This window comes from Psychrobacter sp. NPDC078929 (assembly GCF_050267985.1).
In the GTDB taxonomy this organism is placed as follows: domain Bacteria; phylum Pseudomonadota; class Gammaproteobacteria; order Pseudomonadales; family Moraxellaceae; genus Psychrobacter.
The window spans coordinates 1-57,671 of the sequence record NZ_JBNNFX010000021.1 but is presented as its reverse complement, the minus strand read 5'-3'; the positions used below and the strand labels follow the sequence as shown (position 1 = coordinate 57,671).

The 57,671-nt window shown below is 43.6% G+C and carries 41 protein-coding genes (1 of these 41 running past the window's edge); 22 read left to right on the top strand and 19 right to left on the bottom strand.

The genetic code is table 11. From position 1 onward, the window contains the following. The 4 genes from rarD to ACQKCG_RS11430 all read left to right on the top strand — a co-directional run. A protein-coding gene (rarD, locus tag ACQKCG_RS11445; RefSeq protein ID WP_427585404.1) for an EamA family transporter RarD crosses the window boundary here: on the top strand, nt 1–716 show its 3' portion. Its footprint begins 247 nt before the window's first position; only the last 716 of its 963 coding nucleotides appear in the window; its start codon lies beyond the left edge, outside the window; the stop codon is at nt 714–716. 41 nt (nt 717–757) lie between these two features. Beyond that, complete coding sequence (gene folB, locus ACQKCG_RS11440) at nt 758–1,195, top strand: dihydroneopterin aldolase (RefSeq protein WP_404692266.1); 438 nt, start codon at nt 758–760, stop codon at nt 1,193–1,195. Next, the gene (locus ACQKCG_RS11435) at nt 1,170–1,718 is read left to right on the top strand and encodes a 2-amino-4-hydroxy-6-hydroxymethyldihydropteridine diphosphokinase (protein ID WP_404692265.1); all 549 of its coding nucleotides are present in this window, start codon (nt 1,170–1,172) and stop codon (nt 1,716–1,718) included. The genes folB and ACQKCG_RS11435 overlap by 26 nt, the downstream gene beginning before the upstream one ends. A gap of 408 nt (nt 1,719–2,126) precedes the next feature. Further along, nucleotides 2,127–2,570 (top strand): hypothetical protein, encoded by a 444-nt coding sequence (locus ACQKCG_RS11430; protein ID WP_101211930.1) that lies wholly within the window; start codon nt 2,127–2,129, stop codon nt 2,568–2,570. 506 nt (nt 2,571–3,076) lie between these two features. On the opposite strand, the gene cysE is transcribed toward ACQKCG_RS11430, so the two are convergent. The 5 genes from cysE to ggt form a co-directional block, all read right to left on the bottom strand. Continuing rightward, nucleotides 3,077–3,988 carry a serine O-acetyltransferase gene (gene cysE / locus ACQKCG_RS11425; protein ID WP_404692264.1) on the bottom strand — a complete coding sequence of 304 codons (912 nt, stop codon included), beginning with the start codon at nt 3,986–3,988 and terminating at the stop codon, nt 3,077–3,079. 189 nt (nt 3,989–4,177) lie between these two features. Beyond that, on the bottom strand, nt 4,178–5,059 hold the full coding sequence (locus tag ACQKCG_RS11420; RefSeq protein WP_404692263.1) for an RNA methyltransferase: 882 nt from the start codon (nt 5,057–5,059) through the stop codon (nt 4,178–4,180). Beyond that, complete coding sequence (locus ACQKCG_RS11415; RefSeq protein ID WP_057759831.1) at nt 5,059–5,439, bottom strand: Hpt domain-containing protein; 381 nt, start codon at nt 5,437–5,439, stop codon at nt 5,059–5,061. The genes ACQKCG_RS11420 and ACQKCG_RS11415 overlap by 1 nt, the downstream gene beginning before the upstream one ends. A gap of 72 nt (nt 5,440–5,511) precedes the next feature. Then, entirely contained in the window at nt 5,512–9,231 is a 3,720-nt protein-coding gene (gene dnaE / locus ACQKCG_RS11410; protein ID WP_404692262.1) for a DNA polymerase III subunit alpha, read from the bottom strand. 294 nt (nt 9,232–9,525) lie between these two features. Further along, complete coding sequence (ggt, locus tag ACQKCG_RS11405) at nt 9,526–11,484, bottom strand: gamma-glutamyltransferase (protein WP_404692261.1); 1,959 nt, start codon at nt 11,482–11,484, stop codon at nt 9,526–9,528. A gap of 339 nt (nt 11,485–11,823) precedes the next feature. On the opposite strand from ggt, the gene ACQKCG_RS11400 reads away from it, so the two are divergent. The 3 genes from ACQKCG_RS11400 to ACQKCG_RS11390 are packed head-to-tail and all read left to right on the top strand — an operon-like array spanning nt 11,824 to nt 15,949. After that, on the top strand, nt 11,824–13,899 hold the full coding sequence (locus ACQKCG_RS11400) for a hypothetical protein (protein ID WP_404692260.1): 2,076 nt from the start codon (nt 11,824–11,826) through the stop codon (nt 13,897–13,899). Nucleotides 13,900–13,954: 55 nt separating this feature from the next. Beyond that, nucleotides 13,955–15,547 carry a hypothetical protein gene (locus ACQKCG_RS11395; RefSeq protein ID WP_404692259.1) on the top strand — a complete coding sequence of 531 codons (1,593 nt, stop codon included), beginning with the start codon at nt 13,955–13,957 and terminating at the stop codon, nt 15,545–15,547. Between the two features lie 48 nt (nt 15,548–15,595). After that, nucleotides 15,596–15,949, top strand: a complete 354-nt coding sequence (locus ACQKCG_RS11390) for a hypothetical protein (RefSeq protein ID WP_404692258.1) — start codon at nt 15,596–15,598, stop codon at nt 15,947–15,949. 109 nt (nt 15,950–16,058) lie between these two features. On the opposite strand, the gene ACQKCG_RS11385 is transcribed toward ACQKCG_RS11390, so the two are convergent. Further along, nucleotides 16,059–16,586, bottom strand: coding sequence for a Spy/CpxP family protein refolding chaperone (locus tag ACQKCG_RS11385; protein WP_227676836.1), 528 nt, complete (start codon nt 16,584–16,586; stop codon nt 16,059–16,061). A 374-nt stretch (nt 16,587–16,960) separates the two neighbouring features. Between ACQKCG_RS11385 and ACQKCG_RS11380 the strand changes: the two genes are divergently transcribed. The 3 genes from ACQKCG_RS11380 to ACQKCG_RS11370 all read left to right on the top strand — a co-directional run bounded on the left by ACQKCG_RS11380 (nt 16,961) and on the right by ACQKCG_RS11370 (nt 25,671). After that, nucleotides 16,961–17,647, top strand: a complete 687-nt coding sequence (locus ACQKCG_RS11380; RefSeq protein WP_057759848.1) for a response regulator transcription factor — start codon at nt 16,961–16,963, stop codon at nt 17,645–17,647. A 14-nt stretch (nt 17,648–17,661) separates the two neighbouring features. Further along, nucleotides 17,662–19,290 carry a sensor histidine kinase gene (locus ACQKCG_RS11375; protein WP_371547342.1) on the top strand — a complete coding sequence of 543 codons (1,629 nt, stop codon included), beginning with the start codon at nt 17,662–17,664 and terminating at the stop codon, nt 19,288–19,290. Between the two features lie 429 nt (nt 19,291–19,719). Further along, nucleotides 19,720–25,671, top strand: a complete 5,952-nt coding sequence (locus tag ACQKCG_RS11370) for a YadA-like family protein (protein WP_371547339.1) — start codon at nt 19,720–19,722, stop codon at nt 25,669–25,671. A 171-nt stretch (nt 25,672–25,842) separates the two neighbouring features. On the opposite strand, the gene ACQKCG_RS11365 is transcribed toward ACQKCG_RS11370, so the two are convergent. Further along, nucleotides 25,843–27,021, bottom strand: coding sequence for a hypothetical protein (locus ACQKCG_RS11365; RefSeq protein ID WP_371547338.1), 1,179 nt, complete (start codon nt 27,019–27,021; stop codon nt 25,843–25,845). Nucleotides 27,022–27,360: 339 nt separating this feature from the next. Further along, nucleotides 27,361–28,011: a maleylacetoacetate isomerase gene (gene maiA / locus ACQKCG_RS11360; RefSeq protein WP_371547385.1), complete on the bottom strand. Its 651-nt coding sequence runs from the start codon at nt 28,009–28,011 to the stop codon at nt 27,361–27,363. 157 nt (nt 28,012–28,168) lie between these two features. Here maiA and ACQKCG_RS11355 point away from each other — a divergent pair, with 157 nt between their 5' ends. After that, nucleotides 28,169–29,026 carry an IclR family transcriptional regulator gene (locus ACQKCG_RS11355; protein ID WP_371547336.1) on the top strand — a complete coding sequence of 286 codons (858 nt, stop codon included), beginning with the start codon at nt 28,169–28,171 and terminating at the stop codon, nt 29,024–29,026. Nucleotides 29,027–29,071: 45 nt separating this feature from the next. On the opposite strand, the gene ACQKCG_RS11350 is transcribed toward ACQKCG_RS11355, so the two are convergent. The 5 genes from ACQKCG_RS11350 to ACQKCG_RS11330 all read right to left on the bottom strand — a co-directional run bounded on the left by ACQKCG_RS11350 (nt 29,072) and on the right by ACQKCG_RS11330 (nt 34,895). Further along, nucleotides 29,072–30,124 (bottom strand): TRAP transporter substrate-binding protein, encoded by a 1,053-nt coding sequence (locus tag ACQKCG_RS11350; RefSeq protein WP_371547333.1) that lies wholly within the window; start codon nt 30,122–30,124, stop codon nt 29,072–29,074. Nucleotides 30,125–30,261: 137 nt separating this feature from the next. After that, nucleotides 30,262–30,837 (bottom strand): VOC family protein, encoded by a 576-nt coding sequence (locus tag ACQKCG_RS11345; protein WP_179797180.1) that lies wholly within the window; start codon nt 30,835–30,837, stop codon nt 30,262–30,264. Between the two features lie 146 nt (nt 30,838–30,983). Beyond that, nucleotides 30,984–32,285 carry a fumarylacetoacetase gene (gene fahA / locus ACQKCG_RS11340; RefSeq protein ID WP_427585403.1) on the bottom strand — a complete coding sequence of 434 codons (1,302 nt, stop codon included), beginning with the start codon at nt 32,283–32,285 and terminating at the stop codon, nt 30,984–30,986. 308 nt (nt 32,286–32,593) lie between these two features. Then, complete coding sequence (locus ACQKCG_RS11335) at nt 32,594–33,790, bottom strand: aromatic amino acid transaminase (protein WP_427585402.1); 1,197 nt, start codon at nt 33,788–33,790, stop codon at nt 32,594–32,596. A 157-nt stretch (nt 33,791–33,947) separates the two neighbouring features. Continuing rightward, nucleotides 33,948–34,895 (bottom strand): LysR family transcriptional regulator, encoded by a 948-nt coding sequence (locus ACQKCG_RS11330; RefSeq protein WP_201571665.1) that lies wholly within the window; start codon nt 34,893–34,895, stop codon nt 33,948–33,950. Between the two features lie 178 nt (nt 34,896–35,073). Between ACQKCG_RS11330 and hppD the strand changes: the two genes are divergently transcribed. From hppD to ACQKCG_RS11310, 4 genes are all read left to right on the top strand, one after another. Next, nucleotides 35,074–36,174 (top strand): 4-hydroxyphenylpyruvate dioxygenase, encoded by a 1,101-nt coding sequence (gene hppD, locus ACQKCG_RS11325; RefSeq protein WP_179797175.1) that lies wholly within the window; start codon nt 35,074–35,076, stop codon nt 36,172–36,174. Nucleotides 36,175–36,306: 132 nt separating this feature from the next. Beyond that, complete coding sequence (phhA, locus tag ACQKCG_RS11320) at nt 36,307–37,254, top strand: phenylalanine 4-monooxygenase (protein WP_427585401.1); 948 nt, start codon at nt 36,307–36,309, stop codon at nt 37,252–37,254. A 162-nt stretch (nt 37,255–37,416) separates the two neighbouring features. Beyond that, entirely contained in the window at nt 37,417–37,758 is a 342-nt protein-coding gene (locus tag ACQKCG_RS11315) for a 4a-hydroxytetrahydrobiopterin dehydratase (protein WP_371547322.1), read from the top strand. A gap of 116 nt (nt 37,759–37,874) precedes the next feature. Beyond that, nucleotides 37,875–39,278, top strand: a complete 1,404-nt coding sequence (locus tag ACQKCG_RS11310) for a Na+/H+ antiporter NhaC family protein (protein ID WP_371547319.1) — start codon at nt 37,875–37,877, stop codon at nt 39,276–39,278. A gap of 67 nt (nt 39,279–39,345) precedes the next feature. On the opposite strand, the gene ACQKCG_RS11305 is transcribed toward ACQKCG_RS11310, so the two are convergent. Beyond that, a complete protein-coding gene (locus ACQKCG_RS11305; protein WP_427585400.1) occupies nt 39,346–40,092 on the bottom strand; it encodes a siderophore-interacting protein in 747 nt (248 codons plus the stop codon). Nucleotides 40,093–40,158: 66 nt separating this feature from the next. Then, entirely contained in the window at nt 40,159–42,339 is a 2,181-nt protein-coding gene (locus ACQKCG_RS11300) for a TonB-dependent siderophore receptor (protein ID WP_371547313.1), read from the bottom strand. 435 nt (nt 42,340–42,774) lie between these two features. On the opposite strand from ACQKCG_RS11300, the gene ACQKCG_RS11295 reads away from it, so the two are divergent. Further along, nucleotides 42,775–44,280, top strand: coding sequence for a PepSY-associated TM helix domain-containing protein (locus ACQKCG_RS11295; protein WP_404692253.1), 1,506 nt, complete (start codon nt 42,775–42,777; stop codon nt 44,278–44,280). Between the two features lie 169 nt (nt 44,281–44,449). Here ACQKCG_RS11295 and ACQKCG_RS11290 read toward each other — a convergent pair whose 3' ends face one another. Together ACQKCG_RS11290 and ACQKCG_RS11285 are read right to left on the bottom strand one after the other, a co-directional pair. Continuing rightward, the gene (locus tag ACQKCG_RS11290) at nt 44,450–46,177 is read right to left on the bottom strand and encodes a multidrug ABC transporter permease/ATP-binding protein (RefSeq protein ID WP_404692588.1); all 1,728 of its coding nucleotides are present in this window, start codon (nt 46,175–46,177) and stop codon (nt 44,450–44,452) included. Between the two features lie 164 nt (nt 46,178–46,341). Then, nucleotides 46,342–48,651: a TonB-dependent receptor gene (locus tag ACQKCG_RS11285; protein WP_404692252.1), complete on the bottom strand. Its 2,310-nt coding sequence runs from the start codon at nt 48,649–48,651 to the stop codon at nt 46,342–46,344. A 396-nt stretch (nt 48,652–49,047) separates the two neighbouring features. Between ACQKCG_RS11285 and ACQKCG_RS11280 the strand changes: the two genes are divergently transcribed. From ACQKCG_RS11280 to ACQKCG_RS11265, 4 genes are read left to right on the top strand one after another with little or no spacing between them, the layout of a single operon-like run. Beyond that, on the top strand, nt 49,048–50,364 hold the full coding sequence (locus ACQKCG_RS11280) for a flavin-containing monooxygenase (protein ID WP_404692251.1): 1,317 nt from the start codon (nt 49,048–49,050) through the stop codon (nt 50,362–50,364). Further along, the gene (locus ACQKCG_RS11275) at nt 50,361–51,248 is read left to right on the top strand and encodes a bile acid:sodium symporter family protein (protein ID WP_379544243.1); all 888 of its coding nucleotides are present in this window, start codon (nt 50,361–50,363) and stop codon (nt 51,246–51,248) included. Before ACQKCG_RS11280 ends, ACQKCG_RS11275 begins: the two co-directional genes overlap by 4 nt. After that, a complete protein-coding gene (locus ACQKCG_RS11270; protein ID WP_427585399.1) occupies nt 51,241–52,203 on the top strand; it encodes an SDR family oxidoreductase in 963 nt (320 codons plus the stop codon). The genes ACQKCG_RS11275 and ACQKCG_RS11270 overlap by 8 nt, the downstream gene beginning before the upstream one ends. Nucleotides 52,204–52,229: 26 nt before the next feature. Continuing rightward, the gene (locus ACQKCG_RS11265) at nt 52,230–53,024 is read left to right on the top strand and encodes an SDR family oxidoreductase (protein ID WP_404692249.1); all 795 of its coding nucleotides are present in this window, start codon (nt 52,230–52,232) and stop codon (nt 53,022–53,024) included. A gap of 279 nt (nt 53,025–53,303) precedes the next feature. Here ACQKCG_RS11265 and ACQKCG_RS11260 read toward each other — a convergent pair whose 3' ends face one another. Next, nucleotides 53,304–54,320, bottom strand: coding sequence for a bile acid:sodium symporter family protein (locus ACQKCG_RS11260; protein WP_404692248.1), 1,017 nt, complete (start codon nt 54,318–54,320; stop codon nt 53,304–53,306). A 321-nt stretch (nt 54,321–54,641) separates the two neighbouring features. Here ACQKCG_RS11260 and ACQKCG_RS11255 point away from each other — a divergent pair, with 321 nt between their 5' ends. After that, nucleotides 54,642–56,111, top strand: a complete 1,470-nt coding sequence (locus ACQKCG_RS11255) for a phosphatase PAP2 family protein (RefSeq protein WP_427550778.1) — start codon at nt 54,642–54,644, stop codon at nt 56,109–56,111. 92 nt (nt 56,112–56,203) lie between these two features. Next, on the top strand, nt 56,204–56,851 hold the full coding sequence (locus tag ACQKCG_RS11250; protein WP_404693824.1) for a glutathione S-transferase: 648 nt from the start codon (nt 56,204–56,206) through the stop codon (nt 56,849–56,851). 47 nt (nt 56,852–56,898) lie between these two features. Here the strand turns inward: ACQKCG_RS11250 and ACQKCG_RS11245 are convergent, their stop codons facing one another. Beyond that, nucleotides 56,899–57,162 (bottom strand): hypothetical protein, encoded by a 264-nt coding sequence (locus tag ACQKCG_RS11245; protein ID WP_404693823.1) that lies wholly within the window; start codon nt 57,160–57,162, stop codon nt 56,899–56,901. Nucleotides 57,163–57,671: the final 509 nt, after the last annotated feature.

Here is a 57,671-nt window from a genome sequence, read left to right as displayed (position 1 = left end):
GGATTGTATTCACCTTTTTGTCTGGTTTAATTATTGCGACCAACTGGCTGACCTATGTATGGGCGGTCAATCAAGACCGTATTCTTGAGGCCAGTTTGGGTTACTTTATCGGGCCATTGGTCGGCGTTGCGCTATCCATGATCTTGTTCAAAGAGCGTTTGCGCACGCTACAATGGGTAGCCATTGGCTTTGCATTATTGTCTGTGGTCATTCAAGTGGTGATGATTGGCAGTCTGCCGTGGATATCGTTGATTTTGGCATTTAGTTTCAGTACTTACGGGACGATTCAACGACAAACGCCATTGACTGCTGTTGATGCCATGTTTGTCGAGACCGCAATGTTGGTACCTTTATGTCTTTGGTGGTTTTGGCAGTCTGATGTGGCAAGTCATCAACTGAGCTTTTGGTTTAGCTCAAACATTTGGCTGCTTATGATCGCAGGTCCGATTACGCTAATACCGCTTTTATTATTCAATAAATCTACCAAGCTCGTGGCATACAGTATTCTGAGCTTTATGAATTATCTGACGCCGACCTTCATTTTCTTTTTGGCAGTGTTCTATTATAAAGAACCATTCGATTTACATCGTTTAGCAGTATTTGGTCTGATTTGGTTAGGTCTGCTATTATTCAGCATTGACCTGTGGCGCCATCGTCCAAGTAAAGTGTTAAAAGCGGCGCGCCTACGTGAAGAAGCGCTAAAAACAGTTAAGTAAACACTAAAAACACGAAAAAATTAGCAAACAAGGATGAAAGCATGTTTCATACTCAGTCTGATGTAGTATTTATAAAAGGTCTAAAAATTGAGGCAGTCATCGGTGTTTATGATTGGGAGCGAGCCATTACTCAGCCATTACTCATTGATATTGCGCTTGAAACGGACATTAGCCGTGCTGCTGTGTCAGATGATGTCAGCGATGCTCTGAGCTATAAAGAAGTCTGCGATGATGTGAGTGTGTGGTGCAAAGAGATTCAAGCAAAGCTACTTGAGCATTTGGCTGGTCAGATCTCTGATAAGATATTTGCAAAATATGGTTGTCAAAAAATAACGTTGAGCATTGCTAAGCCTACCGCTATTGCTCAAGCTGATGCGGTCGGGGTGCAAATAACGCGCTATGCGCCAGCATCAACCAACGAGCTAACTACTAAAGAAGCTGCCAAAGAAGTTAATGACAGCCAAGTCGATGATGCATAAAACGTCAGTGGATTTGAATTTGGCAATGTTCACACAATGCGCACCTGAAACTGTGCAAGCGCATCCCGTGGTAGAGGTAGTGTTAGCACTGGGTAGTAATTACCAAGCTGACAAGTATCTACCGCTTGTTCGAGAGAGCTTAGCAGCGCTAGGTGAGATAAGTTTATCTACGGCTTTTCAAAATCCTGACTTTACCGCGACTATCCAATTACCAAAGCCTGACTATACCAATCAATGTGTCCATCTAACATTGACCACACCGATAAGCCTGCAGCAACTACAGCAAACCTTCAAAACTCTTGAAGGCGATTGTCATAGATGTCGACAGACTAAGCCAAATCAAGTACGGCGAGTGACAATGGATATTGATATTTTGATGATTAAATTGGCTGATAAAGAAAATAGCCTAAGCAAAAAATCGACATCTAAACTTACGCCTAATTGGATAGTAATGGCAGATCGTTATCCATTTAAAGCTCATGAGGAAGCAGGGGTTGAAGAATTGATTTTAATCAAGCTCTAATTTTTCTAATGAGTAGCCATATCTTAACTGCTATTATATCTTTTCACCTAAAACTATCGCTATTCAGCATTCACTCTGCCTCAGCGCATCAGTTTCCTAGACAAAAATCTAATAAAAACTATGCGATTATATAGGCAATTGTTAGTATAAGTGACGATGTAATCTTCAAGACACTACTACCTATGCAAAAACCAATGAACTTTTCGAAGAAAAAGATAGTCACGAGTTTATTAGTAATAATAATCTCTACTTTATCTGCCTGCGATAACACGCCTTCCGAGCACCTTAAAAACCTTACCGAAGACAAATACCCTGTGGTAAAGAACGTTGGTCTATTACATTTAAATATAGCTAGTTTTAAACTAACCCCAGTTATTGATGAAACCTAAAAATTATAAGAAGAGAAGGATGAAAAGTTATAGTAAAAAAATCCGCGGTATCTATCTCGGACATCAAAAACTTATCATCATAACTTTATTATGCGGATACTTTATTTTTGAGGTCTGGGGTGTGCGCTATATCGCTGAAAGAAAAGCAGAAAAACCAAATAATATAAAGGAAGGGTGTTTGTATCTACGAAGTAGTTATACCGACACAAGTAAAATGAAGATATTAAGATTGACCATAGATGGTCATAAAGTTGAGAGTCATAGAACGTTTTCAGGAAATATGCCTTATGGATATAAGTGGAATGGTCAACAGAGGGACGAGTTTTATCAATATCTTGAATACAATAAAGAGAAGTGCCACCCCATTCAGTATGTCGATATCAATTTATTAATTACTAGAAAGATTTTTATTTACGATTACTTGGGCGATTTCAAACCTACTACTAATACTAAAAAGTACTAAATACATGTCGCAGACGGTTAAAAATGAAATAATTGATAGCTTTAGTGAAGTAAACAGTGCGGAAAGGCTGCTAAATAATTTTTTCTAATTTTAACAATATGATAAATCAAAGCTCACAAGAAGCGGTGAGGTCAGGATATATTTATTTAGTAAAAACTATTAAATATCTGGTATAGCGCAGGCACAGAGATATAGCACAATCTAATTTTGATTATATCGTTGTTGTATACATTGAGTAATATTGGATATACAGGACGAACAAAGGTCTTCTAAGTTATCAACTCATCAGAGAACTTCTTAGCTTGTGCAGCTTACTCTGAGATGAAAGTCAGCGATTCGAAAGATTGGAATTTGCTAGGAAGTCAAGCAAGTCAATCTACCATGTATACGGATATGGTAGATTTTATCTAAGACTGCCTTGAATTTATTGTGTCTTTTCTACAATTCGTATAAGCATTTGTTATCAGTTTATACGGTAACAGTACTGCCTACTTCTAACGATTGTCTTAGCGATTTTTTTCATCATTGATATCTTCTACATCAGCACGACCAATCACATCTAAATCCTCTAGACACAGTTTGTCATACTCTTTTTTGCAAAAATTGGGATCAATATCACACATCGCTGACTGCAGTTGATCGAGGCGATTTTCTGATTGTTGAATGTGCTCGAGCATTTTAGCAAAAGCTTCTGCGACAGGGTCTTGTGAATAAGGGTCGATACCATAAGCACGGAAGGTATTGGTACGTTTGGCAGTAGGGGCAGTATCTTTAGTTTGATCGTTGCTCTCACCAGCCTGCGCCACTTTTTCTTGTTGCTTAGCGTCTTGTACTTTTGTCGCGATTGGGTTGCCTTTTTCATCGTGATGATCTGAGATCATACGCGCGGCACTGCCGACCATCGTAGCACCTGCTGGTACTGGTTTGACTACCACTGCATTTGAGCCGATTTTAGCGTTTTTACCGACAGTAAACGGCCCCAAAACTTTTGCACCAGCACCGACCGTTACACCGTCTTCTAACGTTGGGTGACGCTTGCCATTATTCCAAGACACACCGCCCAAAGTAACACCATGGTATAGCGTCACATCGTTACCAATCTCAGCCGTCTCACCGATGACGACGCCGACACCATGATCGATAAAAAAGCGTCTACCAATCTTGGCAGCAGGGTGAATCTCGATACCTGTCATGATGCGCGAGCCGTAAGAGATCACGCGAGCGGCTAGTTTCTGTTCATTGTTCCAAAGACAGTGTGCACCGCGATGCAAAACAAGGGCATGTATGCCCGGATAAGTTAGGATCACTTCCAGACTATTACGCGCCGCAGGATCTCGGGTGAATACTGCATCAATATCTTCTTTCAAATCATTCTTGATAGTAACAAGTGATTTGAATAATTTGGATGGCAATGACATAAAGCGTCCTATCTATTCGTCGGTAGAGTGTCGTCGCGAAAACAGCGATGTCTCTAATCTATGGTCATAAAGTTCGGATAATCAGGAATATATATTTTCGCTAAGCTTCTGCAAGTTATAACAGCTTTATACGGCAAAATATAGTAAAAAGCTGTCAAACAAAGGCAAGCTCATAAACTACGGCTTGTTTTAGTCTTTCGATAGTTTGGCAATCAAAGCGCTTAATAGCTGATATTCTTTTTGATCAAGCTGTAGGCGTGACCCAAGTCTAGACAAGCGCGATGGCAATGACTTTAGATGTTCGTTATTGGCTAGGCCACGCTGTACCATAAGGTCAGTGGTGCGCTGAGTAAGCTGTTGCAGCTGCTGCTGATTAATAGCAGGCTCATCCCATTGCTGACGCAAATTCACATTGATTGTCGATTGGGCGTCTGTGCTTGTATCCGAATCTAAACTATCAGCTGTCTGAATGTGCGTTTGAGCATACGCAAAAATAAAGCTGGCGATGACTTGCACGGCTGATGCGACATTTAGCACAGGGTAAGCAGGATTGGCATCGATTTGAATATGATAATCGGCATAAGCCAATTCTTCATTGGTCAATCCACGGTCTTCACGTCCAAATAGAATAGCAATATTTGGTTTGCTAGAAGTCGCGGTAGATGAGTTATCAACATTACTATCGTCTGCACTTAAAGCTGCCTGTGCATCGATAAAGTCAAACATAATCTTAGCGGCTTGCGTAGGTGTCACGACAGGGCGCGGCATATGACGGCTACGACTGCTAGCAGCAAATACCAATTGACAGCCAGAGATAGCAGATTCTAAAGTAGGTGCAATTAAAGCTGACGATAATAACTCACTGCCACCCGCTGCATGAGATACACTGGTTTCGTCAATCGGTAATTTGGGATCGACCACCGTTAAACGAGACAAGCCCATGGTATGCATCGCACGGGCAGCCGAACCAATATTGGCAGGCAAAGTTGTATTAACCATGACCACTTGTAGGCAAGCAAGGTAGTCGTTCACTGAATGCGATGATACGGCTAATGAAGCGTCGTTACTCATTATTGTCCCAGTCTCTGATTGATTTCTTGTTCAGCACGGTGTAATGCAATGGCAATCTCTTCGATAAGGACGGCTTGCTCATTGATACGGCGTTCACGGCAGTATTCTTGTAACTGGCTGCTCAGACGGACTAATTGAGTTGTACCTAAGTTGGCGCTGGCGCCTTTTAGAGCATGAGCAGTTTCGAAGCCATTGGCGTTATCGTCTTTTTGATGAGCAATTCGCAGCGCTGCAACTCTTTGCTTACTATCAGCAAAATATACTTGTATCAAATCAACAAAGTCTTCTTCAAGCAAGTCACGCATGTCCTCGAACTGTTCATGATTGATAATTTCTTCATCAGTTTGTCCGAGCATATTATTATTTGTAGTGTCATCCATGGTGGTTGTCCAATTTATAAAAGTTAAAGCAATAAGATTACTATAATGAATTTTTAAAACGTAATGTACGTCTTAGCTGTAATGGAAATGTAAGTTCTCTTCACTGACCAAAGTCTTCAATGTCTGCAGATTGTCGTCATTTGGGTAAACGCGCCAGTGTTCAGACAGTCCAACATTTGCGATGCCATAGACTTCATAAATGCTTAGTCCAAGTGGCAGACAATTATCATTGATAGAAGCGTCAGTATTACTCAGGGCGTTATTGGCATAACTGGCTGGCATACCGTTTTGATTGGCCGCGTCATGGTTCATTTCGTTTTCTAATGCCAATAAATCATTGCCATTCTCATCATACAAGCTGCCACCCATTGCAGTGTCGTAGACGTTACTACCGCTGCTACCTTGTTCGTCTTGCTCTTGGTTATAAGCCAGACGCGGCTCGGGAATAATGTCAGCTTGGGCTGATTTAAGTAGTGGTTGTAGACGTGTGAGCAGATTAATATCACTACCGTGAACTTTGATACTGATTTTTTTGAGCCAACGTAGTCTGGCATCTACCATGCTCATGGCACTATCGAGACGTGCAAACAAACGTCCATCACGCTCACGGATACTGCCTTTGATGATGACGACCTCATCGATTTTCAACTGTTCTTTGACACGATTAAAACGCTCAGCGTAGCAGCTGACCTCGAGTCTCGATGTACCATCATCTAAAGTAATCACATTGCGATTACCAAAGTTAGCAATATCTATAATAAGCCCCGAGAAATAGCAGCTGCCGTTATAGCCAGTATCGGTTAACTTATCGAGACGCGCACCAGAGGTATAGCGTTTCAACTCATCCAAATACTCATTGATTGGATGTCCCGTTAAATACAGTCCCAAGGTGTTTTTTTCGGCTTTTAGACGGTGTTTGTCACCCCAAATGAGTTCTGGCGTCATGACTAATGGCGGCGCTGCAACCACACCATCCATTTCACCAAACAAATCCATCATACCGATTTCACGGTTTTGACGGTCTTGCTCAGCGGCTTGTACGGCGCTTGGCAATTGACTCATCAAGGCACCGCGAATCTCGTAAGCTTCATCGGTTGGCAAGTCAGGTCGTAGCGTGGCGGCAAAGTCATCAAAACAGCCAGCACTGACCAACGCTTCAAGCGTGCGCTTATTGACTTTTTTGATGTCGACACGGCGGCAGAAGTCATATAAGTCTTTAAAAGGACCATCCGTGCGACGTGCATCTACGATAGACTCTACCGCGCCTTCACCCACGCCTTTAATTGCGCCAAGACCATAGATGATATTGGTCGGAGTATCGGCAACGAAATGCCACTCACTACGATTGACCGAAGGATTGACTACGGTCAACCCAAAGTTTTCACGGCAGTCATTGATAAAGAACACGACGTTGTCGGTGTTGTTCATATCTGAAGTTAAGACCGCTGCCATAAATTCAGCAGGGTAGTATTGCTTTAAGTAGGCCGTTTGATAAGCCAATACGCCATAAGCCGCAGAATGCGAGCGGTTAAAACCGTAACCTGCGAACTTTTCCATCAAGTCAAATACGCCACCTGACGTGACTTCATCAATGCCTTGTGAGGTGGCACCCGTGACAAAAATATCGCGCTGCTTTGCCATCTCTTCAGGTTTCTTTTTACCCATCGCACGGCGTAGCATGTCAGCACCGCCCAAACTATAGCCTGCCATCACCTGCGAGATTTGCATCACCTGTTCTTGATAGACAATAACGCCATTGGTGTTTTCTAAAATCGGCTCAAGATTGGGATGGTCATAAATGACTTCTTCGCGACCATGCTTACGGTCGATATACATCTCTACCATGCCTGCATCGAGTGGGCCGGGACGATACAGCGCACACATAGCGATGACATCCTCGATATTGGTTGGTTGTAGTTTGGCAAGATATTTTTTCATGCCCATACTTTCTAGCTGAAAGACCGCCGTGGTTTTAGCGTCTTGCAGCAGCTTATAGGCTTTGCTGTCATCTAACGGCAAATCTTCTAAAACTAAGGCAGGTACGTTTTCTTTTGCACGGCGCAAATTAATATTTTCAACCGCTGCGTTGATGACGGTTAAGTTGCGTAGACCCAAAAAGTCAAACTTCACCAAACCGACAGCTTCTACATCGTCTTTATCAAACTGGCTGACGCGGTGACCTTCGTCATCACAGTAAATGGCACTAAAGTCAGTGATCTTGTGCGGAGCAATCAATACGCCACCAGCATGTTTACCGACATTTCGGCAGACGCCTTCAAGCTTAATCGCCATCTCCCAAATCTCAATGGCATCTTCATAATCCATATTATCAGGATTAGAGATCAAGTCTTTGAGCTGTGGTTCTTGCTCAAGCGCTTGGCTCAGTGTGATGCCAGGCGTTTTTGGAATCAGCTTGGATATTTTATTGGCCAAGAAGTACGATTTGCTTTGTACGCGTGCCACATCACGCACAACTGCTTTTGCGGCCATAGTACCAAAGGTAATAATCTGCGATACGGCATCACGACCATAGGTTTGCGCGACATAATCAATGACGCGGTCACGACCTTCAATACAAAAGTCGATATCGAAATCGGGCATCGATACACGCTCAGGGTTCAAGAAGCGCTCGAATAGTAGATCGTAATGAATCGGGTCAAGGTCGGTAATGTTTAGTGCATAGGCGACCAATGAACCTGCACCAGAACCACGTCCAGGGCCTACTGGTACACCATTGGCTTTTGCCCAACGGATAAAGTCCATGACGATTAGGAAGTAACCAGGGAAGCCCATGGATAGAATAATATCTAACTCATATGCTAGGCGTTCATCATATCTCTGACGGAAATCGTTCCAATTGTCCGTACGTGCTTCGACAGGAAACAGCTTGTCTAAGCGCTGCTCAAGACCGCGTTGTGACTCGGCACGGAAAAACGATTCAATCGTCTCGCCTTCAGGCACAGGAAAATCAGGTAGGACATTAATACCAAGTGTTAAGGTGACATTGCAGCGAGTGGCTAAGCGCAAGGTATTATCAATGACCTGCGGAATATCAGCGAATAATTGCTCCATCTGAGCTTGTGTTTTTAGGTACTGCTCATCTGAGTAAGTCTGCGGACGGTTTGGGTCAGCAAGGACATAAGAGCCTGCAATACAGACGCGGGCTTCATGAGCATCAAAATCATCTTGCTCTAAGAAACGCACGTCATTGTGCGCAATGATAGGGATGTTGTGTTTGGTACCTGAATGGATAGCTGCTCTAATAAAAGCATCTTCGCCTGAACGATTGGTACGCTTGATCGCAAAGTACAAACGATCATCAAATTTTGACTGCCATTCAGTAAGTAGTTCATCGGCCTTTTCTGGCATCGAGCCGACCAATGCTTGACCCACGTCTGACTTTTCGGTGAGCAGTACAATCACACCTGCTGCATGCTCTAAGATATGACTGCGCTTAATAACCGGCGTACCATGATTAATAGGATCAGCACGACCTTCGGTAAACCCAAGCGATACGATACGGGTAATGTTCTGATACCCTTCGTTATTCATCGCAAGTAGGGTGAGGCGTGTGTCTTCATTATCCATGATGACTTCACTGCCAATGATAGGCTTGATACCCGCACCTAAGCAGGCACGATAAAACTTCACCGTGGCATATAAATTGGACAAATCGGTCAATGCCAACGCGCGCTGATTGTCAGCCGCAGCAGCTTTTACCAGCGGTTTAATACGCACAATAGAATCGGTGATGGAATATTCGCTGTGAATGCCAAGATGTACAAATGCCATAGAAGACTCTTACTGGTACGATCAAAGAAATAAGCTAGCGATAAAATAATTGATTACTATCAATCAATTATACTGATATCTAGAGGCCGATAAGACCTCGATAGCCATATTGATACGTTTTAAATGGGGTCGTCAATAATAGCATTGTTTGCCGCAGACAGCCACAGGTTCAAAGGGTTTAATCTGCGTAAGTTAAGTCATTAAGGTATAAAAACTCGGTTATAGACCACAGAAAAAAGCCCTCAATACAACGAGGTATAGAGGGCTATGTGATTGATAATTAAAGTCAGTTTTTTAGTAACCAACCACTGCTGCATCGACAATACGTGGGTCAGACGATCCGTAAACACCGTTTGGTGTGAGCATGATCGATTGTGTAGATCCCATCGCGGATTTTGGACTGACGGTATGACCCATTGACTCGAGCTTTTTCACTGTGTCGATATTCAGTGCTTTTTCGACTCGAATCTCATCAGGTAGCCATTGATCGTGGATACGCGGCGCATGTGTTGCCTCAGCGATATTCATATCATGGTCGATGACGTTGGAGATAATCTGAGTGACAGTCGTGATGATACGGCTACCACCTGGGCTACCAGTAACGATGTAAGGTTTGCTGTCTTTGAATACGAGCGTTGGACTCATAGAAGACAGTGGACGCTTATTGGCTTCCACCGCATTGGCATCGCCACCAAGTAAGCCGTAGCCATTTGGTACGCCTGGTTTGGCAGAGAAATCATCCATTTCATTATTGAGCAGAATACCTGTACCGTCCGCAACGAGACCAGTACCATAAGAGAAGTTCAACGTATAAGTATTGGCTATCGCATTGCCATCTTTATCAACGATAGAGAAGTGTGTGGTTTGATCGCTTTCATAAGGTAGCGGGTTGTTGGCTTTGATGGTAGATGCTGGCGTGGCTTTATTGGGATCAATCAACGTACGCAGTTTATCTGCGTAGGCTTGTGAGGTTAAGCCGCTGGCAGGTACATCGATAAAGTCGGCATCTCCCAGATACTCAGCTCGATCTGCATACGCTAACTGCATCGCTTCCGCCATTAAGTGAATAGTCTGTGCGCTGTTTTGTCCGTAGTCTTTGAGCGGATAGCCTTCTAAGATATTCAAAATCTGGACGATGTGAATACCACCAGAGGAGGGCGGCGGCATAGAGACAATCTCATAGCCACGATAGTCGCCTTTGACAGGTTCGCGAGCGATGGCTTGATAATTGGCCAAATCCTCCAGGCTCATGCTGCCGCCTGCTTCATTGACTGCTTTGACCAGTCTTTGAGCGGTTTCGCCCTTATAAAATCCATCTGCGCCCTGTATCGCAATCCGCTTTAGTGAACGCGCAAGCTCAGGCTGTTTTAGACGTTCACCCGGCTGATAAGCGCTGCCGTCAGGCTTAAAAAACACTTTTTTGGTACTTGGCCATTTTTGCAGGCGATCGCTCAGCGCCGTGAGTGACTCGGACAAGCCAGCAGTGACTTCTATGCCGTCTTCAGCCAGTGCTATCGCTGGTGCCATAACTTGCTCGCGGCTCATCGTACCATGCTCTTCTAATGCTTTTAGTAGTCCTGCTACTGTTCCTGGCACGCCCACTGCCAAGCCATGATAACGAGATAAGTCGCTGACAGCATTGCCTGCTTTATCGAGGTACATATCGCGTGAGGCGCTACTCGGTGCTTTTTCACGGTAATCAAGCGCCACCGTTTTGCCTTGTTTGGCATCATAAATCATCATAAAACCGCCACCACCGATATTACCCGCACGCGGCAAGGTTACTGCTAGGGCAAAACCCACTGCAACCCCAGCATCTACTGCATTACCGCCGTCCTTTAAAATCTGTAAACCGATGTCAGAGGCAAGCGCTTCTTGGGTAGCGACCATGCCGTTCTTTGCCCAAACTGGATGATGAATGGCGTCTTCAGAGTAAATAGCTTGGTCATTGTTAGCATTGTTAGCATTGTTCGATGTGGTGCTAAGGGTATTGGTTTTCGCTCGCGTGATGCGCTGGGTTTCAGATAATACCGTTGGACTATCAGCCATAATAGCCAAGTTTATGGCACTGGTATTGATTGATGTATTGTTGACCGTCGCATTACTTACTGAGGTCGTTGGCTCTACGGCCTGTGCGGATATAGATAGTAGTAGCGTACTGGTAATGAGCACGACGCTAGATTTGAGTAAGGTATTAATTTTTGGTTTACGCTGCTGAGCGGTTCGATGGTGGCGAGATAATAACTGTGACATCGCAAAGTCCCTTTTACGCGAGTGGAAAAAATAGAGCTAGGAAATAGATAAGCCTAAATAGTAACGAAAATATGAAATAGTAGAAAGTTGTTTATTATCTTTTGTGGTGTGCGTTTTTATAGCGTTTAGCTGTATCAGCTCTATTTCAAATAAACGGGGCTAATTTTCAAGTAAATGAATCTAATGATAAGAAAGCTGTTATACAGAGAAAATTATTTATGAATGAAGAAATTCTTTAAAAATATTCGCTAATATTACTAAATTGTAACGTCTTGTGATATAAATAACGGTACCACTGTACACTCATTATCGACTGTCTATTCATACAAAGAGATTACTATGTCATCACATCATACTAATAACCGCAATCGACAGCGCTACTCTGAGACTGCGCCTGCTTATTTATCTAACACTGATCATAAAAACTATAATAGTAAAAATAACAGTCATTTATATCTAACCAGTAAATTGACTTCTATCGCATTGCTAGTTGGTAGTGCTTCAATTGTACTCGCAGGTTGCCAATCAACTCCAGCTAGCTCATCTTCCAATCTGTCGTCGAATAGTAGCGCCTCTAGTACCATGATGGACTTTAGTGTCGCAAACGCCGCGCAGAGCCAACGTCAGGGTCAAGCCTTTACTGCCAGTCAAAATGCTCAGGCCGCGCGTTATGAGCAGCTGTTTGATCAAGAGAGGTATCCAAATACCGAAAACCAAGCTAAATCACACTTGCTTGCAGCCATTCGTCAACACTTGGCGACCGAGCATGTCGCAGTCGCCACAGCCAACTATCGCTCAGCACCATTCATTGACCCAGATAGTATCGACGCAGGATCTAGTAGCTTGCTTAGAACGATTATAGAAACCTATGTGTATCAGCCTGAAGGTGCATATAGCGAAAGTGATGATGAGCCATATAATGATGACTATAACAATTATGATGACGCAAAAGATTCGATAGAGTCCTACTATCCTAGTGATTATGATCAATCTAGAGCAGACGCTGAAGCAGAAAGAAGAGCCATTGCAGCTATATTGGCTGAAGCGGGGGAGAATGAGCCTACAAGCAGTGATACCAACAGCGATAACGAGTATGCCTACGATACAGCAGATGACTATAGTAGCGATGATTACAGTAGTGACGACTATGATAATTATAATGAATACAGTAGCGGTGCTGAAGGTATGCTCTCAGGGATGTCAGGGTTAAGTCCCAAATCAATGGCTGCAAAGTATGAAGCCATGCAAATGGCAAAACAGCAAGCTAAGACAGAGACGGTAAATCGTGGCAGCCTACCAATGTCATCTACAGGCATGATTGGCAATATACTTGACATGTTCCACCGTACTCCTGAGCAAATAGCTGCATCCAATGCCTATCAGTATGAGCATCTAACATTCAATAGTGTCAGTCAATATCGTCCCAAGCAGCGCCAACTACAAAGCGTCTATAGTTACGACTACGCCACACCAACGATTAGCTCATCGATACAGATACCGTTAGCATTTGATTTTAATAATAGCAGTGTCGTAGTAGATCCATCAGCCATCATGCCGATCGTTGCACTTGTCAACCCTGAGAATACGCCACTACCATCACAGATGACCTCGCATACGGTACGCTTTGGTTTGCCTGAAAGCATCACGGCACAGTTGCCACCAGCGGTGCTCTACGATGCGGTGCTCAATGCGATACAGAGCAGCATGGCTGAGCTCGCGCCTGAGCATTTTAGCGCAGTAGATATCAGTGGTGATGCGTTTGCCAAAGAAGTCGGTGCGACTCGCGCCGTAAAAGTCTATTTCGGTAGCCAACAAAGCGGTGAAATAATTGGCAAGACGCTCAAATATTTGACTAAATCACTGCAAGAATACGTAGATGCCAATCCAGATAAATATCCTGATGGTGCCGCACTAAAGACAGCACTTGCTAAAGTGCAGTTATACAATAAAGGCTATCAAAGCGCGGATGTCGGTTCGCTATTGCAGCTTATCGAAGCTATCGGTCCTATCTCGTTTAATCAAATCAACTACTATTACTTAGACAGCTCAGATCGACTGCTGGCTAAGCAGCAACGTGTCAATATCGGTGGTGATTTGATGGGGTCGACCACAACCATGCTAAACCAAGTACGTTACGATAAAGCCAGCTTCAACCGTAATGCCTTGACACCACTGCTTGCTGAGTCTTTTGGTCCAGACGCTATGCCTCCTATAGATGGCAATGCATGGATAGCTACGCAGCGCGAGAAAAAAGACAGATTACAAACGGCCCGCTATGCACGCTACGACTATCAAGATAGCGGCAACGAGGGTGCTTATAGCAGCGATGAGTACGGTAACGATAATGACAATGGCACAGACACTGTCGATGAGAGCCGAGTTGACGATGCTCAAGATGATATGAATGAAAAATAGAAGTCAAATGACATCATCGCATTGCATTTACGCTCATATCTATTAAGGATAAAAAATGAAAACAGTACATCACACCATTGCACAACGTCTGCCATTTAAGACTAAAAATAATCTGTTAATCACCAGCGCATTTTTGACAGGGGCACTGTTGTTAACAGGTTGCCAGTCTACCAGTTTGAGCCAGTCCAGCACGGCGGCTGTAAAACAAACGCCTAGCGTTGCCAAAAATACATTAGAAACAGCACTACAAAAACAGCGTCGTCAGTCATTTAGCTACCATAGCAATCTTGAAATTGACAATAACCAACAATTTATAGATGCTGATACTAATACTGGTACGGAGAAAATGGCGGCATCAGACTATGTAGATGAACATTGCGAAGAGGCACATGACCAAGCGTACGCGGCTCTAATCCTGCAAGCAGAACAGCAAAACAAAGATGTCTTAGCGGTGGATTACGTTACTAAGCGTGACAGCATAAGGCAGTCGTATTTTGAGTGCGTAGCTGCCTATCATGCATGGGATGACCATCAATACGATAGCGATGTAAAAGTAGCACCAGATTATCAAGCGCTATTTGATAATTATGAGGATAAACAAAGACCGTTAGATAGGAAGAAAGCACAGTTATTAGATGAGTACCTACTAAAGCCGCTTTCTATCGATTCTCAAGGGATCTATCAACCGATGGCAGGCAAGGCTACGATGCTCGCCAGCGCGCAATATCAAGCACGTAATCATCACAGCAGCATCAACCAGCCTATTTATATGGATTTTAAAAACGGTGATATTTACCTATGGGCAGATAATTTTGCGATTTTAAACTCAGAATTGTTGGACGATAAACTTGGTACAAAATGGCAAAACAAGTGGTTAAAAATAGCCATTGATGATGGTACATTGCCTAAAGGGTTTGGTAGTGAAGTAATCAAAAGCCACTTTGCAGCGTTAGATGCGACTTATGACGCGGCGCCTGTCAGCCAGTTTAATTATGTTGCCCCTAACTCACTTGCTTCCCTGTCTCCAAAGCTGCCCGCGCACCAGTTATCGGCTATGCTACCAAGCGATCAAATCATTCGCCGAGTACAAAGCTTTGAGGATTATCAAGCGTCGCAACAGAAATATATGCAGATTTTCTATGATCGAATCAGTGAAAAATACCCAGAGCTGGTACAAGAACCCGAATCGATGACAGAGTTTGAGTCGATTCAAAATCCAAAGGCATTCACCAGTAAGTCTGTTGTGCAAAAAATACTGGCTATGATAAAAGATCAAATGAATGAGGAAGCAACGACGGGTGAGACCGTTGCCAATACAGAAGTACAGGAACTATACGGGTTTGATAAACGTGGTCAACTCAAATGGGAGCACTTACGCCGTCAGTTAGATAACACTAGCGAAGCGAATAACAACAAAGGCATGAGGATAGATGTGTTGCAGCAGTATTCCGCTGTTAGCACTAAGGACTTGGCGTTCCCTAACCTACCAAGTAATGTGCAGTCGCCGAACGCTAGCAATAGCATTGATTTACGAAAGTATGCTCCAGAGCTGCTGCAATATTACCAAGATGGTAATGGCACGGCAGTAGGTAAAATGGTCTTTAACATGTTGCCGATGGTCAGAGAGCGTTTTGGTTCGGTTGAGTAAATAGCGAGTTTCGTAAAAATGATTTTTCTACATTCGAATAGGATAGGTATGAAACAATATTTAGTAGGTATATTTTTTGCTGTCATCACTTTTAGCTCTGCTCAAGCGGGATGTATTGGCAACTCATCGTTCTCCACATGTTCTGATGCTAGTGGAAATACATACACAAATAATAGAATAGGGAATACTACATATACCTCTGGCTATAATAGTAGTACAGGAAGTAGTTGGAGCCAAAGTACCAATAAAATTGGTAATACTTCATATACTAATGGTACCAGTGCTGATGGTGGTTCTTGGAATAAATCTTCTCAACAGATTGGTTCTTATACTTATCATAATGGTAGTGATAGTAATGGTAATAGCTTTAACTATTCATGCAATCAATATGGATGCAACTAAAATATATAGACGATAAAAAGTAAATAAAAAAGCGCACCTATCAACGGCGCGCTTTTTCATTTTATACGTATACAGCTAGATAAAATAACACTTTTTCCGGAGTGGCTTATTACATACCTTGATGCTGTTTGTCATGACCTTTACGGTCTTTTGAATGCTTGCGACCTTTTTCTTGTCTCTCTGACTTCATCTGTTCCATCTTTGCACGTTGCTCAGCAGTCAACACTTGAGCGATGGCATGTTGGGTTTGTACACGTTCGATAAAGCGTTGCTTTTCTTTTGCCGCACGTTGATCAGCCAGACGGTTTAAAGCAGCAGTATTCAAAGTGCTGGCATTGGTCAGTGCTTGTATTTGCTGATCCATTTGCGCGCGTTCCGCTTGATGTTCTGCACGGTCAGCAGTGCGATCGCCACGTTTGTTTTGCATGATGGCTTTGATTTGCGCTTGCTGTGTCGCTGTTAGATCCAATTTTGACATTGGGCCTCTCATCTCACCTTTTTTCATGCCATCTTTGTGGTTCTTTTGCATTTGCGCAGTTGGCGTTGTATCAGTAGTTGCGTTAACGCTGGTGCAAGCGGTTACTGTAAATATGCTAGACGCTGCTAATACTGAGCCTAATAGTAATTTTTTCATCATAATATCCTTGATTACATTGAGTTTGATTTCATAAACACTAAATTTTTATCTCGCAAGTACCATCTGTTGAACGTTATCGCTCGTTATGGTCAGCCATCTTAGAAATGCAATACTTGCTGTTGATAGGAGTATATTACGACAGTTAAAGGTTACGAACATTTATGAAGTATTAAGAAAGGTAACGTTTCTGGTGAATTGGCAAGTGCTTGCCTGATAATATGGTTAACTACAGTCTACCGGCAATAAAAATACCACGGCGACAATCTCGCTAACCATATCACAATGACACCTGTACGCGGACTTACTGCGTCATGATTATTATAGAGTGATTGGATTGAGTAAATAGAGATAAATAAAAATTAAAGGAGAGAAGTATGCCAAACATCCTGATAGGCGATGACGACGAAGAGTTGACTCAGTTATTGCAAGAGTACTTGGACAATCACGGTATTCGCTGTGACTGCGTGCATGATGGTGCAGCAGTCATACAACGACTCAAAGCGGTAGCACACGAAGATACGGTTTATGATTTACTCGTGCTCGATATTATGATGCCAAAACTGGATGGATTGAGTGTCCTGCGCCAATTACCAAATATTATCGATATTCCAGTCATTATGCTGACGGCAAAAGGGGAAGAGATTGATCGTATTATTGGTCTAGAGCTTGGTGCCGATGATTATATTACCAAACCTTGTAACCCACGAGAGCTGCTGGCACGTATTAATGCAGTGATTAAACGTACCAATACGACCGCATCAGAGCATACTCCGTTGCCAGAGAGTCGTTTGCACCTCGATCAAAACCAACGTGCCTGTCAGATAGATGGGGTGACGCTACAAGTCACTGGTACAGAGTTTGATCTGCTCGTGGCCTTGCTCAAACAAAAGGGCGAGGTGGTCAGTAAAGCATGGCTGTCAGAGAATGTCTTGCAGCGTGAATTGCAGCCATTTGATCGTAGTCTCGATGTGCATGTATCTCGCTTACGTAAAAAACTTCAACCTTTTCACGATGAGCCAATAAAAGCGGTGCGTGGAAAAGGTTATCAACTGGTGCTGTAATGACGGACATATCGATGAAAGCTTCTGAGCAGACCCTCAAAAAAGCACCTAAGTTTAAGGTGCGCATCACCTTGTTTTGGCGTTTATTCCTGAGCCTACTATTGACGATTTTAATCACCTCTGTATTGTCCATCGTGGTAGAACGCTGGTTAGCTGAAAAAGAGCTGACCTCTCGTATGGATGTGCAAATCGATAGTCTATTGATAAAGCGTGAAGAGATGGTCGCGTCACTACGGGCTGGTGATGTAGAGTCTGTCAGGCAGATGTATCGTCAAGACCGCCAGTTGATGAATCAAATCAGAGTCTATGATGAGCAGGGCGCTATTATATTCCCGCGTTACCGTGACAAAGATGAGCGCGCGCAAGGACAACTGCAAAGTGGTCGGCAGCTAATGGATCGTGCAATACAACCGTTGCAGCAAATACCGCCTAGAGTAGAGAATAACGTTTATGGCGTAGAAGGCCGCAATGCTGACAATAGACTGCGTGAGCACGACAATGAAATACCAGAAGATGAGCTGTCTTTTTGGCAAAAATTCCTAAAACCAAGAACGGCAAGTAGTGCAGCAGTAGCTGATATCGATACTCGTCCTGAACTGGCTGATATGTCTGTTGAACTACCTGATGGTCAGTCAATCATCATACAGTTGCGTCCGCACTTGCGTTTTTCAGACGTAGTAGAGATACAGCACGGGAATTTTCCAATACGTTTGCTATTAATCGTTATCTTTAGTGTACTGGTCTGCATATGGCTCAGTCGTACGCTGACCCAGCGAATTGGCCGTGTACAAAATACCGTACACCGTATGATTGATGGTAATTATCAAGCCAACCCAGAACTGTCCAAGATGGGCGATGATGAGTTGGGGCTACTTGCCAAAGACGTCGCCCATCTATCGACGAGGTTCGTCGACAGTGAGCTGGCACGCAAGCAAATGCTTAGTGATATCTCACATGAGCTGCGTTCGCCACTTGCTCGTCTGGATGTAGCGACTGAGCTGACTCGAGACTTTGCGCCCAATGCCAATCGCTATTTAGACCGTATCGATAAAGAATCTACACGAATGAATGAGCTGATTGAGCAAATCATTCATATTCAGTCCCTACAAATGCAGCAATATACCGTTGATAACTTGGAGAGTGAGGCAGTCGACATATCCGACATCATTAGCAATATCGGAGAGGATGTCTGCTTTGAGTTTCAACATAAAGACGTACATTGGCAATGGCAACCGCCTGTAGCCTCAGCGTTGGATGATTTGGAAGGTTTTTGGACCGTCCAAGGTAATGCAGAGCAGTTGTATAGCGCACTTGAAAACGTCATTCGCAATGCTTTTATGCACACGGCAGCGGGTTCGACAGTGATTGCGGAAATCAAAGCAATACAAATGAACAATAAGGCATCAGCTGTTCAAATTAATATAACAGACGAAGGTGGCGGTGTCGCAGAAAAAGACTTAGAACGTATTTTTCATCCCTTTGTGCGGCTCGATACTGCTCGGCATCGTGATACTGGCGGTTATGGTCTTGGATTGGCTATTGTCCACGCTGTGGTCATGGCGCATAAAGGATATATCAATGCTTATAACCGGCAAGATGGTATTCAAGGGTTGGTGGTTCAAATAGTGCTACCTAGCAGATAAAAAGATAAATAATGCAGAAACAATTTATGTAACCAACATGCGCTTATCATGTATTTTTAATGTGTATAAGCGCATATTTAGTAGTAGATAAAAGCTGACTCTTTTTAAAACCGACGTAATTTATTATAAATAGACAAGAATTAAACGAATTTATATTCGTTTATATGAATATAACCGACGAACGGTATCAAAACACGGATGAACGGCATTGTCTCTCTGTATATATTCGGTAATACTAATATATACAGAGAGTGATAAAGATTATACAAAACAGAACGTCTTATTCCTTGAAGACTACTACAACTATTATTTGAACAAGGTCTCGTTATTATAAGCTTATAACCCGTTTTATTTTGTCACATCGTTTCTCTGACATAGATCTTATCTCTGATTTTTTAAATCTGACAAGTCTGTAAGGGAGTACGCATCATGAACCGCATCTATAAAGTCATCTGGAATGAAGCCTTAAGTTGTTTTACCGCCGTTGGTGAATACGCGAAGGGACGTGGCAAATCTTCCAAATCTAGCGTTAGCTCTAACGCTACCATAAATACAACGTCTAACCTGTCCGTTATCCATACGTTACGTCTGAGCACTATAGCGCTTGGGCTACTAGCTGCTGGCTTTGGCATGCAGGTGAATGCATTGGGTACCTACTTTGTTGGTGACGACCCAACGCCTAAAATACATACCAATTCATTCCTTCACCAAACACTAACGGTGCAGGGTGGAGAAACGGTCACTGGCGATCCCAATACCAAAAATATTAGCGTGACTGCCAATAGACATGATAAGTCGCTAACGATAAAGCTCGATGAAAATGTCGATTTAGGGACTGATGGTAGTCTTAAAACGGGTGATACCTTAGTCGATAACTCTGGCATTAAGATTACAGCCATAAATCCAGCCAATAGTGTCATTTTGAGCAATAGTGGCCTAAACAATGGTAATAACAAAATCACCAATGTATCCAATGGTGCTGTGATGGCAGGGAGTAAAGATGCAGTTAATGGCTCGCAGCTATATAGGCTGGTTAATATAGTCAAGGATAACAAGACTAAATATTATAGTGTTGACTCTGAAGCTATTGGCAATGCCAATAACGATGGCGCAACAGGTTATAATGCTATGGCCATGGGTGGCAACGCAAAGGCGACTGGCAGCCAAACCATCGCTATTGGTAGCTCGGAATCTGGACAACAAACGTTGGCAAGTGGTGAACAATCTATTGCTATTGGTGCCAATGTCGTTTCAAGAGGCGGCTCTTCTATTGCCATCGGTGGCGATGACCTAAACTTAGCATCGATATACAATATCGACGGTAGTATCACTAGCACTGAGCTAAACAGTGGCACAGTCAATACGGCTTTTAATGAATATGCGGGTCGAGATCTACTGGATGCAAGCGACCCATATACAGGAAATACTGAATCGGGCGGGGCAGCTTCCATAGCAATTGGTGTCAAAGCTCGTACGGCGGGTCATCTTGCAACTGCAATAGGTACGCATGCGAATGCTGCTGCAACCGCGTCATCAGCGTTCGGTGTGGCTGCCTCTGCTACTGAAAAAGGGGCCGTGGCACTGGGTGCTGGCGCTCAGTCTAATGCTCAAGATGGTGTGGCACTAGGATCGCAATCTGTGGCTAACGTTGCAGGTGGTGCGGTTGGGTTTGCTCCAACAAGTGCTAGTGTCGTAGACAAAGCAGCTATTACCGCAACTAATAGTACAGGCCTTGGTGCAGTTTCTGTTGGTAGCTCTACTAATGGTACTCGCCAAATTATTAATGTCGCAGCAGGTACTCAAAACAGTGATGCAGTAAACGTATCTCAATTAAAAGCGTTAGATACTATCGTTGCTGGCATTGATTTCCCTATCCGTTCTAGCAGTGCACAGCCATACACCACGTCAGTAACAGGTACTGACGCTCTTGCCGTTGGCTCGAATGCCAATGCAAAAGGTAATAATGCAACCGCTGTTGGAGAGAGCGCATTTGCAAACGCAAATGCAACCGTTATCGGTGAAGGCGCAAGATCTTCGTTCAACGGCTTTGCTGGTGGTCAGGAGGCCAAAGCGGGTGTTAATTCAGTGGCGATAGGTCAAAGAGCCACAAACGGAACCGCAAGTCGTGCAGTTGCGATAGGCTATGAAGCAAAAGCAACCGCCCAAGACACTATTGCACTTGGTCTTGATGCACGAGCTGAAGCGTTAGGTAGTATTGCACTAGGTAAAGGTTCTAGAGCAAATGCACTAAACAGTGTCGCTTTAGGTCAAAACTCTATTGCAGCTGTACAAAGCGGCGCATCTTTCTTAACCAACGTTGCTGCTGATGCCAATAACGGCACCGTCTCAGTAGGCGCTGTTGCAAGCGAACGTCGTATCATTAACGTTGCAGGTGGTTCAGCAGATACGGATGCAGTAAACGTATCTCAGCTAAAAGTGGTTACAGAAACAGCCAATAGAGGCTGGGATATCAGCGCACAAGGTGATAGTGCTACCGCAAGTACGGTAGGACCTGGAGATTCAGTTGACTTCAACAGTAAAAACAGCAATATCACTGTTTCTAAAGACACTACTAGTAATGATGTCTCGTTCGAACTCAACAATAACTTAGACCTAGGTAATAACGGTAGTGTAGAAATGGGTTCAAGCTCTCCGTTCGGTTTTGGTGATACCACGACACTTGATCGCTCTGGTCTAACAACAGGTAACTCATACTTTAGTACAACTGTAGATGGTTTAGGTGTTAGAACCGGTAATGCACTGGCTAGTACATCAGTTAATGGCTTAGGAGTATTGGTGAATGGTCCACTAGGTATTCCTAGTACTGTTCTAACCATGGATGGTTTAACAATTATTGGTGGTCCAAGCGTAACAAGGTCTGGTGGTATCGATGCTGGTAACAAAAAGATTATCAATGTTGATAACGGTGAAGACCCAAATGATGCTGTCAATGTCAGTCAACTAAGTAGCTCGTCTGCCGCTGCCAGAACCAAAGTCTTAAAGGGAACCAATGTTTCTAGTGTTGATTTCTCAATCGACAGTGACACAGGACAAGATGTTTATACTGTTAATGCTAATGGTGCTAAAACCTCAGCAGGATCTACAGCAGTAGAAATAAACGCAACTACTGATACAACCAACTTAACTGATTATGCGGTTGACTTAAGTCAAGTTACTAAAGACAGTCTAGTTAAAGCGGACAACTCAGTACAGTATGACAATGCTGTTACTAGAGATGTTGTTACTTTAGGTGGCGTTGGAGCAACTGGCCCAGTCACAATGACTAATGTCGCTGTCGGGAACATAAGCGAAGATAGTACTGATGCAATTAATGGTAGTCAGCTATTTGATACCAATGCCAAGGTTAACCAAGGCTTTGGTTTAAAAGCTGCCGATGGTCAAACTGTAATGAAACAGCTAGGAGAACAAGTCGAGGTAGTGGGTTCTAATGATAATATCGACACAAGAGTAAGAAATGGCAAAATCGAAGTCAAGCTCAATAACGATCTTGATCTAGGTAATAACGGCAGCGTCAGCACAGGTAATATCTTTGGTGGCACTCAAGTTAATCGCTTGGGCATGGTCACAGGTGGTCTGGCAATGGGTGGCGTCACTACAGTCAGTGGCGCTGGTGTGACCGTAACAGGTATAAACCCTTTTAACCCATCTAATGCCACGTTGACCAGTGATGGTCTAACCATTCTGAATGGTCCAAGCATGACCAGATCTGGTGGTATCAATGCTGGCAATAAAAAGATCACAAACGTTAAAGCGGGTGTCTTAGATAAAGACGCTGTCAACGTTAGTCAGCTAAATAGCTCATCTGCCGCTGCTAAAACAGAGGTCGCCGCAGGTACTAATATTGCGGGTGTTGTGAAGTCTACAGGTGGTAACGGTCAAGATGTCTATACCGTCAATGCAGATGGTGTTACTGCTTCAGCAGGCTCTTCTGCCGTCACGGTCACAGCAGGTGACAAAGACGAGTTTACCAACATGACCGACTATGCCGTTGACTTAAGTGTAGATAGCAAAGCCAGTCTGGTAAAAGCGGACAGTGCCATGCAGACCATTGTTGCTCAAATAGATGGCGTTGATGTTAAAACGCTTAACCAAACGGACAATACGGCGAATTTCCTAACAGGAGATAACATTGTTCTCACTGCTGAGGATGGTGGTATTAAAGTCGCTACAAAAGAGGATGTCACTTTCACTAGTGCTAGCTTTACTGATAGTACAGTTCGTGTGAGTGGTGAAGGTCTTGATAATGGCGGCAACAGAATCATCAATGTAGATGATGGTGATGCAGATACTGATGCTGTCAATGTTAGACAATTAAATGCAACCAACAATACAGTGGACCTAGGACTGAACTTTACAGGAGATGATACAAATGTTGTCGTCAATCGCAAGTTAGGTCAAACGTTGACACTCCAAGGAGGTGCTACCAACGTAACTGAAAACAATATCGGTGTGATCGCTGATGAAGATGGCAATCTAAATGTTAGATTGGCTGAAGATGTCATGCTTGGTAAAAACGGTAGCGTGAGAATGGAAAGCACGGTGCTTAACAATGCAGGCGTCACCATCACTGATGGTCCTAATCAGACCATTACGTTAAGCAACGAAGGTCTTGATAATGGTAATAATAGAATTATCAAAGTTGATAAGGGAATTGCCCCAACCGATGCCGTAAACTTTGCACAGCTCACTATGACTAATGATGAAATTGCTAAAGGTATCAAAATTGGTGACGGCAATAGTGCTAATGATCAGCAATTTGCATTAGGCGATACGATCAATGTCACAGGAGATAACAATCTGACTACTGTCGCTTCTGCGACTGGCGTCCAAGTAAAACTGAATAATCAGTTAGACCTTGGAGATGATGGCAGTATACAGATAGGTAACAGCATCATGAGTGATGCAGGCTTTACCTTCGTTGGAAATGGCGTGAATAGAATGGTTTCTCAGGTCTCATTGAGTAGCCGTGGTCTAGACAATGGAGGCAACACCATTCGCAACGTTGGGGAAGGTGTGCTAAATACGGATGCTGTCAATGTTGGGCAGTTAAAAGATGTCGCCATTGCCTTGGATCAAGGTTGGGGCATCACCGCTCAAGGTGATATCGCTACGATGGTAAAACAAGGAGATGCTGTCGACCTCAGTAGTAAAGACGGTAATATCAAGGTATCTAGGAAATCAGTGAGTGATGTGGCTGCTTTCGATAGTAGTCCATCATTGCAGGCTGCAGCCATACCTACCAATGCTAATGATATTAGCTTTGATCTTAACCCAGATATTACTTTGAATAGCGTAACCACTGGGGGTACGGTTATGAATGACAATGGACTGACTATTGTAGGTGGTCCGAGTGTTACGAAAAGTGGTATTGATGCCGCTGATACCAAAATTACCAACGTTCAAAATGGAGAAGTTTCGGCGACAAGTCAGGACGCCATAAACGGTGGTCAGCTTTATGCCCAAGGCACTGGTATCAGCAGTATTATCGGTGGTGACACTGTTTACAATGCCGAAGATGGTACTTTTACCAACAGTGACATTGGTGGAACGGGTGAAAGCAATATTGATGGTGCGATTGCTTCTATCAGACAAGGCACGATTGAAATTAGTGAAAATGTTCAAATTAACACAGAGAGCATTACCACTAATACAACCAATATCGCGACCAATACGACAAATATTGCTACGAATACCAGCAATATCACGACCAATACTACGAATATCGAAACCAATACGGATAAGCTAGATGCTGGACTCAATTTTGGCGCAGACAGTGGCGCTAATATCAATAAACCAATTGGCGATGAGAGTGTCCTCAGTTTCACTGGTGGCAATAACATCACCACCACAGCAGATGGCAGTAGTATTAAGTTTGATCTAAACGGTAATATCAGCGTTGATAGTGTCACAGTTGGGACAACGGTTATCAATAGTGAGGGTATCAGTATGCAAGATGGGCCAAGTATGACGTCTCAAGGTCTATATGCTGGCAACCAACGTATGACTGGTGTCGCCGATGGGGTCGAAGCAACAGACGCCGTCAATTATAGTCAGCTTAGTGCGCTTGATAGTCGACTCAATAACAATATGAGCGATCTTGGCTACAAAATCGACGAAGTAGAAGATGATGCAAATGCAGGTATCTCCGGGGCAATGGCAATGTCGGCAATGCCTCAGGCTTATATCGCAGGTAAGTCACTGATTGGTGGCGGTGTCGGTACCTATAACGGAGAAAGTGCTGTAGCAATTGGTTTCTCTAAATTATCTAACGACGGTCGCTGGGTCATTAAGGTAAATGGTTCGGCAGATACTCAAGGAAACGTAGGCGGCGCAGTGGGTGCAGGTTTCCATTTTGACTAACAAAACCTCTCAATTGTAGCTATCGGTAGACTATAAAAAAGCAAGACATCTAATGTTTTGCTTTTTTACGGCTTAAAGATAAACAATTGATGCAGCAATAATGTCGATGAATCAAAATAAGCGCTTGTAAATTGTGTCTCACAAGCGCTTATTATTTATAATTAAGGGCTTCTATATTCTGAACATTGCACCATTCGGTTTCAGTCCAACATAGGCCATACCTGCTTGATTCATCCAGTGAGGTTGAATAATGCCATGCTGCAAAATCGCATGAATATCTCTATGCGCCCTTTCTATCTTATGCTTTTTATATAGGGAGGCTGTGCCTGCGACTGCGTAAATTTCAGATACCATGTCACGAGCTTCTCTTGCGCCTTCACAAGAAGCGGCCCATACATCTGCAAGCTGTATATCAGTAAAGGTGTTCTGCTGCTGTGCCTCTTTCCACAGTACCTCGACACTATAATGCAGTTGGGCGCGTTTCGATGCTAGTATTGTTTTGCTCTTAGCAATAGTAGCCTGTACCGTTGCACGGTCGCGTAGATCTGGACTCTTACCAGGCGTTACCCTCTCAAGGCACATATCAACCAAGTCATCCATAGCGGCTTTCAATACGCCTAGCGCCATCGCCGCACAGCCAGCAGCATTGATACAACCGATAGGCAGACGACTGTAGGCAGTATCGACAGCCACAGGACTATCAAAGTCAACTGCATAAGCCTCTTTGACAAAAGTGTCTTTGACGATTATATCGTGGCTACCTGTACCATTTAGGCCGCCCACATCCCACGTATCAATGATTTTTACATCCTTTTTGGGAATAAAAAATAGCTTTAAATTTGCACCTGGGCCAAGGGTTGTAGGAGAGCCTTCGGAGATAACGAGACAACGGAGTACAAACCAGTCAGCCAATTGGCATCCAGAGACGAGTGTCCATTGTCCTGATACCATGTAGCCATTATCTACTGTTTGGGCCACGCCTTCAGGACGTGCTGAATTGGCATAAATATGAGATGGGTCACTGTATACTTCTTTCATACTGGACTCGTCCAAAAATCGACCGAATGTACAGGCCAAATGGTTGTTCCAAACGATCCAAGCAACGGAGGCCTCAGCACTGGCCAACGTCTCATAAGTTTTTAGCGTTTCTACTGGGTTGCCTGCCCATCCTCCTAACGATTTAGGCAACCCCATTCTAAATAATGCAAATTCTGAAAGTTTATTGACTACCACGGGTGCAATTTTTCTAGCGCTTTCTGTTTCATCTCTAAACATGATTGCTGATGCATAAATCTTGTTTGCTGCATCCGATGGTAGGGTGGTTATCTCTGATGAGGATATATCATTCATATTGTTCAACCTTATTGTGATGAATAAGACAGTACTTTTTTCTATAGCTAATAAAGTACAAATTTGAGCGATGACAAATGCTTATATAAAGAATAACCAACAGCTGCCCACCATACAACCGTTAATATAAATATATTAAAAATTATATTGTAAAAATTGAATAAATAATAATCAATGAGGCAAAGTTAAGCGATAAAGCTAGAGGTTAAGCTGCGAAAATATGAAGGTGTGAAGAATAAAGCCAGACCAAATACTAAGTGTTAATTCTAAGTCACTTGATATTTGGCCGAGAAGATAAATATTCTATAAAGATAGGTATCCTATAAAAACTGTCTCAAATTAGGCATCACGTTTCGGTGCATCAGGCTGCATCATAGGATCGGCATCTGCGAACGCTTTTAGTGTACGGCAATGAGTATCAATAGCGACGATATTGGGATAAGCGCTCAAATCTACTTTGAAGCGGCGAGCAGAAGAGACTTGCGGAATCAAATAACAATCTGCGAGAGTAGGACTGTCCCCATAGCAGAATTGTCCGCGATTGTTATCCGCAGCTAAGCGTGTTTCTAAAGCGGCAAAACCTTCACTGATCCAGCGATTGCACCATGCAATCACATCTTCCTCATTTACTGACAGCTCATTGCGTAGGTACTGTAAAATGCGGCGATTATTAATTGGATGGATGTCGCAACCAATCATGGCGCTCAGTGCGCGTACTTGCATACGCCCAGCAGCATCGTTAGGCAATAATGGATGCTCAGGGTAGACCTCTTCTAACCACTCCAAGATAGCTGGACTTTGATATAATAATAAATCGTCAGCTTGTAGGACAGGCACTAATCCTTGTGGATTAATTGCTTTGAAGGCAGATTCTAACTGTTCATCCTGTGCCAGATTGATCGTGATATCATCGTAATCTAAGCCTTTTAGGTTCATAGCGATACGAGTACGGTAAGACGTGCTACTACGAAAGTAGCCATAAAGTGTCATCATGATTCATGTCCTTATGTATATGTGTTTTGAAAAGAGTAAATACTATGAAGTAAGATCTGTATCTCAGTGATATTTGATCGGGCAAACCCTTATTGAACAAACCACTAACAAGCAAAATTAAAAAATAACCAAGCACACCAGAATCGAGCAAATCATGCCAGCAGACAAAACCCTTGTAGACAGTTCTATCAGCAATAAAAACCAAAGTGGGGTTCAGTCGCTTGAGATTGGGCTGTCGTTACTCGATGTGCTGATCGACCGTAATGAGCCTATGATGCTAAAGGATATCGCTGAAGCCATGCAAATGCATCCAGCAAAATCCCATCGTTACTTAGTCAGTCTCATCCGCAAAAACTACGCGCGTAAGCTTGATGATGGTCGCTATGGGCTTGGCGATAGAGTCAATGCATTGGCATCATTAGGACATACGGAACTTAACCAAAACAATCTTTTGGCACGTCTCACACAAGTGGCTAATGAAATCAAAGATACCTTAAACTGTGGTGTGCAAATTGCCAAATGGTTTAGCGAAGGCCCTATTATTATTCAGTCCGTTGAGCCAGACAGTCCGATTAGTATCATTACTCGCATCGGCTCACGTATGCCTCTGACGACATCAGCCACAGGGCAGTTATTTGCCAGTTATCAACCTGATGCCGTCATTCAGCCATTGGTCGCAGCTGAGTGGCATACGAGTAATACTACCGTAGATATGGCCGATAAGTGGCAGTACTTTACCCAGCTACAGGCCAAAATTCGTACTCAAGGCTATGCGACAGTGACGGGCGATATGCTCATAGGGATTAACGCCATTACGATACCTGTGATATTGCCACAGATTGCCAATAGTGCTGCTAAACCATCCACGAGTAGTGATCAAACTGCTGGTGAGGATTTACCGCTAGAATATGCTATTACTATCATTGGAACAACAGAGCAATTGCCTATGAGTGAGCAACATAATGTGGTTGAGCAAATACTGGCGATAGCGCAGCGTTATCAAATTGCCTAGCCAGTATATGATGCTATAAGCTAGGGCGATCCTTCAATTCAGCCTCTAAACCATACAGCCGCTACTGGCCGCTTTTGCTTTTTCGTATACGTTGTCAGCATCTAGGCCAGTTGCATTTACTTCATCAAGGTAATGCTGCGAACCTTCCATTAATGGACCTCTCCAATCTGGGTCGTTGAGTGGATCAGGGATATCAATCATAATATCGCCTTTTTCTTTGGCAGCGGCCATTGCTTTGGCATTGCTAACGTCAAATACTTTAGAGATATGCGCTGCTAGCTCTGCGCCAGAATTATCATCGATTACTTTTTTGAGGTCATCGGGCAAACGGTTGTATTTCTCCTTGTTCATGCTAATTACAAAGGTAGAATTATAAAAAGGAATATTGGTGTGCGTATTGATCAGCTCATCAAGGCGAAATGCTTGAATGGGTTGCCAAGTAAAGCTGAGCCCGTCAATGACACCGCGCTGCAGAGAGGTATAAGTATCACTGGCAGGCATGCCGACAGGTGCAGCACCAGTTGCTTCGATAATATGGCTAGCAACCGCAGAAGGTTGGCGAATACGTAGACCTTTCATGTCGGCTGGCGTGCGAATCGGTTTATCAACCGTATGAAGCGCACCTTGACCAGTCCCTATCAAAGCGAGCAAGTGAGTGTCTTCGTACTCGTCTTTAATGATACCGTCATTATATAGCTTATGAAGTATACAGCTCTGCTGCTGTGCAGTATTAGTGATGCCTGGCAACTCTACAATTTGAGTCAAAGGAAATCGTCCTGCTGTATATCCTTGTGCTTGCATACCAATATCCACACTACCTTTCGCCGTAGCGTCATAGGTAGCCCCTGGTTTGCTGAGCGTTGCAGAAGGGTAGATCTCAATCTTTAAGCGGCCGTTTGAATCCGCTTCAATTTTCTTTGCCCATGGCTCTAACGCTTCGGTGTTTATATTGTCAGTGGCAGTCATAAAGTGTGAGAACCGCAACGTTGTCACTTCACCTGCATCTGTAGACGCGCCTGTTGTTTGGTCGTTATTGGAGCAACCAGTCATCGCAAGCGAGGCGGCTAAGAGTATTCCTAGAGGGGTTCTTATTTTCATCATAGAGTCCTTTCATGATGGTGATATATGGTTCGCTATTTATTGATACCTAGAGTAGGTCGTCAATTAGCACCTTTATAATTAAAGCGATGATTAACTAATCATTTAAAAACGTAGCAAGCAGGATTACAGGAGAGTTACTCGCCGACAGGAGCAACTTCGCGTGCTTCAGCCAACTCATCACTATGCAAAAACTGTGTATGTGCTGGGGCGCGTTTGGTACGAGACCACTCATCTAGCATGTCTTGCTTGATGGCATCTGTAATCATCGATACTTTGTCTTCTGAGGTTGGATCATCATAGGTCAGCTCTAGACGATGACCATTGGGATCAAAGAAATAAATCGAGTGAAAGATGCCGTGATTGGTCACGCCAATGACATCAATGCCGGCATTTTCTAAATGCTCTTTGGCAACGATTAGCTCGTCACGGTCCTTAACCTTTAGCGCTAAGTGCTGCACCCAGCTTGGGGTATTTGGATCAAAGCCCATCTCAGGTTGATTGGGTACTTCGAAAAATGCTAAGACATTGCCATTACCAGCGTCCAAAAAGACGTGCATATAGGGGTCAAAGGCTTTGGTCGAAGGCACATGGTCTTCTGCGAATGCTAAAATGAAATCCATGTTTAGATTTTTTTTATACCATTCGACGGTTTCTTTGGCATCTTTGCAGCGGTAAGCCACATGATGAATTTTCTCAATTTGAAAGCTCATATCAATGTCCTTTTGATAAGACGTGTTACTCATTTGGCTTTATTCACATAACTATGAGTAGGTGAATGCGTTTGTTTTCCTATCCGCCTGCATGAGAATTTTCACGCCTATTTTGCTATTTCTCTGTCTATGTTATTTCTTAAATACTATTTATCAAAATCAAAGCTCAGTGCTGGTAATACCTTGCCGCGTACTTCACCAAAGCCAACACGGATGCCGTCTTTTTCGCTATAGCCTTTCATGATGACCGTGTCACCATCTTCGATGAAGCTGCGCGTCTCACCGCCTTCAAGCGTGACTGGTTTGGTAGCGTTCCAAGCAATCTCTAGCATTGAGCCATAAGAGTCAGGTGTTGGGCCTGAAATCGTACCTGAGCCCATCATGTCACCGACTTCAACTTTGCAACCAGTGATGGTGTGGTGGGTAAGCTGCTGTGCCATTGACCAATACATGTATTTGAAGTTGGTCTCACAAATGATGGTCGCTGTTTCCGCATTTTTAGGTAGTAATTCAACCGATAGATTGATGTCAAAGCTGTTGTCGCTCGATTTTTCATTTAAATAAGCAAGCGGCTTGGGTTCTTGAGTTGGGCAAGCTGTTTTAAACGGAGCCAATGCATCCATAGTGACAATCCAAGGAGACACCTCGGAGGCAAAGGTCTTGGCATTAAATGGACCTAATGGCACGTATTCCCATTTTTGGATATCTCGGGCTGACCAGTCATTGAGCAACACCATGCCAAAAATATGATCAGCAGCATCATCTACGGCGATTGGCTGACCGATATGATTACCTTTACCAACGACAAATGCGGTCTCTAGCTCAAAATCCAAGCGCTTACAGGCAGAGAAGATAGGGCGGTCGTCAGGGCTAGGCTTTAGCTGACCGGATGGACGCACGATATCCGTTCCACTGACGATGACGGTGCTGGCGCGTCCGTTATAGCCGACAGGCATTTCGGTCCAGTTAGGCAATAGGGCGTTGTTTGGATCGCGGAACATGGTGCCGACGTTGGTCGCATGTTCTTTCGATGAGTAAAAATCGGTAAAGCCCGGTACTTGCACTGGCAAATGCATGGTGACGTCTGCTTGCTTGACTAGCGCCTTTTTCTGTAAGTCTGCATTGTCACGTAGGGTGTCATTGTCGCTAGACAGCAGTGTCTGAATCGTCGTACGTGCTTGCGTCCAATTGTCTCGACCAGAATCAATAAAAGCATTTAGAGTGGACTGGTCAAAATACGGACCACCGTTCAAACTTAATAATCCTTCGGCTTCGAGTACAGATAGATCCAGTACATGCTCACCGATGGCAACGCCTGCACGGCGCTTGCTATCACCAGCAGCGTCTTTGGTCTCGCTAAAGATGCCATAAGGAAGGTTGTGAATAGAAAAGTCAGAGTCAGCAGCGATATCGATAAAAGAGGTGAGGGTGCTGTCAGTCGTTGACATGATTTGCTCCTTGCTAATATACATTATGAATTACGTTATAATTAATTACTTACGTATAATGTAATTTATTGATATATGGATTGCAAGTTTTTTGTGCAATGTCTTTTGTGAAAAGGCTGCTTTGAAAAGTGGTTGTCGTTGTTTTGACTAAACGGTTCTGACTAGATGATTTTAATAAAATAGTTTTGACGAAATAATTTTGGTTAAATGCTAAGCACAAAAAAAGGCCGAGCAATCGCTCAGCCTTTCTTATCCGCGTTTATTTTTTATCAAGTTACATATTGAGTAACATGGCTTACGTGGTTTAATCAGTCTTTTAAGACGTCTGCCATGGCATTGGCCACATAGTCGATGTTGCTGGTATTTAGGCCAGCCACACACATACGTGAGTTAGAAACCATATAGATACCAAACTCGGTCTGTAGGCGTTCGACTTGCTCAGGCGTGAGACCAGTAAAGCTAAACATACCGTTTTGACGAGTGATGTAGTCGAAGTTACGGTTAGTGATTTTGGCTTCTAACACTGACTTTAGCTTTAGGCGCATGGCTTTGATACGGTCGCGCATCGCATAAACTTCGCCAACCCACTGCTCATGTAGCGCTTCATCGTTCATGACGATATCGACCACACGTCCACCATGTGACGGCGGGCTTGAGTAGATACGGCGTACGGTTGCGTTTAGCTGACCGAATACGCGCTCGGTTTCGTCTACGGTTGGGCAGACGACTGATAGGCCGCCGACGCGCTCGCCGTATAGCGATAAGTTTTTAGAGAATGAGTTGCTAACAAACAATGGCAAGCCCATCTCAACCGCTTTACGAATAGCGTAAGCGTCGCTGTCCATGTCTTCGCCAAACCCTTGATAAGCGATGTCCATGAATGGAATCAGCTCACGCGCCTTCACGACGTTGAGTACGGTATCCCATTGCGCTTGGGTCAAATCCATACCGGTTGGGTTATGGCAGCATGGGTGTAGCAAAATGACGTCATTTTTGTTTAATGTTTCAAAAAACGCAATCATTTCATCAAATTTGATGCTGCTGTTGGCTTTGTCGTAGTACGGGTATTTACCGACTTCTACATCAGAGCCTTCAAAGATAGCAATATGGTTGCCCCATGTTGGATCGCTCACATAGCACTTAGCTTGTGGGAACCAGTCATGAATAAATTCAGCACCGACTTTCAACGCGCCAGAACCACCGATTGTAGCGATAGTGGCAACTAAGCCGTCTTTTAAAATCTGAGCGTCTTTACCAAACAGTAATTCCTGACAGCCTTTACGGTGGCCTGGTAGGCCTGCCATTGGCAGGTATGGACGCGGTGCGATAGGATCAGCAATACGCTCTTCGGCTGTTTTTACACAGTCGAGTACAGGCAATACGCCACTCTCATCATAATAAATACCAATACCTAAATTGACCTTGTTAGGATTGCTATCTGCTGAGTATTTTTCCATAAGACCTAAGATTGGATCACCAGCGTAATAATCGATACGTTCAAACATGCCATTTCCTTATAAAAATATAAACCGAGCAGCCGAAAATCATAGAGCAAATTGATGATTAACTCAACATGAGAGTGGGTTATCTGGTGCAATTAGTAAAATAAATACCCAAATAAGTTATTTATCTGCTTATCAAAGGCATTTGAGGGGCTATACGTCATTCGCTAGACGATGAGTCAGAGTGATGTAGGTCGTTATAATGGGTCGCAAAATACGTTTGCAAAAACTGCTTAAAAGCAATTGTCGCCGGAGAGAGCGCCCGTGAAGCACGTTGATAAATAAAAAATTGCCGCATTTTGACTGGTTGAGTGAGTGGTCGCATCAGCAGTCCATTGGCGCTGACCCAATCAATAACTTCAGGCATATAGGGCAGACAGAGAGTGATACCAAAGCCTTGGCGTGTCATCTCAAGCGCGGTGGACATAAAGTTCACCTTGTATCGAGCTTGTTGAACATGAGCGGAGATAGAGTCGTCGAGCTCTGCGGTTACTTGATCTAGGAACGGACCTTGTAAGGTAATTAGCGGTGTCTCTAATAAATCTTGCCAAGTAATTTCGTCTCTTTGTGCCAGTGCATGATTGTTTGGCATAACCACGCAAAATGGTAGCTGGTACAACAGGTCGGCCCCGATGTCATCTTCAGTTTCTATAAAGCCAAGTTCGGTACCAACCCCTAAATCGACTTCGATATCTTGAATATGCTTGAGCAAATTCTCGGCTGAGCAGTCCAATAGTGAGACGCCAATATTTGGATATTCTTTGGCAAACTGGGCAATGACGGCAGGTAGGGAAGACGCTGCAAACTGTGATACCGCCAAGCGCACCTGACCTTGGGCCAAGCTGGTCAAGCTACTTGCTTCATTTTCAAACAGCTGCATTTCATTCAATATGCGCCGCGCTTGCGGTAGTAGATGCCGTCCTACTGCTGACAAAGATAACTGGCGAGTGGTGCGATCAAACAGCACGATACCGAGGCCAGTCTCTAATTCCTTAATCAATCCACTAACAGCAGATTGAGTCAAATACATCTGTTCGCTGGCACGAGTAAAGCTGCCGTTGTCAGCGACTTTGATAAATGCGGTCAATTGGCGAATGCTGATATTCATAAGTAAACCTGATAAATAAATCATAAAAAACAATTAGTCTTATAAATAAAGCTAATCTAATATAAATACAACGTCAACAATAAAGATTGATTATTAATCGTTTTATAGATTTTTACTATTGATCGACTTTTACTACTCATCGATTTTCTATTACCAATTGAAATTAAGGATAATTGCAATGGCAGATTTATTTGACAACCCAATGGGACTAAATGGATTTGATTTTGTCGAGTTTGCTTCTCCGCAGCCTGATGCAGTCGACGCATTGTTTAAGCAGCTTGGTTTTGCTCATGTCGCCAATCATCGTTCAAAAGATGTTGCGCTATATCGCCAAGGTGATATCAACCTTATCCTAAACCGCGAGCCAAAAAGCCAAGCCAGTTACTTCGTTGAAGAGCATGGCGCTGGTGCTTGTAGCATGGGCTTTCGGGTAAAAGATGCCAAAAAAGCGTATGAGCGTGCGGTAGAAATGGGTGCGCAGCCAGTAGACGTGCCAACTGGGGTGATGGAGCTTAGATTGCCTGCTATCAAAGGTATTGGCGGCTCACTAATCTATTTGATTGACCGTTATAAAGACGGCGAATCTATCTATGATGTCGACTTTGAGTTCTTTGCAGATATCGACAGAAACCCTGTCGGCTATGGTTTCAAAGTTATCGACCATTTAACGCATAACGTCTATCGTGGACGCATGGCGTACTGGGCAAAATTCTATGAGCGTATCTTTAATTTCCGCGAGATTCGTTACTTTGATATCAAAGGTGAGTACACGGGACTAACCAGTAAAGCCATGACCGCACCCGATGGAAAAATCCGTATTCCACTGAATGAAGAAGCCAAACAGGGCGGTGGTCAAATCGAAGAGTACCTAATGCATTTCAATGGCGAAGGTATTCAGCACATTGCGCTATCCAGTGATGACTTGTTTGCCAGTATCGATAAGCTAAAAGCGGCTGGTATTCCGCTTATGACCGCACCAAATGCTGCTTACTATGAAATGCTGAGCGAGCGCTTACCGAACCATGGTGAAAATGTCGCTGACTTGCAAACGCGCGGTATCTTGTTAGACGGTACGACAGAAGGCGGTGCACCGCGTCTGCTACTACAGATTTTTTCTGAAACTATTTTGGGTAGCCCAGTATTCTTTGAGTTCATTCAGCGTAAAGGTGATTATGCCGATGGCTTTGGTGAAGGTAACTTTAAAGCGTTGTTTGAGTCGATAGAGCGCGACCAAGTACGTCGCGGTACAGTCGGTCAGCCAGAGACTGAAACCCTATAATATTATCTAACGCTTAGACCATATTTAATCAATGGACAAGACAAAAGGAGTTTGTGTTGTCCTTAATAGGAGTATTACCTACAAGCACGACAGCAAAGGTAATGCTCTCATTGCGATAAAAGGAATACAGGCATGGAACGCCTATCACAGATAGATTCTCTTAATACTGCCATCGGTACCAATAGCGTTGCGACTAATAAGCAAAGCAACGATGCGTCCAGTCATTCTAATGCGACAAATAAAAAACAACCGTATATCTCACACCAACCCGATAGTCATGGTCATATTCACTATAGTGATGATGAGCATGCGATGTGGCAAGCGCTGCTGGCACGTCAAGCGGAACAAACGCCCAATCGTGCGTGTACTGCATATTTAGAGGGTTTAACTAAGTTAAACCTACCGACCACACGTATTCCTCAGCTACGAGATATTGACGAGGTATTACAAGCGACCACAGGTTGGCAGACCGCCGCTGTGCCTGCATTAATCAGCTTTGGTAAATTTTTCAAACTACTGGCCAATAAGTCCTTTCCTGTGGCGACGTTTATTCGTCGATTCGATGATATGGACTATATTGAAGAGCCTGATATCTTTCATGAAATCGTTGGGCATTGTCCGCTATTGACCCATCCTGCGTTTGCAGCCTTTAATGAGACGTATGGTAAGCTTGGTTTGAGTGCAACGAAAGAGGAGCGCTGGTTTTTAGCACGACTGTATTGGTTCACTATTGAGTTTGGATTGGTCGGCAGTCGCGTAGAAAATCGTAGAATTTACGGCGGCGGTATATTAAGCTCACCTTCTGAAACGATCTACGCACTTGATCGGACGCCGCAAGAGCTTTCAATCGCTCAAAATAAGCCACAATCTCAACCTCAGTCTCAACCTGAGCACCGAGCGTTTGATTTGCTCGATGTATTGCGTACGCCTTATCGTATTGATCAGATACAGCCGATCTACTATGCCATTGATGAATTAGATACCTTATTTGATATCGTCAATAGTGACATCATGGGTGCGGTCAAAAAAGCTATGTCGCTTGGACTATTTGAGCCGACCTATCCAGAAAAAACTCGTTAAAGACGTCAATTCAAAATTAAACATGAAAACAAACACTTCAGTGCGGAATATTGAGATAGCAGCAAAGCTATATCAACATGAACGTACGAGTATTAGAAAGTAGCTATCAAAACAACCATTAAAAACTGACATCGAAAACAGCCATTATAAAAGGATTTTATTATGACAGCACTATCACAAAACAGCTGCGAAGCTTGCCGCATTGGCGCACCGAAAGTTGATGAAGCCGAAGCACGAGAACTATTACCGCAAATTCCTGATTGGTCATTGATCGAAATAGATGGCATTCAGCAATTGCAGCGTCAGTATAAATTTAAAAGTTTCGTCTCAGCAATGGCATTTGCCAATCAACTGGCAGAAATCGCTGAAGCAGAAGGACATCATCCGGGTATATTGGTAGAGTGGGGCAAGGCTACGGTCACTTGGTGGTCGCATAGTATTAAAGGGTTGCATCGCAATGATTTTGTCATGGCAGCTAAGACCGATGACTTACTTAATAAGTAACGCATAAGTCATTCGGTTATTCGCTAGCAAACCCGTTTTCTAACGCTATAAAACTAACGCTCCCAAATTCAAACCCACTCTAATGCCAGCCTGAGCTGGCATTTTAAGGATGTGTCATGCCACCAAAACCCCTCACATTAATCAGTACCAAGCTCGCCTTTATCATATCCACCATCGTCATCGGTATCATGGGTATCACCATGATCGGCTTTGGCTGGGTGCCTCATCTGTCTCTTATCCTCGCCATCTGTGTGCTACTGGCTATCGGTATGTACAAAGGACTCAGCTTTGATGACATGCAAGCGCAAATGGCCTCAGGTGTCATGCGTGGTATTGGTGCCATCTATTTGTTCTTCTTTATTGGACTGATGGTGGCGGCTCTGATGATGTCAGGAGCAATACCTACACTGATGTATGTAGGCTTTCAGCTGATCTCACCTGAATACTATTATATTTCTGCCTTTATTTTGACCTCTATTATCGGTATTGCTTTGGGTAGTAGTTTGACGACTGCAGCAACGCTTGGCGTGGCGTTTATTGGTATGAGTAACGCCTTTGATGCCAATGTGGCGATAGCAGCGGGGGCTGTGGTGTCAGGGGCGTTCTTTGGTGATAAGATGTCGCCCTTGTCTGATACTTGTACGATTGCGTCCTCTGTAGTGGGTATCGATCTGTTTGAGCATATTCGCAATATGATGTATACGACAGTCCCTGCGTGGATACTGACGGTGATCTTGTTTTGGATGTTTTCAGGACAGACGACTAGCGCTGATCTGAGTCAAGTGACCATATTGCAAGGACAATTGATAGACAGTGGTTTGGTACATGGGTATTCGGTACTGCCATTTGTGATATTGGTTGGGCTAGCCCTGTTTCGGGTCAATGCGATTTATACGATTATCTGTACGATTGCCGCGGCATTGATTATTACTTATGTACACAGTTCACCAAGCTTTGGTCAATTGGGTGGTTATCTGTTTGGAGGGTATGCTCCTGCTGAATCATTAGAGCTGGGTGAGGTGGGCGGCATGCTGTCACGCGGCGGTGTGCAGAGTATGTTTTTTACACAGGCGATTGTGATACTGGCACTGAGTCTAGGCGGGTTACTAACGGCACTAGGGATTTTGCCAGCATTGCTGTCTGGTATTAAAGATACATTGACGACATCTGGACGAGCGATATTCGCTGCAGCGATGTCGGCACTAAGCATTAACGTGCTAATCGGTGAGCAGTATTTGAGTATTCTATTATCAGGTACGGCCTTTCGTTCGACGTTTGAGCGTCTACATTTACATCCAAAGAATCTGTCGCGGACGATTGAGGATGCAGGAACAGTGATTAATCCGCTGGTACCTTGGAGTGTGTGCGGGGTGTTTATCAGTCAGGCGTTAGGGGTACCGGTATTAGATTATCTGCCTTATGCGTTCTTCTGTTATTTGTCGTTACTGTTGACACTGCTATTCGGGTTTACGGGGCTGACGATTAGTAGAGTAGAAGAGGGTAAGGTGGTCGAAGTATGATAAGTGATGATTGATAAAAAAGGAGGGGCTAATCTTAGCTCCTCCTTTTTTGTTTCGAAATACGTAATTACTGATCTTCCGTTTGCGCATCCTGACTTTTGACGATTTTATGCTGATCCTCTGTGCTATCGACTTTCCAGTAGCTAGAAACATATAAATGCGTCTTTGGTATTGCGCGCTCAACTTTGAAGTACTGGCGCAATGCACGCATACTATGGAACTCACACACAGCCCAAACGGCAGGTTGACCATCAAGCCAGCTCAAAGATTTAACACAGTCCAGTAAGGGGCTATCGTCTGCATTTGGATGCGCATTAATCACCCAATGTATCTCGACGTTCTCTGGTTTTTTGAGCGTCTGACGATCTGCCTCAGTCGTCACTTCAAGTACTGCGTAACCACGAGCCTCAGTAGGCAACTGGGCTAAGTTGACCGTAATCGCTGGTAGCGCGGTCATATCGCCGACTAATAAAAACCAATCTGCTTCATTGTTAATGAGTTTTTTTGGCCCTGGACCACCTATTAAAATTTGATCGCCGACTTGCGCATTTCGTGCCCATGCCGATGCAGGTCCTTCCGTCTCATGTAAAGCAAAATCAACATCTATTGCGTCATCACGTTGCACGCTCACTGTATAAGTACGCATCAGTGGGCGGCTACCTGCATCTTGAGGGAATATCAGTTTGATATAAGCACTTTCTTGATCGATAGGAAAATCAACCATGCCAGCACCGCCAAGCGTGACACGGTACATATTTGGCGTAATGTATCTAGTGCCAATAACTTCTAGTACTCTTGGAGTAGGTTTTGCCATATTGTGCTTTCCTTCTAACAACGAGTTGGCTTACTAATAGAACCAACCCGCTACGGATAAATTTGATTAAAAGTTGGCTTTTAGACTGACTGTCATTTGACGCTCAGGTCCCATCCAGCAGTTGTTAATGTCATAGCAAGAACTAACATAAGTCTTATCAAAGAGGTTATTGATACTAGCACCGACAGCGAGCATAGGGTTGATCTGATAACTGCCACCAATATCAACCAAGGTCACACTTGGTAGCTCATCTGTGTTTTGTTTATCAATTTGCATGCCATCTTCATAGCGAATGCCAGCATTGAGAGTGAGTTTGTCCGTAGCATAGTAGTCTGCCCATAGCGTGGCTTTGTGTTTAGCAGTTTGGGCAGGAGTGTTGCCGACCACTTCAGGATTAATTTCTTCTTCTGTGATCTCAGCATCGGTGTAGCTATAGCTTGCCGAGAGATCTACCCAATCGTTGAGCATACGGCTACCTGATATCTCAAAGCCTTTTGACTCAATTTCACCAGTTTGTGTTTGATCTGTATATTTGACGTAATCTGACACAACGACATTTTTTTGGGCAATATCAAATACCGCAAACGTTCCTTTGGTCGCACGGTCTGGAGACAGATATTTGATACCAGCTTCTAATTGATCGGCAGTGGTCGGTTCAAATGGTTCATTGGTAATAAAGTTACTACCGACCACTGGCTGAAATGACTGCGAATAGCTCAAAAACGGTGATAGACCATTATCAAAGTTATAAATAGCAGCAAGACGTCCACTGGTTTCTGACGCGTCATTGTCGATCATTTTTTCGCTAGGGATTACACCTTTCGATGTATCGGTTCGATCAAGGATACTTTTGAATTTATCATGTCGTAAGCCTGCCACCACTGTCCAGTCTTGCCACGTCATTTCATCTTGCACATAGAGTCCAAGCTGGCTTTGTTCGATATCATCGTATCGACTAAAGGTATCTAATGGTAGAATATCGGTGCTGATTTGTGAAAAATCTGGATTCGATAAGTCAAGGTTTGGTGTGCCATCTGCGCCAGCGTCATAATAAGTTGCGGTGCTGTCTGTCTCTTGATACTCAATACCAAACAGTAGGTTATGTGAGGTATTGGCGGTATCAAACTTATAGGCCAGCTGGTTGTCTGTGGTCCAGTTTTTCATGCTTTCATCTGTTGTGTAAGCTATACGGTCTAGAATCGTATCACTACCCTCTACAAATCCTTCATTGTTATACATATTGCGCTGCTGCGCTTCGGCATCGGTATAGCGCGTGATATGTTTAAACGTTAACTTATCATTGATGTCCCAGTTTACGGTGACGCTTGGCATAAATACTTCTTTGCTAAATTTATTCCATTTATCGCCTGCATAAGCATCGCTACCCAATTTGCCATAGCTGGCATTATAGACAGTACCGACAGCAGGTAATGGGGTAGAGGGTACCATGTCGGGATCGTCTTGATAAAAGAGGTTAGCAAGTACCGAGACATCATCAGTCGCTTGCCATTTAAGCGATGGATTTATCAATAGACGCTCTTCTTCCGTAGTTTGCATTTGACCATCTTTTTGGCGTTTTAGCGCCACAAATCGATAATCCAAAGTGTCGGTGATAGGCCCCGTGCTATCGATAGCCACTTCTTTTAGGTTTTGAGTACCAAAGCGTAGCTGGATTTCGTTTTCTTGAGTGCTTTTAGGTGCTTTGGCGATTTGATTGACCATACCGCCAGGTGCTGCATAACCATACAATGAAGATGCCGAACCTTTCACTACCTCGACCGCTTCAGTTGCATAGATATCTACTTGGGGCATCAGGTTATATGTACCATCATAAGGCAATCTTAGACCGTCATAAAAGTTTGAATAGGTCTTAAATCCGCGAATGTTGTATTCGTCAAAGATAGAGACTGTACCGCGGCTCTCAGCGCTTACACCTGGTTCATAACGTAATGCAGCATTGACGCTATCTGCCTGACGCTTTTGTAACAGGTCTTGATCGATTCTGGTATAACTCATTGGCGCATCGTTTGGATCCAATGCAGTTTTGGTGCCAGTACTACGATAGCCATCTGAGTAAACGGTAATAGCATCTAAGGTGGCTGAGGGTGTAGCAGCCTCATCATTTTCAGTATTGTTTGTCGTCTCTACAGCGTAAGCGGCGTGGCTCATACCCATGATCAGGCCAACTTGTACTGCTGTGGTGAGATATTTTTTGCGAATGACGTTATTGGTTAGATGAGACCGCATCAGATTTCCTCTTGGACTAAAATGATTGAATATTATTTGTGACAGTTAAAGCAAATTTGCAACGACGCTAATAATAACACTAATGATAATTATTATCATTAAAAAATTACAACGAGACAGTTTTGAGAAGTATTTTCAGAACTTAAAAAGGTAGAGACGCAGTGTTGCAAATGAAGCAGTATTACGAATAGAGTCATGCAGACTTACTGTTTTGAACGATGTATTTTAAACGATGGTTTTTCTCAGATTTTTCTCGTATTATGCAGCAGCATTCTGAATACAATTATTTACAGTAGATTTTTTACATCGCTGTATCGGCGTTATCCTAGTTCTTTGCGAGACCTTTTAAGATTAGTCTTGCAAGCAGATATACCATTATTATCGATAGGTTTACGTTGTTTATTGAGCAACCAAAGATTGTTTAAGGTCACATTTATGGACACACCCTCCAACCAACCCACCAACAACCAACGCTATTTCACAGTGTGGCGCTGGCATTTTTATGCAGGTATTTTTGTTGCTCCTTTTTTAGTTGTTTTGGCGATAACGGCGCTCGGTATGCTGTTTATGTCCAACACAGTAGGACGTGACAACGACCGCTTAACGGTTGTCGTGCCAGAGTCTACGGTTCAAGCACCTGTCTCTACTCAAGCAAAGAACGCGCTGAGCACCTTGCCTGATAGCACGCTGATTAAATATATCGCCCCTCGTGATACCGATACGGTGGCTTTATTTCAGATAAAATCAGACGACCAAAGCAATATGGTGGCAGTCAACCCTTATACGGCTGATATCGTCCAAAGTGTGCCTACCAGTAGCGGTCTTTATAGTACGTTTAACGATATTCACAGTGATTTGCTGATTGGTAAAGTTGGTGATTACTTGTTAGAAACGGCGGCATCATTGACTATTTTAATGATTTTGTCTGGTTGGTATCTGTGGTGGCAAAAACGTAAATCAGTCAAAGCTATGCTGATACCTAATGAGAGCGTAACCAATAAGAAAAAACGCTCTTTTATCCGTACGACTCATGCGACATTGGGCAGTTGGATATCTGTGCTGCTACTGTTTTTCTGCATATCGGGCATGGCATGGGCAGGTGTATGGGGTGAGAGAGTGGTGCAGGCATGGAGCCAGTTTCCTGCAGGTAAGTGGGGTGTTGCGCCTGTTCCCGTATCGATTGACCACAGTCAACACGCTGCTATGCAAGAGTCTACACCAGCGCCGCATGTACATGGTGCGGCAGCGTCTGAGGCGCATACTGATGCACCCACACATGGCAGTGCTCTAAACTCAAGCGACACCAAAGAAGTTCCTTGGGTACTTGAGCTGACGCCAATGCCTGTGTCAGGCACGACTATGGGTAAAGATGGTATCGCCGCCAACATACCCATTATGATTGATACGGTGGATCGCTACGCTCGTGAAATCGGCTTTGAAGGGCGTTATCAATTGAACTTGCCACAAGGTAGTACAGGCGTTTGGACCATTAGCCAAGATTCAATGAGCTATGATATGAAAAGTCCGATAGCAGATCGTACGGTACATATTGATCGTTATTCGGGTAATGTCTTAGCTGATATTCATTTTGACGACTATAATGCGTTTGGTAAATTCATGGCGGCTGGTATCGCGCTGCATATGGGTACGCTCGGATGGTGGAGCGTACTGGCTAATGTGCTGTTTTGCCTAGCAGTAATCGCTATTTGTGTCAGTGGCTATATCATGTGGTGGCAGCGTCGCCCTCGTCAGGCGAGTGATAACGTAGGATTAAACCCACCAGCTCGCGGCTTAAATGTTTCCGTCTGGTGGCCGCTTGCTATTCCTTTATTAATTGTGGCTATCATATTCCCGACCGCTATTATTGCGATTGTGGCTATCGCGCTATTAGACTTCTTGGTGATTTCTCGAGTTGGGTTTTTACAGAAGTTATTAAAATAAGCGAATAGCAGAATACTGTTATTCCTTATATAGTAAAAGAGCGCCTTATCGTAAGGCGCTCCTTTTTTTGCTTAAAAAATGCTCAGATTAACTGCTACTTAGCTTAAAGTTGATCAAACGTTTTATGGGCTTGAAATAGCTCGGTTCATGCTAGTAGTTAAAGCATTGCTTACTTGAGCATAGCAATGGCATCTTTGCTAGCACGCTGTCGCTCTTCAGCATTTAGCTCAATGAGACGGCCTTCTTTCATCAGTAATAATCGATCAGCATGCTCAAAATAACCGTCATCATGACTGATGATAAACAATGTCTTACCCATGGCTTTTAGCTCAGGGATGAGCGTTTGGTAAAACACGCGACGAAAAGCAGGGTCTTGGTCGGCTGCCCACTCATCGAGCAGTAATATATCCTTTTGTTCGGCGACGGCGATTAGCATGGCCAAGCGTTTTCTCTGACCTTGCGACAGTTTATCTGTAGAGAGCTTATGGTCAGACACGCTTACTTTTTCTTGTAGATTGAGCTTATGCAGCCAGTCAGACACTAGGTCCGCATCAGGCTCATGGCCTTGAACTCCAATCAGCTGTTTAAATAAATGCTGGTCGCTAAAAATCGCAGAAAACAGCTGTCTAAAATCGGCATTGTTCTCTGAATTAACGCTTTGTCCATCGACTTGTACCGTTCCTGTAGTAGGGGTAAAGATACCAGTAATGATTTTGGCAAGAGTGGATTTACCGCTACCATTCGCACCGATTAAGAAAACCACGTCACCTCGTTGCAAGGTTAAATTGACGGACTTTAAGATGTTATTGGTAGGGTTTTGATTGCTATCACTGTTAGCACTGTTATCGCTATTTTGACCATTATTATTAACTGCTGTGTCTGGTGCATTACTATTATGACTACTGCCTACATAGCGATAATTGATATTATTCAGAGTTATGGACTGCCAGTCCTGTGCAACAGTATCTGTCGCAAAGCTTAGCTGATGCTCGGCCAATTCTAAAGACTGTATCTTTTCTAGTGCAACTTGAGCGGTCTGCAATGTTGGGTAAGCGCCAACCGCATGTAGGAGCGGCGACTGCATAAACAAAATCGTCAAAGAAAAAGTAGTAGCAACTCCCATCGGAATATCGAGATAATTGGCCACTGCAAACACGATACCAATCGATGCGAACATCATAATATTGGACCAGTTCACCGCTGATAAATGAAAAGTATCAGATTTGGTTACGGTCTTCTCGTACGATTTGGCATGAGCCAAAAAATCATCTGTATACAGTTTTTCTGCTCGGTGTTGGTTAAGTGCCAGCTCTTTACGACCTTCTATTATCGATTGATAGTCCTGATATAACGCGTCATTAATCTCTCTCAACTCGGTCAAATGCGTATAGACATGCTTGACCAATATGGTACTTATCCAAATCGTCATCACAATCCAAAACATCACAATAAACAATAAGGGCAACGACAACCAACCCAGATATAGCCCAACGCCAACAGATAAAATAATACCTTGTACCAGTTCTGGCATACGGACAAAAGCAACGGTAATCGATTGAATGTCTGAGGATAAGCTGGCAAGTAAGCGTGCGCTACCCAAATGGTCTATCTGAGGAACGGTAGTATCGATGATTTGTTTGACCAATTTGGTTCTAAGCTCATAGACAAATCGATGTCCCAATCGAGTCAAAGCATATTGCGATAAAAATGTCGTCACTAGCAGTAACAACACCAGCAGGGAAAACTGCCCCAAGCTGAGCCAAGATAAAGTATCAAATACTGGCTGACTGATAAAGGTATGATTGATATAGGCAATAATACCGACACTGACAGCGGCATTGACCAGGTTTAGCAGAATGACTTTGAGAAAAGGCAGACGATAATTCGCCCAAATCATATGATATAAAGAAGCAGTCGTACGAGAAGACGCTGTGGTATGAGAAGACGCTGTGGTACGAGAAGACATAGTAACTCAGTAATAAAATAAATTTTTGATAGCAGAAAGGGATTAGGTCGCGCCTAACCCCTTTTATGGAAGCTAATAAAGCCTACTAATAAAGCTTAAAAATCGAACGTTGCCGATACTTTTAAGGCCGTTGGCTCACCCGCATTTAGATAGCCATAGCCTGGTAATCCACCTACAGATTGCCAGTAGTCTTCACCTGTGACATTGGTCACCATACCTTTTAGAGTAACGTCTTGTCCTGCCAGCATAGTGCGATAGCGAGCACCCAAATCTAGGGTAGTATAGCCATCAACTTTTAAGGTATTGGCGGCATCAGCATAACGCGCACCTGTATGGATAATATCGCCCGTTAAAGTTAATCCTTCAACGGCGGCCAAATCATACTCTAGGTTGACATTGCTCTGTAAGGTAGGCACACCAATCACTCGATTGCCATCTAATGCACTATCACCAGTATCTTTTTGCTTAGCACTTAAATAGGTAACACCAGCATTGAGGCGCATGTTTTCGCTTGGACTACCAAAGACAGTTAGCTCAGCACCTTGATGGCGATTTTCTCCAGCAGCAGTAAACGTATTTGAGTTGTTGATATAAGCACGCGGTTCATCAGTATGGAATATGGCAAAACTACTACCGATTGCGCCATTGTCGTATTTCACACCCAGCTCAGTTTGTTTGCTTACATAGGGGTCTAGGTTTTGTCCTGCATTGGTTATGGCATTGCCAGAATTATCAACCAATGGAGCAGCGGCACCTTTGGCAAGACTTTCAATATAGTTGCCATATACAGACCAGTCCATCGTTGGCTGGTAAACGACACCGACGCTTGGTGTCCATGCGCTTTCATCATAGCTAGCTGTTTTGGCTTGGGTATTGTAGTCATAGCTGGTTGTTTTGATATTTTGATGACGTACGCCTACTGTAGTTTTTAGCTTGTCATCAAACAGTGAGAACGTGTCTGCGAGCGCAAAACTCTGTAGTTGAGTTTCACTCGTTCGCTTAGGATCATCAAAACGTCCGCCAAAGAAAGCGGTATCTGACCAAGCATTGTCATAATCTGTCGGGCGGTACAAATTGGTCGCGAGTTGGTTACCAAAGTCAAAAGCGTAAGCGCCTTTTTCTTCTTGATCATAAAGATCGGCGGCTAATACCCAGTTGTGATCAATCTTACCTGTTTGCCATTGACCACGCAGACCAAGCTCAGCACTTTGTACTTTATCTTCTCGAACATTGTCAAAGCGGTAGGTTGAGCCAGTGCCATCTGCGTCAGATACTGTAAGGTTGGCTAACGAGTTGTCCTCATCACCATGTCTGATACCGTAGGCACTATAACCAGTGATGTTGTCATTAAAATCATATTCTCCGCGAATCGTACCAAAGACATCTTCTTCGTTTGAATAACTCCAAGGTTGCGCCCAGTTTTTTGAGCCGTCTGGTGCTTTTGGTACATCAGAGACGCCAGCAAGCGTCACACTAGGACGAGTCTCTGATAGTTTATTGTCTTGCCAGCCCAAATCGGCTGATAGACGATATTGATCTCCTCTATAGTCTAAACCAAGGGCAGCCAAACCCAAGGTCGACGACTCATCGTCGATAGCGCTGTCACCATCTTGATAAGCAGCATTAAAACGAACACCAATAGCATCATCGTTACCAAAGCGATCACTGACATCTACTGCGACCTTACCTTGGTCGCCTTGACCATAACCAAGCGTTAGCTGACGTAGTGGCTCATTATCCGCTCGTTTGGGTAACAGGTTGATAGTACCGCCTGCGTTACCACCACTCGGTGCCGCGCCATTTAGCATCGCTGAGGCACCGCGCTGTACTTCGACGCGCTCGAACAATTCAGTTGCAATATACTGTCTTGGTAAGATGCCGTATAGACCATTGAACATCGTGTCATCTGAGGTGGTCACAAACCCACGCATAAAATATGCTTCTTGAAAGTTACCGAAACCTCTTGCCACACGAACAGTAGGATCTTTTTTGAGTAGATCGCCCACACTATGTGCTTGTTGATTGGTGATATATTCATTGGTATATGAGGTGGTAGAGAACGGCGTGTCCATGATGTCTTGATTGCCCAAAAGTCCGACGCGGCTGCCTGTCGCTACCTGTCCACCTTCATATGCGCTAGGTAGCCCATCTGCTGACGCATCAGCACTACTGGTCACGACGATAGTGTCCAGTACCACATTAGGGGTGGTTTGAGCATCTGCATCATCTACTAGCGCCCATGCCGAGTGACTTGTGGTTAGTATGATGACTGAACATAGTGATTTTAGAGGTAGCGATTTCGTTGATAGCAAACGTGAGGGTATGGACGCTAATCGTAGAGAATAGCTAAACACATTCAGAGAATTAAGACGGAACAAAGCAGCAGATAAGCGAGACAGTTGCATGAATATTTCCAGCATGTAATTTAAATCGTTATTATAATGATAATCATTTCTATTACAATGAATTACTGAGTCAATTTTAAATATACTAGGTTTGGTAAAGTACGGCTGTTGCTTGATAAGGTGCTAATAGCATCCTTTATAAATAGGACTATAGTCTTATATTTGGGAGTAGGGTGGGCTGTATAGAGAGAGCAAAAAAGAAGTATAAAGCAGAGGATGGGTTTACCTATTATAAGTAGTCTGTATGGACAATTTATTCATTTGAGCCAGTTCATGTATCAATGTATGCTATTGTTTTATCAGGGGCAAGGAGTACGCTGGTATCGCCCACCAGAGGTGCAGTCAAACGGAATTGACTGATTTATATAATTGAAATGGATTTTTAAGGTGGCGCTTATGTACGCAGTAATTGGAGCAGGTCCAATGGGTCTCGCTGCAGCCCGAAATTTACAAAAACTCAATATTCCTTTTATCGGCTTTGAGCTACATACAGATGTAGGAGGGCTATGGGATATCGACAATCCACACAGTACCATGTATGAAAGTGCCCATTTGATTTCGTCCAAGCGTATGACGGAGTTCAAAGAGTTTCCTATGAGTGACTCAGTTGCGGCGTATCCTCATCATACCCAGCTCCGTCAGTACTTCCGCGATTTTTCAGATACGTTCAATCTAAAATCACATTATGAATTCTCCACGCGCGTGGTCAGCATGGTGCCTGAAGGCGACGGCTGGCGCTTAGTCAGTGAGTGCAATGGCCAAAAGCAATCGCGACTGTTTGATGGTGTGCTCATGGCAAATGGTACTTTGCACACCCCCAATATCCCAAGTTTGCCGGGTACGTTTGCAGGCACGTTGATGCATTCTTCTGAATATCGTAGCCCATCAGCGTTTAATGACAAACATGTATTGATCATTGGCTGTGGCAATTCGGGTGCTGATATTGCCGTTGATGCGGTACATCATGCCAAGTCGGTAGATATCAGTCTGCGCCGCGGCTACTACTTTCTGCCCAAATTTATCAAGGGTCAGCCGATTGACACATTAGGCGGAAAACTAAAATTACCGCGTCCAGTTAAACAGCGCATGGATGCGGCGATGATTCGTATGGTCATCGGAAAACCTTCTGATTATGGACTGCCAAACCCAAACTATCGCATGTACGAATCACACCCTGTGGTCAATTCATTGGTATTACATCATTTGGGTCATGGCGATATTAAGGCGCGCCGTGATATTCGCCGCATCGATGGTCATACGGTGACCTTTAGTGATGGTGAAAGTCAGGATTATGATTTGATTCTTATGGCGACTGGGTATTTACTAGATTATCCATTTATTGACCGAGCTCAGCTTAATTGGCCTGCCAATCATGACGCGCCGCAGCTTTATATGAATGTCTTTCATCCTGAGCATGATAATTTATTTATGATGGGTATGGTTGAGGCAGCAGGGTTGGGCTGGGAGGGTCGAAATCAACAAGCGCGGCTCGTTGCACTATATATTCAGCACCGTCAGCAACATACAGCAGCCGTTAAACAGTTCAATAAAGTGAAACGCAAGCGTGCTGGCAAGACACTTGATGGTGGTTATGATTATATTAAGCTTGCGCGTATGGCATATTACGTGAACAAAGATGAATACTTAGAAACGCTGTCCAAGCATATCGCTGAGCTCGAAACAGAACAGCCTGTATTGGCATCAGAGATATGATAGCGGCAGTGGCGTTTGAGCCACGAAGCTTGATTCTGCTTAATCTCATCTTGGCGCTGATGATGTTCGGCGTGTCATTGAGCTTACGCCTCGAAGATTTTAAGCGTATCGTTTTGTCTCCCATTGCGCCGATAGCAGGCCTTTTTGCTCAATTCTTCCTATTGCCCTTAGCCACGTGTCTGTTTACATGGGCGTTGAATATCGATCCTGAGTTGGCGCTAGGAATGATTTTGGTCGCGTCTTGCCCAGGTGGTAGTTTTTCCAATATTATGACTTGGCTGGCACGCGGTAATGTTGCGGTGTCAGTCAGTATGACTGCGGTATCCAGTCTCGCTGCGGCTATATTAACACCAGTCAATTTTGCATTTTATGGTTGGCTTAACCCACACACGCGTGAGTATCTGACAAAGATAACGATTGAGCCTAGTAGTATTCTGATACTGGTTCTATTAGTGTTAGCGTTACCTCTAGTGCTGGGTATGGTAACGGGGCGACGCTTGCCAGATCTGGTCGTGCGTATCCAAAAACCGCTACGTATTTTCTCGCTGCTTGTGCTGATGGCTTTTGTGGCAATCGCTTTTTCTAGCAATTTTGCGCTATTTTTAGAGCGTTTTCATAGCTTTTTTTGGCTGGTCGTTGGTCATAACTTATTGGCGCTTTCGTTAGGTTATGGCATGGGGCTGATGCTCAAGTTGCCAGTCGCGGATCGGCGCGCGGTGACTTTAGAAGTAGGAATACAAAACTCAGGGCTAGGACTGGTTATTTTATTTACTTTTTTCCCAGAGGCAGGTGGCATGATGCTGATTACGGCATTCTGGGGCGTATGGCATTTGGTGTCAGGACTGACACTTTCACAAATTTGGGCACGGATTCCCTATGAATAAAAGCATAATCAATAAAAGCATAGTGAATAAACGTATATTAATCACTGGTGCCGCAGGTTACATCGGCCATCAGTTGGGCAATCGTCTGGCTGCTCATTATCATGTCGTCGGCACAGATATTCGCAAGCGCGATGACCTAGACTTTCCAATTCACGTATTAGATGTGCGTGATGAGAGTTTGGCAGCGTTACTAAAAGAAGAGGATATCACCCATGTCGTGCATCTCGCCTCTATCTTACAAGCGTCAAAAGATCGTGCTCGTGACTATAATATCGATGTCAATGGCACGCGCAACGTACTCGATTGCTGCATCAAAGCAAATATTGCACATATAACGCTCACCAGTTCGGGTGCTGCCTACGGCTATCATGCTGACAATCCTGAATGGATTGATGAGCAAGATGCCCTACGCGGTAATCCTGAGTTTGCCTACTCGGATCACAAAAGACAAGTCGAGGAAATGCTTGCAGAATTCCGCGAGCAGCATCCACAATTACGGCAGCTGATTTTTCGACCTGGCACAGTACTAGGCGCTGATACGCGCAATCAAATTACCAGTCTGTTTATGGCACCGCGCGTGTTTGCGCTCAAAGGCAGTGAGTCGCCTTTTGTGTTTATTTGGGATCAAGACGTGGTCGGCGCTATGGGAATGGGTATTCGCGAGGACAAAGCTGGCATCTATAACATGGCAGGCGATGGCGCACTGACGATGAGGGATATCGCAAACCGACTCAACAAACCGCTATTGACCCTACCAGTGGGTTTGGTTAAAGCTGGTTTACAAGTGGCAAAGTGGGCTGGTAAGCCAACAGGACCAGAGCAGGTTAATTTTTTGCGTTATCGCCCAGTATTGAGTAACAGGCGACTCAAAGAAGAATTTGGTTACTCTTTAGCAAAAACGTCTGCTGAAACCTTTGAGTACTTCATCGAATGTAATGGATTGCGTAAACCTTGATAGGGAGATAATCATCGATGCCATCAATGTCATCAATAAATGTTACTTTAATCACTGGTGCTGCATCGGGACTTGGTTGGGCGATGGCACGGCACTGGTATGACGCTGGGCATCACTTAGTACTCGCTGATATAGATGAGCAAGCGCTGACTGCACGCGCTCGTGAGTTAGAGGATTCTGCTAGAGTTATGATAGTCGTCACTGATATTACTCAAATTGATGATATTGCTAGCCTCATTGAGCAAGTTCGCGAACGCTTTGGCCGTCTTGATCTATTGGTGAATAATGCTGGGATTACCCATCGATCACCAGCACATCAGACTGACCCTGCAGTGTTCCGCAAAGTCATGTCAGTAGATTGGCAGGGGGCAGTAGAGCTGACCATGGCTGCGCTACCGATGCTAAGAGAATCTAAAGGTCAAATTATCTGTATTGGCTCAATGGCTGGCTGGATGCCAGTTCCAGGGCGGGCAGCATATTGTGCGGCAAAAGGGGCGCTGACCCAGTTCTTTGAAGTATTGCGCTTGGAGCTAGAATCTGAAGGTATACATATCCTCATGGTCTATCCCAGCTTTCTTGATACACCTATCGAGAACCACGCGCTCGGCCGTGATGGCAGTATCGCAAAACATCCACGCTCAATGATCGGTAATATGCGTAGTGCTGAGTGGATGGCCGAACAGATCGATCAAGGTTTACAGCGGCGCAAACGTTGGATATTGCCGGACTCTCTCTCACGCTTTGGCAGTTTACTGTGGCGTATTGCGCCAACTTTGTACTTGCGTCAGGTGCGTAAACGTTTTGGAAATGAGTTGCGGTAGACTACGTTAAGTGAGAACCTAGAAGAGAGGCTAGCGGTTCATGCAAATTATCGATAGTGCTATGCTAAAAATACTATGTTGGAGAGCTCTATATTTGAAGGTGCTTTATTAGAAAACACTATGTTAAAAGTCTCTATGTTGAAAGACTCTGTATTAAGAGGTGCTTTATTAGAAAATACTATGCTAGAAACAATGATCTAGCATAGTATTTTAACTCATAGCGTTTTAACTTTACTAACTGGTTCAATATCACCTAGTTCAGTATTATCTTTATTAGTACTAATGATTTCTGATTGGTTTACCAAGCTCCATGGTCTCTTCAGTCTCGATGACGGTAGGATTTTTCGCTTCTTGACGTTTATCCCACCAAGCGAAGATATTGGCCAATATAGAGCCAGAAACAGAGTGCCAAATACAAGCAACGGCGGCGGCGATGGCGGACTCTGCATTACCAGGGAAAAATTTCGTGCTTAAGCCCGTGGCCAACCCTGCGTTTTGTACACCAACCTCAATAGATATGGTGCGTTTTTTAGGTTTACTCATACCAAATAAGGTACCTGAGTAGTAGCCCAATATGTAGCCGACGATATTGTGTACTGCAATGGCCAAGATAACGACTAGCCCTGACTGCAAGAACTGATCACCAAATACAGCGGCAACGCCACCGACGATAGCGGCGAAAGCTAATACAGCCACGCCTGGCATCACTGCACGTACATCATTAAACCAGTGTTTGTTTTGAAATAGTATGTTTAACATAGAGCCGATAGCGACTGGCAACAATGTCACTAATAGCATAAAGCGGAACATACCCCAGCCATCCATTTCTACAGACTGACCAACCAAATAATTGAGCCAAAGTGGCGTCACTAACGGTGCAATGATGGTTGATACGGTGGTCATACCTACCGAAAATGCCACATCACCTTTGGCAAGGTAGCTCATAATGTTTGAAGACACACCACCTGGACAAGTACCAACCAATACTAGACCCAGTGTCAACCCAGGCGATAAGTCAAACAATCTAGCCACGCTAATCGCTAAAATCGGCATAATGGTATATTGGATAATTGAACCGATAAAAATATCAAGCGGGCGCTGGGCCAACACCTTGTAGTCTTCTTTACCTAGTGTCATACCCATTGCGAGCATAATGACACCCAGAACGATGACTTGGGTATCACCTGTCACCCAAGAAAAAGTCGCAGGCTCTATAAATGTCACTGCGGCCGCTAAAATAATAACCAATGCCGTAAATCGACTCAACTGCTGACTTATCATCCTCAAAAACTGCATTTCTCAAATCCTTCTAAGTCCGGAAAATAGTCAAGTATAAGTTCAAATTCACTGTATTTCCAATGGGTTTGGGCGGTTTTTAGCCAACAATAAGTTGCTATTATGACAACTTTAACTATGATTATATTTTTGAAATTTTTATCCAACAGTCAAACGAGGTACTAGGTGTTGCAAACTCCATCAAATTTAAATCGCTTCAAACACCTATGTCTTGCGTTGTCGATATTTTATTTGCTTTATAATTTAACGACTGTTTATAGCGTATCTTTACATACACGCTACCCATCGCAAATTTATAATCTCGCCACGCCATTTGATAGCATGATTCCTTTCATTCCCGCTATGATTGTTCCTTATAGCTGGTCGTTGGTTTTATTTGTGGTGAGCTTTTTTTTAGTACGTACGTCTATACAGTTATCTTTACTGTCCTATCGTCTAATTTTGGCGACCGTTTTTGCCTGTTTAATTTTCTATTTTTATCCTGCTCGTTTCTCATTCAGTCGTTCGATACCTGATGATTGGACGCAGCTTGGCTATCAGTTTTTGCAGTTAGTGGACAAGCCATTTAATCAGTTGCCATCTTTGCATGTCAGTTATGCCATGTTGCTTGGCGTATCATTATGGGATGTTGTAGCGTCTAAAAAGAGATGGGGTTCAGCGGCTTATCGATTGTTGCTGACTGGCATATGTACATTGATTGCACTGTCGACAGTGTTGACGTATCAGCATCATTTGTTAGATATGTTCGGCGGGGTAGTATTGGCAGTGTTGGTGATGATACTCTCAAATCGAATCCGTAATGCACTGGTGATTAAACATCTGACACTGGGGGTGATAGGATTCTTATTGATAGCGATGACAGGGTTTTACTTTGCTAATATGAGTATGATAGCGTCTAAAGTTGTAGAAGATTTGGCCATTATTATTGCTTCATATTGGTTGATCAGTTTTACAATGTTGGCTTGTGCTTATCAACAGGACAAGCCAATACGGGATATACGTTGGTTTCGAAAATGCAGTAGCGGTCGACTCACGGTATATACTCGGATTAAGTTTGCGCCAATCATTATTATTTACAATGGCATGTCACTTTTAGGGCAGTGGTATTTTAAAGTTTTCTCCAAAAGTCAAAAGTATCCACTCACGCCGTATGCTATTAATGACAAGGTCAAAGTTGTTGCTTCAGCTCGATTGATGCAGATGGATCTAAGTAGTCATTTAACTTATTGGTTGTTTGGCTACGATTTACTAGAACGGTCGATTGTGCCAGAAAAACTACCGTACTCAGTTCATTATCAGATTATTGTTGTTGATTTAGCTGCTGAGATATCTAGCCACACCCATAATCTTAAAATAGCTGCTAATAGCAGCGTGAGTACGACAGTTCATTATTTGTATTTGCCTTTGTTGGATTTGCAGCCATTAAATGACGTATTGCTCCAAGACTATATTGATTTATTTAAACAAATTGATGCGTTGATACAATCGGCAGAGACACAAGCGATAACCGCTAATAATGAGAGTTGGGTAGAGGATAGTCAGGTAAAAGATGATCAGGTAAAGGATAGCCTCATCACACTTATCAATTTCCATTGCGTAATGGGTCTGTCGCGTAGCATCGGTGTACAGGTTTTATATTTATTATATTGTGGTACGCTAACTGTCCATAACTATCAATCGTGGCTTGAGCAGCATTATCCGCATGCGCATCTCAAAGATGCTTATCTACCCCAGTCGTTGGTAGAAACGATGGCTAATTATAAGTCTACTGAACATTCAACAACTCATTAATGGATATTAATATCGATAGGTTTACGTCTACTGGTTTCTCTTTGTTTGCTCTTTACCTACTGTTTAATGTCTATTCAACTATGGAAATATCTATGAACGCTTCATTGCCTTACTTGTACTCTTTTCGTCGCTGTCCCTATGCTATGCGTGCTCGTCTCGGTCTACTATTTGCCGAGTTACCAGTAGAGCTGCGAGAAATCACACTAAAGAACAAGCCAGAGCAAATGCTAGCGATTAGTCCAAAAGCTACGGTGCCAGTATTACAGCTTGCAGATGGGTCGGTGATTGAAGAGAGTGCAGAGATCATGATGTGGTCGCTTGAGCAAAACGATCCTCAGGGACTGCTGGATAGAAACGTTGTATCTCAGGCTAATGCACTGATAGCACAAAACGACAATGAGTTTAAGCAGTGGCTCGATCGCTACAAATATGCTGATCGTCATCCTGAGATGTCTCAGAAAGAGTATCGACAAAAAGGTGAAATTTTTCTGCAGGATTTAGAAGCGTTATTGACTAAGAATACCTATCTACTAGGTAATAACGTGACGGTTGCTGATATTGGCATCATGCCGTTTGTTCGCCAGTTTGCCCATGTAGATCGTGAGGTCTTTTATAGTTTGCCTTATCCCAAGCTACAGCTTTGGCTACAACATTGGTTGGAACACCCGTTATTTGTACAAGCCATGACTAAGTTTCAGTCATGGCAGGAAGGCGATGAGGTAGTGGTGTTCCCTGCTTAATATAGCGGGTTCTATATAAGTTGTATAGGGTATCAATCTTGCTTGGTCTATCTTGATTTCACAACGACCACTTTTTGTGCTGGATGTTTGTCTTTCACAACGATTACTTTTTTGGCTTTAGGTTTCGCTTTAACCACGACCACTTGTTTCGCTTTGGGCTTTGCTTTGACGACGACAGCCTGTTTTGTTTGATGCTTGTCTTTGACTACGACAACTTGTTGGGCAGCATTTGCTGGACCGATCATAGCAAAGCAAGTAGATACGGCCAATAGTGAGCTGATAGCGATTTTTTTCATGTTGAAGTTTTTCATAGTAAGGTCCTTTTAGGCTGATTATAAGTAAGCGTGTTTATTTAATGGTTAAAGGTATCTGAGTTGAAAGTCGCTTTATTGAATAAGTAGATAATAGCGAGTTATAGCGTTACGTACTTTTATGAAAGTTAAAGAAAGGTGACTTTTTCTAGCAGATACTGAACCATTAATACAATCTTAGGAGCTTTTTGCGAAAGGTCGGCAGGCTAGCAACACTTTAGAGATGATACTTACTCAACTTCATCTAAATTCGTAGCTATGATACGAGGGGAATGGGCATTTTTGCGTAGGATGGAAAGGGTTTAAGCGAACAGAAGTGATGAGATATAAAAAGGGGCGACTTATTTTGAATAGCTGACAATCAGCGTATAAGCAACCTTTTTAAAGCAGTTTGTATAAGTGTGCTCTCAGCAGGAGCCTTTCCCAAACTCTGTGTAACTGCTTATAATCCATTAACAGGAGAATAAGCAATGACTACTCAATCTGACATCAAGAAACTGGTCGAGCAA

Excerpts from the sequence above, each read along its gene's own strand:
- folB (WP_404692266.1), top strand. The coding sequence starts at position 758 with ATGTTTCATACTCAGTCTGATGTAGTATTTATAAAAGGTCTAAAAATT.
- ACQKCG_RS11435 (WP_404692265.1), top strand. The coding sequence starts at position 1,170 with ATGACAGCCAAGTCGATGATGCATAAAACGTCAGTGGATTTGAATTTG.
- ACQKCG_RS11430 (WP_101211930.1), top strand. The coding sequence starts at position 2,127 with ATGAAAAGTTATAGTAAAAAAATCCGCGGTATCTATCTCGGACATCAA.
- cysE (WP_404692264.1), bottom strand. The coding sequence starts at position 3,988 with ATGTCATTGCCATCCAAATTATTCAAATCACTTGTTACTATCAAGAAT.
- ACQKCG_RS11420 (WP_404692263.1), bottom strand. The coding sequence starts at position 5,059 with ATGAGTAACGACGCTTCATTAGCCGTATCATCGCATTCAGTGAACGAC.
- ACQKCG_RS11415 (WP_057759831.1), bottom strand. The coding sequence starts at position 5,439 with ATGGATGACACTACAAATAATAATATGCTCGGACAAACTGATGAAGAA.
- dnaE (WP_404692262.1), bottom strand. The coding sequence starts at position 9,231 with ATGGCATTTGTACATCTTGGCATTCACAGCGAATATTCCATCACCGAT.
- ggt (WP_404692261.1), bottom strand. The coding sequence starts at position 11,484 with ATGTCACAGTTATTATCTCGCCACCATCGAACCGCTCAGCAGCGTAAA.
- ACQKCG_RS11400 (WP_404692260.1), top strand. The coding sequence starts at position 11,824 with ATGTCATCACATCATACTAATAACCGCAATCGACAGCGCTACTCTGAG.
- ACQKCG_RS11395 (WP_404692259.1), top strand. The coding sequence starts at position 13,955 with ATGAAAACAGTACATCACACCATTGCACAACGTCTGCCATTTAAGACT.
- ACQKCG_RS11390 (WP_404692258.1), top strand. The coding sequence starts at position 15,596 with ATGAAACAATATTTAGTAGGTATATTTTTTGCTGTCATCACTTTTAGC.
- ACQKCG_RS11385 (WP_227676836.1), bottom strand. The coding sequence starts at position 16,586 with ATGATGAAAAAATTACTATTAGGCTCAGTATTAGCAGCGTCTAGCATA.
- ACQKCG_RS11380 (WP_057759848.1), top strand. The coding sequence starts at position 16,961 with ATGCCAAACATCCTGATAGGCGATGACGACGAAGAGTTGACTCAGTTA.
- ACQKCG_RS11375 (WP_371547342.1), top strand. The coding sequence starts at position 17,662 with ATGAAAGCTTCTGAGCAGACCCTCAAAAAAGCACCTAAGTTTAAGGTG.
- ACQKCG_RS11370 (WP_371547339.1), top strand. The coding sequence starts at position 19,720 with ATGAACCGCATCTATAAAGTCATCTGGAATGAAGCCTTAAGTTGTTTT.
- ACQKCG_RS11365 (WP_371547338.1), bottom strand. The coding sequence starts at position 27,021 with ATGAATGATATATCCTCATCAGAGATAACCACCCTACCATCGGATGCA.
- maiA (WP_371547385.1), bottom strand. The coding sequence starts at position 28,011 with ATGACACTTTATGGCTACTTTCGTAGTAGCACGTCTTACCGTACTCGT.
- ACQKCG_RS11355 (WP_371547336.1), top strand. The coding sequence starts at position 28,169 with ATGCCAGCAGACAAAACCCTTGTAGACAGTTCTATCAGCAATAAAAAC.
- ACQKCG_RS11350 (WP_371547333.1), bottom strand. The coding sequence starts at position 30,124 with ATGAAAATAAGAACCCCTCTAGGAATACTCTTAGCCGCCTCGCTTGCG.
- ACQKCG_RS11345 (WP_179797180.1), bottom strand. The coding sequence starts at position 30,837 with ATGAGCTTTCAAATTGAGAAAATTCATCATGTGGCTTACCGCTGCAAA.
- fahA (WP_427585403.1), bottom strand. The coding sequence starts at position 32,285 with ATGTCAACGACTGACAGCACCCTCACCTCTTTTATCGATATCGCTGCT.
- ACQKCG_RS11335 (WP_427585402.1), bottom strand. The coding sequence starts at position 33,790 with ATGTTTGAACGTATCGATTATTACGCTGGTGATCCAATCTTAGGTCTT.
- ACQKCG_RS11330 (WP_201571665.1), bottom strand. The coding sequence starts at position 34,895 with ATGAATATCAGCATTCGCCAATTGACCGCATTTATCAAAGTCGCTGAC.
- hppD (WP_179797175.1), top strand. The coding sequence starts at position 35,074 with ATGGCAGATTTATTTGACAACCCAATGGGACTAAATGGATTTGATTTT.
- phhA (WP_427585401.1), top strand. The coding sequence starts at position 36,307 with ATGGAACGCCTATCACAGATAGATTCTCTTAATACTGCCATCGGTACC.
- ACQKCG_RS11315 (WP_371547322.1), top strand. The coding sequence starts at position 37,417 with ATGACAGCACTATCACAAAACAGCTGCGAAGCTTGCCGCATTGGCGCA.
- ACQKCG_RS11310 (WP_371547319.1), top strand. The coding sequence starts at position 37,875 with ATGCCACCAAAACCCCTCACATTAATCAGTACCAAGCTCGCCTTTATC.
- ACQKCG_RS11305 (WP_427585400.1), bottom strand. The coding sequence starts at position 40,092 with ATGGCAAAACCTACTCCAAGAGTACTAGAAGTTATTGGCACTAGATAC.
- ACQKCG_RS11300 (WP_371547313.1), bottom strand. The coding sequence starts at position 42,339 with ATGCGGTCTCATCTAACCAATAACGTCATTCGCAAAAAATATCTCACC.
- ACQKCG_RS11295 (WP_404692253.1), top strand. The coding sequence starts at position 42,775 with ATGGACACACCCTCCAACCAACCCACCAACAACCAACGCTATTTCACA.
- ACQKCG_RS11290 (WP_404692588.1), bottom strand. The coding sequence starts at position 46,177 with ATGATTTGGGCGAATTATCGTCTGCCTTTTCTCAAAGTCATTCTGCTA.
- ACQKCG_RS11285 (WP_404692252.1), bottom strand. The coding sequence starts at position 48,651 with ATGCAACTGTCTCGCTTATCTGCTGCTTTGTTCCGTCTTAATTCTCTG.
- ACQKCG_RS11280 (WP_404692251.1), top strand. The coding sequence starts at position 49,048 with ATGTACGCAGTAATTGGAGCAGGTCCAATGGGTCTCGCTGCAGCCCGA.
- ACQKCG_RS11275 (WP_379544243.1), top strand. The coding sequence starts at position 50,361 with ATGATAGCGGCAGTGGCGTTTGAGCCACGAAGCTTGATTCTGCTTAAT.
- ACQKCG_RS11270 (WP_427585399.1), top strand. The coding sequence starts at position 51,241 with ATGAATAAAAGCATAATCAATAAAAGCATAGTGAATAAACGTATATTA.
- ACQKCG_RS11265 (WP_404692249.1), top strand. The coding sequence starts at position 52,230 with ATGTCATCAATAAATGTTACTTTAATCACTGGTGCTGCATCGGGACTT.
- ACQKCG_RS11260 (WP_404692248.1), bottom strand. The coding sequence starts at position 54,320 with ATGCAGTTTTTGAGGATGATAAGTCAGCAGTTGAGTCGATTTACGGCA.
- ACQKCG_RS11255 (WP_427550778.1), top strand. The coding sequence starts at position 54,642 with ATGATTCCTTTCATTCCCGCTATGATTGTTCCTTATAGCTGGTCGTTG.
- ACQKCG_RS11250 (WP_404693824.1), top strand. The coding sequence starts at position 56,204 with ATGAACGCTTCATTGCCTTACTTGTACTCTTTTCGTCGCTGTCCCTAT.
- ACQKCG_RS11245 (WP_404693823.1), bottom strand. The coding sequence starts at position 57,162 with ATGAAAAACTTCAACATGAAAAAAATCGCTATCAGCTCACTATTGGCC.